The 57,671-nt window shown below is 65.6% G+C and carries 39 protein-coding genes and 1 riboswitch (1 of these 40 running past the window's edge); of the genes, 18 read left to right on the top strand and 21 right to left on the bottom strand.

From position 1 onward, the window contains the following. The 3 genes from ACD584_RS16790 to ACD584_RS16800 form a co-directional block, all read right to left on the bottom strand. A partial coding sequence (locus tag ACD584_RS16790; protein ID WP_372357316.1) for a TonB-dependent receptor plug domain-containing protein occupies positions 1 to 1,821 on the bottom strand: 1,821 nt, incomplete at its 3' end. A 48-nt stretch (positions 1,822 to 1,869) separates the two neighbouring features. After that, positions 1,870 to 2,763 (bottom strand): AraC family transcriptional regulator, encoded by an 894-nt coding sequence (locus ACD584_RS16795; RefSeq protein WP_076037142.1) that lies wholly within the window; start codon positions 2,761 to 2,763, stop codon positions 1,870 to 1,872. A 119-nt stretch (positions 2,764 to 2,882) separates the two neighbouring features. Beyond that, positions 2,883 to 5,237: a winged helix-turn-helix domain-containing protein gene (locus tag ACD584_RS16800; RefSeq protein WP_076037143.1), complete on the bottom strand. Its 2,355-nt coding sequence runs from the start codon at positions 5,235 to 5,237 to the stop codon at positions 2,883 to 2,885. Between ACD584_RS16800 and ACD584_RS16805 the strand changes: the two genes are divergently transcribed. After that, positions 5,236 to 5,580: a hypothetical protein gene (locus tag ACD584_RS16805; protein WP_139328392.1), complete on the top strand. Its 345-nt coding sequence runs from the start codon at positions 5,236 to 5,238 to the stop codon at positions 5,578 to 5,580. The genes ACD584_RS16800 and ACD584_RS16805 overlap by 2 nt on opposite strands. Before the next feature lie 54 nt (positions 5,581 to 5,634). Here ACD584_RS16805 and thiC read toward each other — a convergent pair whose 3' ends face one another. After that, entirely contained in the window at positions 5,635 to 7,512 is a 1,878-nt protein-coding gene (gene thiC / locus ACD584_RS16810; RefSeq protein ID WP_076037144.1) for a phosphomethylpyrimidine synthase ThiC, read from the bottom strand. 114 nt (positions 7,513 to 7,626) lie between these two features. Then, a riboswitch (TPP riboswitch) is annotated at positions 7,627 to 7,725 on the bottom strand. 599 nt (positions 7,726 to 8,324) lie between these two features. Between thiC and ACD584_RS16815 the strand changes: the two genes are divergently transcribed. Next, positions 8,325 to 10,259 (top strand): prolyl oligopeptidase family serine peptidase, encoded by a 1,935-nt coding sequence (locus tag ACD584_RS16815; protein ID WP_228437977.1) that lies wholly within the window; start codon positions 8,325 to 8,327, stop codon positions 10,257 to 10,259. Positions 10,260 to 10,271: 12 nt separating this feature from the next. Here the strand turns inward: ACD584_RS16815 and ACD584_RS16820 are convergent, their stop codons facing one another. Further along, positions 10,272 to 12,110: a methyl-accepting chemotaxis protein gene (locus ACD584_RS16820; protein ID WP_070689795.1), complete on the bottom strand. Its 1,839-nt coding sequence runs from the start codon at positions 12,108 to 12,110 to the stop codon at positions 10,272 to 10,274. A 78-nt stretch (positions 12,111 to 12,188) separates the two neighbouring features. Continuing rightward, positions 12,189 to 13,895, bottom strand: coding sequence for a gamma-glutamyltransferase (ggt, locus tag ACD584_RS16825; protein WP_076037897.1), 1,707 nt, complete (start codon positions 13,893 to 13,895; stop codon positions 12,189 to 12,191). A 639-nt stretch (positions 13,896 to 14,534) separates the two neighbouring features. Here ggt and ilvC point away from each other — a divergent pair. The 5 genes from ilvC (at position 14,535) to ACD584_RS16850 (ending at position 20,297) form a co-directional block, all read left to right on the top strand. After that, entirely contained in the window at positions 14,535 to 15,536 is a 1,002-nt protein-coding gene (gene ilvC, locus ACD584_RS16830) for a ketol-acid reductoisomerase (protein ID WP_070689794.1), read from the top strand. 45 nt (positions 15,537 to 15,581) lie between these two features. Next, positions 15,582 to 17,303 carry an acetolactate synthase 2 catalytic subunit gene (gene ilvG / locus ACD584_RS16835; RefSeq protein ID WP_076037146.1) on the top strand — a complete coding sequence of 574 codons (1,722 nt, stop codon included), beginning with the start codon at positions 15,582 to 15,584 and terminating at the stop codon, positions 17,301 to 17,303. Continuing rightward, entirely contained in the window at positions 17,287 to 17,544 is a 258-nt protein-coding gene (locus ACD584_RS16840; protein ID WP_011038424.1) for an ACT domain-containing protein, read from the top strand. Before ilvG ends, ACD584_RS16840 begins: the two co-directional genes overlap by 17 nt. Before the next feature lie 75 nt (positions 17,545 to 17,619). Further along, positions 17,620 to 18,738: a threonine dehydratase gene (locus ACD584_RS16845; protein WP_011038425.1), complete on the top strand. Its 1,119-nt coding sequence runs from the start codon at positions 17,620 to 17,622 to the stop codon at positions 18,736 to 18,738. Continuing rightward, on the top strand, positions 18,735 to 20,297 hold the full coding sequence (locus ACD584_RS16850) for a 2-isopropylmalate synthase (RefSeq protein WP_014508888.1): 1,563 nt from the start codon (positions 18,735 to 18,737) through the stop codon (positions 20,295 to 20,297). The genes ACD584_RS16845 and ACD584_RS16850 overlap by 4 nt, the downstream gene beginning before the upstream one ends. A gap of 1,104 nt (positions 20,298 to 21,401) precedes the next feature. Here the strand turns inward: ACD584_RS16850 and leuB are convergent. From leuB to leuC, 4 genes are all read right to left on the bottom strand, one after another. Next, the gene (gene leuB / locus ACD584_RS16855; RefSeq protein ID WP_050911280.1) at positions 21,402 to 22,475 is read right to left on the bottom strand and encodes a 3-isopropylmalate dehydrogenase; all 1,074 of its coding nucleotides are present in this window, start codon (positions 22,473 to 22,475) and stop codon (positions 21,402 to 21,404) included. A 37-nt stretch (positions 22,476 to 22,512) separates the two neighbouring features. Then, positions 22,513 to 23,262 (bottom strand): class I SAM-dependent methyltransferase, encoded by a 750-nt coding sequence (locus tag ACD584_RS16860; protein WP_012437443.1) that lies wholly within the window; start codon positions 23,260 to 23,262, stop codon positions 22,513 to 22,515. 32 nt (positions 23,263 to 23,294) lie between these two features. Beyond that, complete coding sequence (gene leuD, locus ACD584_RS16865) at positions 23,295 to 23,942, bottom strand: 3-isopropylmalate dehydratase small subunit (protein WP_011038429.1); 648 nt, start codon at positions 23,940 to 23,942, stop codon at positions 23,295 to 23,297. A 64-nt stretch (positions 23,943 to 24,006) separates the two neighbouring features. Beyond that, entirely contained in the window at positions 24,007 to 25,446 is a 1,440-nt protein-coding gene (leuC, locus tag ACD584_RS16870; protein WP_016944422.1) for a 3-isopropylmalate dehydratase large subunit, read from the bottom strand. Positions 25,447 to 25,570: 124 nt separating this feature from the next. Between leuC and ACD584_RS16875 the strand changes: the two genes are divergently transcribed. Then, a complete protein-coding gene (locus ACD584_RS16875; protein ID WP_012437440.1) occupies positions 25,571 to 26,473 on the top strand; it encodes a LysR family transcriptional regulator in 903 nt (300 codons plus the stop codon). A gap of 19 nt (positions 26,474 to 26,492) precedes the next feature. Here the strand turns inward: ACD584_RS16875 and ACD584_RS16880 are convergent, their stop codons facing one another. Then, a complete protein-coding gene (locus tag ACD584_RS16880; RefSeq protein ID WP_076037147.1) occupies positions 26,493 to 29,492 on the bottom strand; it encodes a ligand-binding sensor domain-containing diguanylate cyclase in 3,000 nt (999 codons plus the stop codon). A gap of 206 nt (positions 29,493 to 29,698) precedes the next feature. Between ACD584_RS16880 and ACD584_RS16885 the strand changes: the two genes are divergently transcribed. The 3 genes from ACD584_RS16885 (at position 29,699) to ACD584_RS16895 (ending at position 32,531) form a co-directional block, all read left to right on the top strand. Next, the gene (locus ACD584_RS16885; RefSeq protein WP_011038433.1) at positions 29,699 to 30,352 is read left to right on the top strand and encodes a TetR/AcrR family transcriptional regulator; all 654 of its coding nucleotides are present in this window, start codon (positions 29,699 to 29,701) and stop codon (positions 30,350 to 30,352) included. Positions 30,353 to 30,480: 128 nt separating this feature from the next. Next, the gene (locus ACD584_RS16890) at positions 30,481 to 31,137 is read left to right on the top strand and encodes a protein-L-isoaspartate O-methyltransferase (RefSeq protein ID WP_076037148.1); all 657 of its coding nucleotides are present in this window, start codon (positions 30,481 to 30,483) and stop codon (positions 31,135 to 31,137) included. Between the two features lie 20 nt (positions 31,138 to 31,157). Beyond that, entirely contained in the window at positions 31,158 to 32,531 is a 1,374-nt protein-coding gene (locus ACD584_RS16895; protein ID WP_012437435.1) for a TolC family outer membrane protein, read from the top strand. A 411-nt stretch (positions 32,532 to 32,942) separates the two neighbouring features. Here ACD584_RS16895 and waaA read toward each other — a convergent pair whose 3' ends face one another. Further along, the gene (waaA, locus tag ACD584_RS16900) at positions 32,943 to 34,262 is read right to left on the bottom strand and encodes a lipid IV(A) 3-deoxy-D-manno-octulosonic acid transferase (protein ID WP_076037149.1); all 1,320 of its coding nucleotides are present in this window, start codon (positions 34,260 to 34,262) and stop codon (positions 32,943 to 32,945) included. Between the two features lie 430 nt (positions 34,263 to 34,692). Here waaA and ACD584_RS16905 point away from each other — a divergent pair, with 430 nt between their 5' ends. Then, entirely contained in the window at positions 34,693 to 35,613 is a 921-nt protein-coding gene (locus ACD584_RS16905) for an LpxL/LpxP family Kdo(2)-lipid IV(A) lauroyl/palmitoleoyl acyltransferase (RefSeq protein ID WP_076037150.1), read from the top strand. Between the two features lie 277 nt (positions 35,614 to 35,890). On the opposite strand, the gene ACD584_RS16910 is transcribed toward ACD584_RS16905, so the two are convergent. From ACD584_RS16910 to ACD584_RS16920, 3 genes are read right to left on the bottom strand one after another with little or no spacing between them, the layout of a single operon-like run. Next, positions 35,891 to 37,225, bottom strand: a complete 1,335-nt coding sequence (locus ACD584_RS16910; protein WP_076037151.1) for an O-antigen ligase — start codon at positions 37,223 to 37,225, stop codon at positions 35,891 to 35,893. Then, entirely contained in the window at positions 37,206 to 38,318 is a 1,113-nt protein-coding gene (locus ACD584_RS16915) for a glycosyltransferase (RefSeq protein WP_076037152.1), read from the bottom strand. Before ACD584_RS16915 ends, ACD584_RS16910 begins: the two co-directional genes overlap by 20 nt. A 10-nt stretch (positions 38,319 to 38,328) precedes the next feature. Beyond that, the gene (locus ACD584_RS16920; RefSeq protein WP_011038440.1) at positions 38,329 to 38,526 is read right to left on the bottom strand and encodes a zinc-finger domain-containing protein; all 198 of its coding nucleotides are present in this window, start codon (positions 38,524 to 38,526) and stop codon (positions 38,329 to 38,331) included. A 338-nt stretch (positions 38,527 to 38,864) separates the two neighbouring features. Here ACD584_RS16920 and ACD584_RS16925 point away from each other — a divergent pair, with 338 nt between their 5' ends. Next, positions 38,865 to 42,224, top strand: coding sequence for a GH92 family glycosyl hydrolase (locus tag ACD584_RS16925; RefSeq protein ID WP_076037153.1), 3,360 nt, complete (start codon positions 38,865 to 38,867; stop codon positions 42,222 to 42,224). 659 nt (positions 42,225 to 42,883) lie between these two features. On the opposite strand, the gene ACD584_RS16930 is transcribed toward ACD584_RS16925, so the two are convergent. Together ACD584_RS16930 and ACD584_RS16935 are read right to left on the bottom strand one after the other, a co-directional pair. Continuing rightward, entirely contained in the window at positions 42,884 to 45,193 is a 2,310-nt protein-coding gene (locus ACD584_RS16930) for an NADP-dependent malic enzyme (protein WP_042596954.1), read from the bottom strand. A 165-nt stretch (positions 45,194 to 45,358) separates the two neighbouring features. After that, positions 45,359 to 46,705, bottom strand: a complete 1,347-nt coding sequence (locus ACD584_RS16935) for a dicarboxylate/amino acid:cation symporter (RefSeq protein ID WP_011038444.1) — start codon at positions 46,703 to 46,705, stop codon at positions 45,359 to 45,361. A 292-nt stretch (positions 46,706 to 46,997) separates the two neighbouring features. On the opposite strand from ACD584_RS16935, the gene ACD584_RS16940 reads away from it, so the two are divergent. The 3 genes from ACD584_RS16940 (at position 46,998) to ACD584_RS16950 (ending at position 51,290) form a co-directional block, all read left to right on the top strand. Then, on the top strand, positions 46,998 to 48,167 hold the full coding sequence (locus ACD584_RS16940; RefSeq protein WP_070689773.1) for an OprO/OprP family phosphate-selective porin: 1,170 nt from the start codon (positions 46,998 to 47,000) through the stop codon (positions 48,165 to 48,167). A 115-nt stretch (positions 48,168 to 48,282) separates the two neighbouring features. Then, positions 48,283 to 50,928: a PAS-domain containing protein gene (locus tag ACD584_RS16945; protein ID WP_076037154.1), complete on the top strand. Its 2,646-nt coding sequence runs from the start codon at positions 48,283 to 48,285 to the stop codon at positions 50,926 to 50,928. 140 nt (positions 50,929 to 51,068) lie between these two features. Then, positions 51,069 to 51,290 (top strand): hypothetical protein, encoded by a 222-nt coding sequence (locus tag ACD584_RS16950; protein WP_228437976.1) that lies wholly within the window; start codon positions 51,069 to 51,071, stop codon positions 51,288 to 51,290. Between the two features lie 210 nt (positions 51,291 to 51,500). Here ACD584_RS16950 and ACD584_RS16955 read toward each other — a convergent pair whose 3' ends face one another. The 4 genes from ACD584_RS16955 to ACD584_RS16970 all read right to left on the bottom strand — a co-directional run bounded on the left by ACD584_RS16955 (position 51,501) and on the right by ACD584_RS16970 (position 55,543). After that, positions 51,501 to 52,139: a response regulator transcription factor gene (locus ACD584_RS16955; RefSeq protein ID WP_011038447.1), complete on the bottom strand. Its 639-nt coding sequence runs from the start codon at positions 52,137 to 52,139 to the stop codon at positions 51,501 to 51,503. A 275-nt stretch (positions 52,140 to 52,414) separates the two neighbouring features. Further along, positions 52,415 to 53,464: an ABC transporter substrate-binding protein gene (locus tag ACD584_RS16960; protein WP_014508907.1), complete on the bottom strand. Its 1,050-nt coding sequence runs from the start codon at positions 53,462 to 53,464 to the stop codon at positions 52,415 to 52,417. Further along, the gene (locus ACD584_RS16965) at positions 53,464 to 54,849 is read right to left on the bottom strand and encodes a sensor histidine kinase (protein WP_042596965.1); all 1,386 of its coding nucleotides are present in this window, start codon (positions 54,847 to 54,849) and stop codon (positions 53,464 to 53,466) included. Before ACD584_RS16965 ends, ACD584_RS16960 begins: the two co-directional genes overlap by 1 nt. Further along, on the bottom strand, positions 54,842 to 55,543 hold the full coding sequence (locus ACD584_RS16970) for a response regulator transcription factor (protein ID WP_040940691.1): 702 nt from the start codon (positions 55,541 to 55,543) through the stop codon (positions 54,842 to 54,844). The genes ACD584_RS16965 and ACD584_RS16970 overlap by 8 nt, the downstream gene beginning before the upstream one ends. A 265-nt stretch (positions 55,544 to 55,808) precedes the next feature. Here ACD584_RS16970 and ACD584_RS16975 point away from each other — a divergent pair, with 265 nt between their 5' ends. Both ACD584_RS16975 and ACD584_RS16980 read left to right on the top strand, forming a co-directional pair. Beyond that, positions 55,809 to 57,002 (top strand): OprO/OprP family phosphate-selective porin, encoded by a 1,194-nt coding sequence (locus ACD584_RS16975; protein WP_011038451.1) that lies wholly within the window; start codon positions 55,809 to 55,811, stop codon positions 57,000 to 57,002. A 216-nt stretch (positions 57,003 to 57,218) separates the two neighbouring features. Next, positions 57,219 to 57,671 carry the start of a CitMHS family transporter gene (locus ACD584_RS16980; RefSeq protein WP_011038452.1) on the top strand. It continues 876 nt past the right edge of the window, so 453 of the gene's 1,329 nt are visible here — the first part of the coding sequence; it begins with the start codon at positions 57,219 to 57,221; the stop codon falls past the right edge of the window.

The following is a 57,671-nucleotide window of genomic DNA, read 5'->3' on the forward strand; positions in this document are numbered from 1 at the left end:
CACCAGCAGGTCTTCCAGCGGACGCCAGGTCAGGCCGAACTTGGAGTTCAGCGTGTTACCGAAGTTGCTGTAATCGGAGTAACGGGTTGCCGCGTTGAAGGTCAGTTCCTTGGCAAACGCAACATCGCTCAGCAGCGGCACGTTCAACTCAAGGTAGACCTCGTCCAGCGAGTACTGACCCTGCGTGGTCTTGGCACCCAGGCCGGTGCTCTCGCCCGACTGCGCAAATGCGTCCGGAGAGAAGCGACCTTCTTCCTTACGGTGCTCGTAGCCCACCGCGATACCCAGATCGCCAGCCGGCATCTCGACAATCGAACCCGACAGGTTGGCGGTGAAGCTGGTGGTCTTGGTCAGACCGGTGTCGGTGAAGGTCGGGAACAGGAATTCCTGCAGCGCCGGGTCGGCGAGCGAGCCCTGACCTGCAACGTTGTACGGCAGCAGCGGGTTCCACGGACGGCAAGCCGACAGCGAGACCGGGTCAGCAGCGGTACCGCACTGCGCAACGCCTTGGCCGTTGATGAACGACGGACCCAGCGCCTGACGCGACGCAATCAGGCTCATGTCGCCGCGGCTACGCTTGGTGTTCTCGTTGCGGTTCCACAACGCGCCCACGTCCCAATCCCAGGTCTTGCCACCGAGATCGAAGTAACCGCTCAAGGTCGGCGCAAAACGCAGCGTCTTCAGCTGGTTTTCGCTGGCGCGCGGCACTTCCCACAGACGACGACGGAAATCGACGTCCTGGCCGATCGGGTTGAACGCGCTACCGGCTTCCAGCGGCGTACCGAATGCGCCGGACTGATACGGGTAACCCGCGATCTGGCCGTCGGTGGTGCGCTCGTTGTAGGCGATGTCGGCGTTGAAGGTGATCGCGTCGGCAACGTCGTAGTTGACGTTCGCAAACACCGACTTACGCTCGATGCCGGTCTGCACCATCATCTGCTGGTTCGAGTTGGCGTACTCAGCCGGCGTCAGCGGGTGGTAGTCAGCGGGATTGTTCGGGTTGCCGCCGGCATTGAGCGTCTGCCACACCGCGGCATCCGGGTCAGCGCAGTCGACCTGCAGCGGGTTGCACCACGAACCGTTCTGGCTGATCGGGCTCCAGCTGTTCGGGGTCGAGTTGGGACCACGCGAACCGTCGCGGCTGAACCAGCGGTTCTTGGCGAACACCGGATCCTGCTTGGAGTATTCGGCCGACAGCGTCACACCGCCACGCTCGCCCTGCGTACCCACAGTGAAGGAGTACTGGGTGGTATCGCCGTCGCCCTGGCCGAACTGGCCGAACTGCACGCTGGCTTCAGCGCCGTCGAAGCGCTTACGGGTGATCACGTTGACGACACCGGCAATGGCGTCGGAACCGTAGATCGACGAGGCGCCGTCCTTCAGCACTTCGATACGCTCGATCGCTGCCATCGGGATCTGGCTGAGATCCTGCAGGCCGGAGGTCGATGCACCCAGACGCTTGCCGTTCACCAGCACCAACGTACGCTGCGCGCCGAGGTTACGCAGGTCGACGTAGTAACCGCCCACGTCTTCGCCCGACGACAGTGCGTCGGCGCGCGAGATGGCCGGCGAGCCCGCCGAGGTCAGGTTCTGCAGCACGTCGGCGACCGACGTCAGGCCTTGCTTCTCCAGCGCCTGGCGGTCCAGCGTCAGAATCGGCTGCTGGGTTTCGACGTCCGCGCTACGGATGCGCGAGCCGGTGATCTCGATACGGTCCAGCGTGGTGGTCGACTCTTGCGCGGCGGCAAATGCCGGCGTCAACGCGATCGCAATACCGGCGGGCAACAGGCCCAGCCGCACTGCGGAGGTGCGAAGGTTCATCAATCTCTCCAGGGTTCGTTAGTGGCGCGTTAAGCGCCCCTGTGCAAATTACGTTTGCGTGAACGCCGTCGCTTTGCGCGTCACGTTCCGTGGCTTTGCCGAATCTGGCGGATTTGCTGCTTGGTCGCGGTAATGCGAAGCGGAAACGCCGAATCGCGCACGAAATGCACGCGCGAAGCTGCAGCAGTTGTCGAAGCCGCTGGCGGCCGCAACCTCACCGATCATCATCGAGGTATCGCGCAGCAGGTCCGACGCGCGTTCCAGACGCAAGCGTGCCGACAGCGCCTGCGGACTTTCCTCATACAGGCTCTGGAAGGTCTTGGAGACATACCAACTGGAGAAGTTGGTCAGTTGCGCCAGCTCGCTGATGCGCACCACGCGGTCGCTGTTGCCTTCCAGATACAGACGCGCCCGCTGCATCCGCCCGAACACCTGACGGCGACGGCTACGCGAGCGGCCCGGGCAGCGCTGTTCCTGTTCGACGAATTCGCGCTGCATGCCGGCCAGATGCAGCAGCAGCGGCCGGGCCGAAGCGCTACCGCTCTGTGCGGCGGCATTGCGCCACAGCCGCAATGCAATGCGCAGGTCGCTGCGCGCAAGATGGCTGCGGCCGGGATACAACGTGGCGTCGGTCAGCTCGGCCAGCGACTGCAGGCTGCCACCATCCAGGCTGACGCCGACGCAGACGGCACTGCGGTCGGCCTGCACCGTGGGATGGGAATCCTTGTCGAAGGCGATCCAGTCACCTGCATGCAGGCGGAAACGGCCTTCCTTGGCTTCCACCCAGGAACGGCCGCGCAGCTGCACCCACAACGTAAAGGTCGCCGCCACCGTGCGCAGGCTGCCGAGCCGCGCAACTGCCAGACAAGTGGTCGGCGTGTGCTCGCCAGCACCGTCGATGGAAAGTGCAACGCCACGATCGGCAGTGATGACCTGTTGCATGCTGGCAGCCCGCTGTACAAAAGAGCGCACAGTGTTTTGCCGAATCTGGCGGCAGTCAGGATGTTTTGCCGAAGGTGTCCCGAAATAGCCACGAAGAGATTCCGAAGAATTTACGAAGCCTATTTGTTCAATTTGAACAACAGGTTGGAGACGATGCCGAGCGAGGTGACAGGTGTTGCGGGTAGCGGCATGAAGGCAATGGCGCTGCCATCTTCCTCAGCGAGCGACACATACATCGCGCCACTGCGCTGATCGATGCTGAAGCCATTGATGGCGGTGTACTTGGCAACATCCATGCACTGGCCCTGCTGCCCACTGCGCAGTTCACTGTCATGCGTGGAGCACGCGTCCGTGGACGACAGGTAATGCACCTGTGCATGCGCACCCGGCGCCCAACTGCGGTAACGCCAGCGCGAAGGCTGCGTGCGATCGATCGGCTGCAAGGTGTCGGCGGCCAGCGACGGCGCGATGCGCCACAGTCCGCCAGTGGACAAGCGCGTGAACAACACCTCGCCTGAGGCGCGGTCCAGACGCAGCTGCGAGACATCAGGCAAGACGCTCAGCATGCGCCAGGGTTGCGTGCGGCGGTCATAGACGGTGGCGGAGGTTCGCCCGTCGTCCGAAGCCGCAACCACCAGCAGTTGATTGGGGTCTGGCAGATAGATCGCCTGCAAAGGACGCGTCTGCGGCACCGCCAGCCGCGTGACCTTGCCGTTGTTAGGGGTGACTTCGTAGATGCCACGGTGGCCGGTCGCGTCGGTGCCGGTCACCAGCGCGTGCTGCGAATCGGCCGACCAATCCGCGGCCTGCCGGCTGTCCGGGCGCAATCCTTCAAGCAGACGTACCGAGCCGGGCTTGGTGACATCGCCCCACCACAGGCCATAGGCACCGGAACGATTGGAGGTGAACAACAGTTGCTGGCCATCCGGTGCAATCATCGGTTGGTCGTCGCGGCCGTTGGACGGAAACAGACGACGTCGCAGGTAACCGCCGTTCATGGGGTCGCGGACCACCTGATACAGGCCAAACTGTGGCTTGCGCTGCACGAACACCGCGTGCGTGCCGGCCACATCCGGTGCCTGTGCGTCGTCCACGCCAAGATCGTGCAGGCTACGGTCGTGCAACTCCAGCCGGTACAGCCGCGCTTCGCTATCCACGCGCCGCCCGAAGATCACCCCACTGCTGTCCGGCAGCCAGCTCCAGCCGCGGATCTCGGCAATGTCGTCGGTCAACCGTTCCGGGGTGCCCCCCTGCGCAGGCATGCGCCACAGGTCGCCCATCTGCGGGTTACGCATGAACACGATCCACGCACCGTCGGGTGAATACCGCGGCATGTAATCGAAGTCGTCCGGGTGCGCGCTGTACGCCAGCGTCTGCCATTGCCCGGTTTCAAGCTCCAGGCGACGGATGCGCCGCGCGCCATTGGCACCGGTCATGGTGCCGAACAACAAGGCGCGCCCGTCCGGCGACCAGCTGAAACTCAGCATGTCCGCGCCATCGCACCGCACAACCTCGTGGGCCGCGGCCTGGCCGTTGGCGGCGGCAATCATGATGCGGCAGCTGCCATCTGCGCCATCACGCTCGAATGCGATCGCGCGGCCATCCGGCGACCACGCCGGAAGCCGGTCGGCCGCCCCGGGGCCCGGAGTGTCGAGCACGCGCGGATACGCGTTATTGGTGGTCTTGACCAGGATCGAAGTCCCGGGGCGGTCGTTGACCAGGGACGCGTACGCCACCATGGCGCCGTCCGGCGACAGGCTGGGCGTGAGGTCGAAGCCGCCACCGGCGGTGATCACCTGGTACGGGCGCTTGGGGCTGCCCACTACCGTGCCGACCGACACTGCGCCGGTGCTGGATGCATGCTGCCACAAGGTTTTTGCCGCCAACCCCAACACCACCAGCAAGGCGACGCAGGCTAATGCCAGCGCCACGCCACGGCGCCGGGCACGTGGCAGCTGAGCGCTCGCAGCGGGCTGTGCCGGGCTCGCATCAATAGCGCTACCGATCAGCACGTGTGCGCTGGCGCTGTCTTCCCTCTGCGCGTTGCCGTTCGCACTTGCCTGTGACTGCGCAGAGTCCGTGGGCGCCGCATTTGCACCAGCACGGTCAACGGTCTCCGGCGTCTCCCACGTCACTGGCGCCAGCAAGCGGTACCCGGTCTTTGCGATGGTCTCGATATGCGCGGAGCGTACGCTGCCATCGCTGGCAAGCGCCTTGCGCACCTGGGTAATGGCCTGCGTCACCACATCGTTGGTCGGCAGCGTGTCCGGCCAGACCTCGGCCAGCAGCTGCTCGCGCGTCACCACCTGCCCCTGCTGCCGGGCAAGCGCCAGCAACACTGACAACGCCTTGGGCGCCAGTCGCGGGGTGCGCTTTGCACCGGGAACATGCACTTCGCGCGAGGCCACATCGACCGTGCAGACACCGACGCGCAGCCGGCCCATGGACGATGAAGGGATGGAGGAAGAACTCATGGGCAACAAAGACACACACGCCGGCAAGGACAACAAGACCAATCACGCACACTGCGCGAGACGCCAAATTCAGCAAAGCACGACAACCAACTGTGTCATGCATCCAATTGGTGCAAATTTTACGCTATGCACCGTTGCTTCCTATGACAGGCGGCGACGTCAGGCTCTCTCTCTCGCCGAAGAATTCAAACAATTACGACGTACCCTTCGCGCCTCTGGCGCGATTTTTTTATCTGCGATTCAGCTAGACGCGTCGAATTTGCTTGGATTTCGTGCCTCGACGCGAAAAATTTTTCCGACGGCACTTGCGATGCAAGCGCCAATATGTACAGTTCAAAACTGAACTTTTCTTAAGCGGCCACAGCAATCCGCTGCAGCCGCGTGCCCGCTCCCGCGGTTACGACGCCCGATACACCTGTGCGCCCTGTGCCACAAATTCTCCAGACTTCTCCTGCATGCCCGCCTCCAGCGCATGGTCCTCGCTGATGCCGTGCTCAGCCGCGTAGTCGCGCACATCCTGGGTAATCTTCATCGAACAGAAGTGCGGGCCGCACATCGAGCAGAAGTGCGCCAGCTTGTGGGCGTCCTTGGGCAGGGTCTCGTCGTGGAACTCCTTGGCTTTCTCCGGATCCAGACCGAGATGGAACTGGTCGTCCCAGCGGAACTCGAAGCGCGCCTTGCTCAAGGCGTTGTCACGCACCTGCGCACCGGGATGGCCCTTGGCGAGGTCGGCCGCATGCGCGGCGATCTTGTAGGCCATGATCCCATCGCGCACATCCTGGCGCTTGGGCAGGCCCAGGTGTTCCTTGGGGGTGACATAGCAGAGCATGGCGGTGCCGAACCAGCCGATCATCGCCGCACCGATGGCGCTTGTGATGTGATCGTAACCGGGTGCGATATCGGTGGTGAGCGGGCCCAGCGTATAGAACGGCGCCTCGCCGCACTCGCGCAGTTGCTTGTCCATGTTCTCCTTGATCAGCTGCATCGGCACATGGCCTGGCCCTTCGATCATGGTCTGCACGTCGTGCTTCCAGGCGAGCTTGGTCAACTCGCCAAGCGTCTCCAGCTCACCGAACTGGGCCGCGTCGTTGGCATCGGCAATGCAGCCCGGGCGCAAGCCATCGCCCAGCGAAAATGCCACGTCGTAGGCCTTCATGATTTCGCAGATGTCTTCGAAGTGCGTGTAGAGAAAGTTTTCCTTGTGATGTGCCAGACACCACTTCGCCAGGATCGAACCGCCACGCGACACGATGCCGGTGACACGCCGGGCCGTGAGCGGGACATAACGCAGCAGCACGCCCGCGTGGATGGTGAAGTAGTCCACACCCTGCTCGGCCTGCTCGATCAAGGTGTCGCGAAAGATCTCCCAGGTGAGCTCTTCCGCACGGCCGTCGACCTTTTCCAGTGCCTGGTAAATCGGCACGGTGCCGATCGGTACCGGCGAATTGCGAATGATCCACTCACGCGTCTCATGGATGTGCTTGCCGGTCGACAGGTCCATCACCGTGTCGCCGCCCCAACGGATCGACCACACCAGTTTTTCCACCTCTTCGGCAATGCCAGACGACACCGCACTGTTGCCGATGTTGGCGTTGATCTTGGTCAGGAAGTTGCGGCCGATGATCATCGGCTCGCTTTCCGGATGGTTGATGTTATTGGGCAAAATTGCACGGCCGCGCGCGATCTCCTCGCGTACGAACTCCGGGGTGATGCGCTGCTGGATTGCCGCACCGAAGGCTTCGCCCGGGTGCTGCTTGCGCAACACCGCATCGGTGACCGCTTCCAGCCGCTGGTTTTCGCGAATGGCAACGAACTCCATCTCCGGGGTGATGATGCCGCGGCGCGCGTAATGCATCTGCGTCACATTGGCACCGCTGCGCGCCACGCGTGGCAACCGTCGCGACGGGAAGCGCACTGCATCCAGCCGCGCATCATGCTCGCGACCACGACCGAAGCTGGAACTCAGTGCGTCCAGTGGCAGCGTGTCGCCACGTTCGGCAATCCAGTCGGCACGCAACGGCGCAAGGCCGGCAGCGAGATCGATCGCCGCCTGCGGATCGGTGTAGGGGCCGGAGGTGTCGTAGACACTCAGTGGCGGGTTGTCCTGCCCGCCGAACAGCGTCGGCGTGCGGGTCAGCACGATCTCGCGCATCGGCACCTGAAGATCTGCACGCGAGCCTTGCACGAAGATCTTGCGGGAACCGGGAATCGGCTGGGTCACAGCTGCCGAGAGCGTCTGGGTCTGTTGCAGCAAAACGGTGGGCGCGGCATTCATTGGCGTTCGTCCTGTGTGCTGAGAAGCCAGCACCAAGGGTGCTGGCGCTGCGAGGGGTCGCAGTGCGGACGAAGCGGCGGCGCTCAATGGCGCATACCCGTGCAGGCACGGAGCAGCGCATCTAACGAAGCTTCCCTACGCCGGTATGAGCCGGATCAGGTTCGAAGGGACTATCTCAACCGCAGCAGTGCTGTGGTACCCCCACTTCGGCGGCGATTAAACCACATCGCCGCACGGGCGACATGTGTCTGCGGCGGTCATCACGCGCGGCCCTGCTGCTGGATGACACCGGCAACTAGCACCACGTCGCCACCGTCACCTTCAATGCCATGCAGGTCCTGCCAGTGCCGTGGAACACCACCGCGGGCGTGGACGTCAACAACCTGTTCGATCGCGACTCGCCGGCGGTGCTCAGCGCCGTTACAAACTCGCTCGACTCAGCGTCCGTCTTCCCGGCCATTAACGCTGCCCGCACTACACCCAGCGCTTCTGATCGGACGGGCCGCATGACGCAGCTGGAACGCTGCGTGTCTCTCGCAAAGCCGCCGCGTTCATGCCACGGCCGACAAGCGACGCGCATCGTGCAATGCAACACGCAATCGACGGCATCCACCGGCATTTGCACGGCACGCCATAGCGCTAGCCTGCCCGCATTACAACAAGAAACCAGCTCTCTCTCCCTGCCGCCGATCTTCGGTGGCTTTTTTTTGCCGTCCTACTTGTCACCACCCGGCTCGCTTAGCTATCGTTCAGCAAACAGGGGATGGATGACGCAAATGCAGGGAACGCAGAGGTGTGCCTGGGCGGCAGCAATGCTGTTGATGTGGATGGGCGGTCAGGCGTGGGCCGAGCCCGTGCCGCCGGCGGAGGCCTTCGTCGAGTCCGGCCCGATTTCCTCGCCATCGATGTCGCCGGACGGGAAACATCTGGCGGTGAGCGCCGATCTCGGCGAAGGCAGCTACGCCTTGGTGGTCTACCGGATTGCGGACATGCAATCCACCACCATGCTGCGCCTGCCGCGTTATGAGCTGCCGGTGCGGATTGCCTGGGTCAGTGACAGGCGGCTGGTCATCGGCAAGGGCCGCAAGCTCGGCTCGCTGGAAGAACCGCTGCCGATGGGCGAAATCATTGCCACCGATCTGGATGGCAGCAACCAGCGCTATGTCTACGGCTACCTGCAGAGCACCCGCAATGCCGGCCTGGAGCGCGGCTTCGGCTATATCGAAGGGTTGCCGGCCCATCCCAACGGCCACTTCTACATGCGTCGCCTGTCGCTGGATTCGCGCCACTCGATGCTCTACGACGTCGACACCACGACCACCACGCATCGGCTGATGGCCGACATCGGCGTGCCCGGCCTGCGCTTCGTGCTCGACAATGCCGGTGTCGCGCAGTACGCCTACGGCACCGATGACAACGACAATTCACTGTTGTACCGCCGTAACGGCAACGGTTGGGCAGCCCTGCAACAGGTGCAGGCAAGCTGGCGCCCATTCGCATTTGCCAGCCAGCCGGGCCGCGTGTACGGCTGGTACAACGACGCCGGTGGGCCTGCAGCGCTGGTGTCCAGCACGCTCGATGGCCAGCAACGCAGCGTGCTTGCAGCGGACCCGTTCTACACCGTGGACGACTTGCAGTGGGGGCCAATGCCGCAACCGCCGTTTGCGGCCAGGCTCGGGCCGGGAAAGCCGAAACTGCAGTACCTCGACGACAGCGCCGAAGCGCGACTGCACCGCAGCCTGAGTGAAACGCTGGCCGGCCAGTACGTGGATTTCATCAATTTCACCGAAGACGGCAACGGCCTCTTGCTGCACGCCTACAGCGATCGCAATGCCGGAGACTGGTACATCTTCAACCGCACGAGCAATACCCTCAAATTGGTCGTCAAGGCGCGCAACGCGCTGCAGCCGGCGCAGATGAGCGAACGGCGCATGGTGACCTTCCAGGCACGCGATGGTTTGACCCTGGACGGTGTGCTGACCGTACCGAACACTGCCGCCAAGGGCACGCCGTTGTCGATGATCCTGCTGCCGCACGGCGGCCCGCATGCCGACGGCGATGGCTGGGCGTTCGATACCGACGCGCAGTTCCTGGCCAGCCGCGGCTATCTGGTGTTGCAGGTCAACTACCGTGGCGGCCACGGCCGCGGCCACAACTTCGAGCGCGCCGGCTACCGGCAGTGGGGCGAACGCATCCAGGACGATCTGGTCGACGGCGTGCGCTGGGCGGTTGCGCAGGGGCTGGCCGATCAGTCACGCATCTGCAGCTACGGCGCCAGCTTTGGTGCGTATGCAGCGATGATGGTGCAGGTCAAGGCGCCAGAATTGTTCCGCTGCGCAGTTGGCCTGGCCGGCATCTACGATTTGCAGATGATGTACAGCAAGGGCGACATCAACCGCAGCGACTACGGCATCAATTATCTGGAACGCGCCATCGGCCGTGACGCCGCCGATCTTGCGGCGCATTCGCCGGTGAGCCTGGCCGACCGCATCAAGGTCCCGGTGTTGCTGGTACACGGCGAAGAAGACGAGCGTGCACCATTCGCGCAGGCCAAGAGCTTGCGTGCAGCATTGACGCGCAGTGGCAATGCACCGCAGTGGATGGCCGTCCCAAAAGAAGGGCACGGTTTCTACAAGGACGCCAATCAGATTGCCTTCTATCGCACGCTGGAACGTTTCCTTGCCGAGCAGCTGGGCAACGCCGCGCCTGCATCGCCCGCCAGCACGGCCTCTGCCGCGCCGCAGTAAGCGCGGTTGCAGTTACTCCAGCGTATAGCCCACGCGCAGGCCGCCCCAGTGCTTGCGGCCGACGAAGATCGGCGCGGACAGGTCGAACATGATCTGCCCGGTGTCGCGGCGATAGACCTGCAGGCGGTACGGGTCGGTATGCGCGCCGACACTGCGGCCGACACGGTCGGTGAACTTGCGCTTGGTGCGGTTGCCGACCAGGTCGCGTTTGGCATCGCCGGTCAGCGGCTGGGTGAAGCGCAGGTTGTGGGTGGGCACATAGCCGTCGGGATTGGCACAGATCGCAAAGACGATCCACGCGTGCGCATCCAGTAACGGTTCCTGCAAGGCAGGCAGAATCTGATCACAGACGCCATCGAACGCCGTACTGAACTTGGCCGGCTCCACGCCGGGAATAGGCGTGTAGGTACGCGCAAACAAGGCCGCTTCGTCGATCTGGCCGCGCGCGATAGCCTGCGCCAACGCGGTGCCGATGCGCCCGGCGGTGGCCACCGCCAGTTCCTTGACCCGCGCATGCCGTGGCACCTGCAACGGATCGGCCGGCAGCCGGAACAGGCCCACGCAGTCGCGCAGCGTTTCGGTGCCGCGCTCCAGCGCTTCGCTACGTTCGGCCACATGCGCGGCATGCTGCAGATTGCTGCGCCCCAGCGCCACCACGCCATCCACGGCGCTTTCGATGCCACGGATCTCGCCGTCCTGCGCCTGGATGCGACCGGCCACTGCGGTCATCGCGCCACTGGCACGCCCGAGCAGGCCGGTGATGCCGTCGAGCACGGCTTCGGTGCCGCGCGCGGAAGCGGCGCCTTCGCCGATGGCTGCGCTGGTTTCGGCCAGGATTGCGCGCACATCGCGCGCAGCCGCCGCAGCGCGTTCGGCCAAGCGGCGGATTTCGGTGGCGACCACCGCAAAGCCGCGTCCGGCATCGCCGGCGTGTGCGGCTTCGATGCTCGCGTTGATGGAAAGGATGTTGGTCTGGAAGGCGACCGAGTCGATGACTTCGATGACCTCGCCCGCGCGTGCGGCGCGCCGTTCCACTTCCTGCATCGCCTGGCCCAGCGCACGCGCCGCGGCCATGCCCTGGCGCGCGCTTTCATCCGCGCTACCGGCCAGCGTGATCACCTGCGCCAGCTCGGCGTTGACGTCATGCAGGTTGGTCGCCAGCCGTTCCACTGCGATGCGCGCACCATCGAGCGCTTCGGTCTGCGCCTGCGACTGGCGCACCATTTCGTCGTTCTCGGCCACCAGCGGCGGCACTTCGGCGGCGATCTGTACCGACAAGGCCACCGCCTGGCGGATCGCTTCGGCCAGATTGCCGAAACCCGCCTGTAGCCGGCGGCCCATCTCGGTTTCGGCCAGGCCAGCAGGAAGCAACAGTTCCAGCTCGCAGCCGGCCAGCGCCTGCGCGGTGCGTTCGAGCACCGTGCGGTCCTCGTGCTCGGCCTGCAGGCGGGCCACCAGCGGTTGCAGCAGTGGCGAGATCGGCACCGGGCGGCTGTCTTCGGCCAGACGTGTGGCCTCGCGCAGCAAGGTGGCGGTTTCCACGTGCGGCAAGGACAGCAGCCACCCGCCATGCACGCGGTCGCGCGTGTAGCGCACGCGGCGCGCCGGGTCATCGCCCGGAGCGGCCCACACGCCTTCTTCGCCGACCAGATCGGCTGCGTTCAAGCCCCACAGCAGCGTGGCGGGCGCGCCCTGCAGCTCGGCGGCGGTGATGCCCAGCACATCGAGCCCGGCGCGATTGCAGGCCACCAGGCACGCCTCGGCCGAAAGCCGCAACAAGGCGACCGGTGCATCGGGAAGCAGTGCTGCCTGCGCATGCGCCGGCAGATCGGACTGTTGCATCGAATTCATGGGATTCCTCCGAATCCATCGAACACGTTAGCGGCGCGCGCGGCGTGGAATTGAGCGCGCATCATCGCGTGCAGCCGCTCAGTAACCGGCGGCCTGCCCGTCCTTGCGGCTCTCCGAGGCGCCGTAATAGACGCCGCTGGCCGGGTCGCGCGCAATCGCCTGGTAGCCACCATAAGGTCCGTCGGCAAAGATCACCCGGTGACCTTTGCGCATCAGCCCGCGGATGGTGTCGTAGGAGAAGCCAGTCTCCAGATTGACTTCGCCGCCATCGCTCATCGCCGTGGCCTGGCCGGTGGGCTCGGTGGAGCCTTCATGCTGGATGCGCGGTGCATCGCCGGCTTCCTGCAGATTCATATGGAAATCCACCAGGTTCATGACGATCTGCACATGACCCTGCGGCTGCATCGCCCCGCCCATCACGCCAAAGCTCAGCCACGGCTTACCGTCCTTGGTGACGAACGCCGGGATGATGGTCTGGAACGGGCGCTTGCCCGGAGCGTAGCCGTTGGGGTGGCCCTTCTTCAGCACGAACATCTCGCCGCGATCCTGCAGGATGAAGCCCAGTCCCGGCGGCGCCCCGCTGCCCATGCCACGGTAGTTGGACTGGATCAGCGAAACCATCATTCCGTCGGCATCGGCCACGGTCATGTAGATGGTATCGCCCTCCTCCAGCTGCTTGGGCGTGCCTGGCTGCGCTTCCTTCAAGGCCTTATCCATCGAGATCAGCGCGCGGCGCTGCGCGGCATAGTCTTTGGAAATCAGCTTGGCCAGCGGCGCCGGCTGGAAGGCCGGGTCGGCATAGAAGCGTGCGCGGTCGGCAAAGGCCAGCTTCTTGGCCTCGGTGAACAGGTGCACATGCTCGGTCGAGCCGAAGCCGATCTTGGAAAAATCGTAGCCTTCCAGGATATTGAGCATCTGCAACGCCGCGATGCCCTGGCTGTTGGGCGGCAGTTCCCACACGTCATAGCCGCGGTAATTGGTGCTGACCGGCTCGACCCATTCGCCCTGGTGGCTGGCCAGATCCTCATAGCTCAGAAAGCCGCCATTGGCCTTGAAGTAGGCACCGATGGTGCGCGCGATCTCGCCCTTATAGAACGCGTCGCGCCCGCCATCGGCGATCTGCTGCAAGGTATTGGCCAGGTTCGGGTTCTTCCACAGTTCGCCCTTGCGCGGGGCATGCCCGTCGATGGTGAACTGCTCCTTGAAGCCGGGGTACTGCGACAACCGCGGCACGGAGCGGTCCCAGTAATAGGCGATCGTTTCGGCAACCGGGTGCCCCTCACGCGCGTAGCGGATCGCCGGCGCCAGGTCCTGCGCCATCGGCTTGTGACCGAAACGCCCGTGCAACGCGAACCAGCCGTCCACCGCGCCCGGCACCGACACCGGCAGCGGCCCGGTCGGCGGAATGTCCTTCAACCCCCGGCGCTGAAACTCGGCCAAGGTGAGCGACTTCGGCGAGCGGCCCGATCCGTTGTAGCCGTAGAGCTTGTTGGTCTTGGGGTCCCACACGATCGCGAACAGATCCCCGCCCACCCCGTTGCCGGTCGGCTCCATCAGGCCCAGTGCGGCATTGGCAGCGATCGCCGCATCCACCGCCGAACCGCCGTCCTTCATCACATCCAACGCGATCTGCGTGGCCAGCGGTTGCGAGGTCGCGGCCATGGCATGCGGGGCGATCACTTCCGAGCGGGTGGCGAAAGGTTGCCCGGTGATGCGGTCGGCCGCACCAGACGGTGGCGCGAGCAACGCCAGAGCAGACACCAACAAGGCAGGTACGCAACGCATGGCAAGAGCCCCCAGGAGCACATCAATGATGAGTTGCCAACGATACCAGTGCACCAGCGCGCCACGTCCAAACCGCCGCAACCGATCGCAGAAGTCGCGCAATTGGTGACGCCGGTTGCAGCCACGCACCGCGCGTCGCTGCGGTTTCAGCGGTAACCATGCTGTTGTGGCGGGGCTTTGCGCGCGCCACTTCGTACGATGACCGAAGTTTCAGCCGCAAGGGTTGACACCCCCGCAGCGGCGGTGGTTATCTCAGATCCATGCCGCAACGCACCGCCACCTTGGACGCTTCACTGCCCGCGCCCATCGGCGCGCCGGCGTCGCTTCTCGTGCTCGTACTTATTACCTCGCCAACCGGTGCGGGACGAGACTTCGTGTAGGCAACAGACACACAAGGCTTCGATCAGACCCCGCACCGGCAACGGCGCGGGGTTTCGCGTTTCAGGGACCACCAAAAGTTTCGAATGACATGAACAACGCCATCTCCACCACCGCAGAGTGCGTCACAAATGCCGCAACACGCGGCGCGGTGCATTCCTGCATGGACGACGCCGTTGTGATTCCCCGCTTTGTTCGGCCAGTACGTATCTCCACTGCCGGCTGATTCCTTTCCCACTGCCCACACCGCAAGGATTTTCAATGAGCAACGACACCCAACCGACCATCGCGATCATCGGCTACGGCAGCCAGGGCCGCGCGCATGCGCTGAACCTGCGCGATTCCGGCTTCGACGTCACCGTTGGCCTGCGCCCCGGTGGCCCGACCGAAGCCAAGGCCCAGGCCGATGGCTTCACCGTCGTTGCGCCGGCCGAAGCGGTAAAGACCGCTGATCTGGTCGCGGTGCTGACCCCGGACATGGTGCAGAAGAAGCTCTACGAAGAGGTCATTGCGCCGAACATGAAGCAGGGCGCCTGCCTGCTGTTTGCGCACGGGTTGAACGTGCATTTCGACATGATCAAGCCGCGCGCGGATCTGGACGTGGTGCTGGTCGCGCCGAAGGGCCCGGGCGCACTGGTACGTCGCGAATATGAAATCGGCCGCGGCGTGCCGTGCATCTATGCGGTCTACCAGGACACCAGTGGCAAGGCCGAGCAGTTCGCGCTCACCTACGCCGGCGGCCTGGGCGGCGCGCGCGCCAACATCATCAAGACCACCTTCAAGGAAGAGACCGAAACCGATCTGTTCGGCGAGCAGGCGGTGCTGTGCGGTGGTGCGTCCTCGCTGGTGCAGGCCGGTTTCGAAGTGCTGGTGGAAGCTGGTTATCAGCCGGAAATCGCCTATTACGAAGTGCTGCACGAACTGAAGCTGATCGTGGACCTGTTCTACGAAGGCGGAATCACGCGCATGCTGGAGTTCGTCTCCGAAACCGCGCAGTACGGCGACTACGTCAGCGGCCCGCGCGTCATCGATGCCAGCACCAAGGCACGCATGAAAGATGTGCTGACCGACATCCAGAACGGCACCTTCACCAAGAACTGGGTGGCCGAATACGAAGCCGGCCTGCCGAACTACACCAAGTTCAAGCAGGCCGATCTGGAGCACCCGATCGAAGAAGTGGGCAAGAAATTGCGCGCCAAGATGGTATGGCTCAATGGTGAGCAGCAGGCCACCGCTACACCTGCCAAGCAACAAGCGGCGTAACGCCGCCGCCTCCCCCACCGTTTAACCGAAAGGTCCGCACAACGCATGAACACCTCCGCACACAGCAAGCCCCGCAATGGCGCGCGCTGGCTGACGCAGGCCCTGGAAGCCGAGGGCGTGGAAACGCTGTTCGGCTATCCGGGCGGCACCATCATGCCGTTCTACGACGCCCTGGTGGATTCCAAGCTCAAGCACATCCTGGTGCGTCACGAACAAGGTGCCGCATTGGCGGCCAACGGGTTCGCCCGTGCCAGTGGCCGTGTCGGCGTGTGCGTGGCCACCTCCGGCCCGGGCGCGTCCAACCTGGTCACCGGCATTGCCGACGCCATGCTCGACTCGGTGCCGATGGTGTGCCTGACCGGCCAGGTCGCCACGCCGTTGCTGGGCACCGATGCGTTCCAGGAACTGGACGTGTTCGGCATGACCATGCCGATCGTCAAGCACAGCTTTCTGGTGCGCAGCGTGGATGAGTTGTCGGAGATGGTGCGCGAGGCGTTTCGGATTGCACGCGAAGGGCGTCCCGGGCCGGTGCTGATCGACCTGCCCAAGGACGTGCAGATTGCCGATGCCTCGCATCTGCCCGACCACGTGCCGGCGCAGGTGCTGCCTCCGCCGGCGCCGCAGGACGCCAAATTGGCCGAAGCGTTGGCGGCGATCGCCAGCGCCGAACGCCCGGTGGTCTACGGCGGTGGCGGCATTGCGCTGGCGGGTGCGGTGGAGGCTTTCCGCCGCTTCGTGGAAGCCACCGGCATGCCGACCGCGCTGACCTTGCGCGGCCTGGGCGCCTTGCCGCACGCCCATCCGGACTACCTGGGCATGTTGGGCATGCATGGCACGCGCGCGGCGAACATGGCCATCCAGGAATGCGATCTGCTGGTGGTGGTCGGCGCCCGGTTCGACGACCGCGCCACCGGCAAACTGAGCGAATTTGCACCATTTGCGCGCGTCATCCACCTGGATGCCGACGCGTATGAAATTTCCAAGCTGCGCACCGCCGATGTGGCGGTGCCCGGCGATGTAGCCACCAGCCTGAAGGCGTTGAGCGCGGCACGTGCCAATTGCCAGGCCTGGCGCACGCGGTGTTTTGCCAACCGTGAAAAGTTCGGCGCGCGCTATGACGCACCGGGCACCGATATCTACGCACCGGCACTGCTGAAGCGCCTGAGCGAAGTGGCCCCGGCCGACACCATCATTGCCTGCGATGTCGGCCAGCATCAGATGTGGGTTGCCCAGCATTGCCGCTTCAACCACCCACGCAACCATCTCACCAGCGGCGCGCTCGGCACCATGGGCTTCGGCCTGCCGGCGGCGATGGGCGCGCAGTTCGCCTGCCCGGACCGCACCGTGGTGCTGGTCTCCGGCGATGGCAGCTTCATGATGAATGTGCAGGAACTGGTGACGATTGCGCGTTGCAAGTTGCCGGTGAAGATCGTGCTGCTGGATAACAGCTCGCTGGGCATGGTGCGGCAGTGGCAGGAACTGTTCTTCGCCGAGCGCTACAGCGAGATCGACCTCTCCGACAACCCGGATTTCGCCGCATTGGCGCAGGTATTCGGGATCCCGGCCAAGCGCATCATTGCGCGCGGCGATGTGGACGCCGCGCTGGCCGAGTTGCTGGCGCAGCCCGGCCCGGGCCTGCTGCATGTGGCCATCGATGCACGCGCCAACGTGTGGCCGCTGGTGCCGCCCAACAACGCCAACAGCACCATGCTGGACAGCAATCCCGCACATGCGGCCAAGGAGACCCCTCATGCGTTACCGGCTTGATCTGGTGCTGAAGCCGGCCGAAGGCGCGCTGGTGCGCGTGATCGGCATGACCGAACGGCGTGGCTTCCGCCCGTGCGCCATCCAGGGCGCCGCCGCGCCGGACGATGCCGGCCGCTGGCATCTGCAACTGGACGTGGACAGCACGCGCCCGCCGGAAACGCTGCGCCTGCAGTTGGAAAAAGTGTACGACTGCGAGTCGGTGGCGATCACGGCCTTGGACTCGGTGGAGGCGGCCGCATGAGCCTGCAGACCTCGCGGGATGACCAGATGGCTGTTCGGAGGTGTCTTCTTCCGGATCGGCCGCGCGCGTGCCGCAATGCCTGATTCCGGCCGCCCGACCACGCAGGAGCCAGACGTAGGCGAGGTCGCCGTCAGCGTGGCCGACGTGCTGGCCGCGCAGGCACGCCTGCGCAAGTACCTATCGCCCACACCACTGCATTACGCCGAACGCTTCGGCGTGTGGCTGAAGCTGGAAAATCTGCAGCGCACCGGCTCCTACAAGGTACGTGGCGCATTGAATGCGCTGCTGGCCGGACTGGAGCGCGGCGATGAGCGCCCGGTCATCTGCGCCTCGGCCGGCAACCATGCTCAGGGCGTGGCGTGGTCGGCGTATCGGTTGGGCGTGCAGGCCATCACGGTGATGCCGCACGGTGCGCCGCAGACCAAGATCGCCGGCGTGGCCCACTGGGGCGCCACGGTGCGCCAGCACGGCAACAGTTACGACGAAGCCTTCGCCTTTGCGCGCGAGCTGGCCGACCAGAACGGCTATCGCTTTCTGTCTGCGTTCGACGACCCGGATGTGATCGCCGGACAAGGCACGGTGGGTATCGAGTTGGCCGCGCATGCACCGGATGTGGTGATCGTGCCGATCGGCGGCGGTGGCCTGGCCTCCGGCGTGGCGTTGGCGCTGAAGTCGCAGGGCGTACGCATCGTGGGCGCGCAGGTGGAAGGCGTGGACTCCATGGCCCGCGCCGTGCGCGGCGACCTGCGCGAAATCACCCCGGTCGCCACCCTGGCCGATGGCGTGAAGGTCAAGATTCCCGGCTTCCTGACCCGTCGTCTGTGCTCGAGCCTGCTCGACGACGTGGTGATCGTGCGTGAGGCCGAATTGCGCGAGACGCTGGTGCGTCTGGCACTGGAAGAACACGTCATTGCCGAAGGCGCCGGCGCACTCGCGCTGGCCGCCGGTCGCCGTGTTTCCGGCAAACGTAAATGTGCGGTGGTCTCTGGCGGTAATATCGACGCGACTGTCCTGGCCACCCTGTTATCCGAGGTGCGGCCGCGTCCGCCACGCAAGCCGCGCCGTCGCAATACCGAGCGGCTCCGCAACGAACGCAGCACCAAAGCATCACCGCCATCCATTGCTATTCCCCGCCCATCCGCAGTCGCATCAACGCCTGTCACCGCCATCGCAGTAGAGGAGTCTTCCTGGTGAACACGACCGTATCCAACCAGACCCCGCATATCCGAATTTTCGACACCACCCTGCGCGACGGCGAGCAATCCCCCGGCTGCAGCATGACGCCCCAACAAAAGCTGGTCATGGCGCGCGCGCTGGACGCGCTTGGCGTGGACATCATCGAAACCGGTTTCCCGGCCAGCTCGTATTCCGACCGCGAAGCGGTGGCGATGATGGGCCGCGAATTGCGCCGCCCCACCCTGGCGGTGCTGTCGCGCTGCCTGCAGGCCGATATCGAGATCTCTGCCCGTGCACTGGAAGCGGCCGCCAACCCACGCCTGCATGTGTTCCTGTCCACCAGCCCGCTGCACCGCGAGCACAAGCTGCGCATGAGCCGCGAGCAGGTGCTGGAATCGGTGCACAAGCACGTGACGCTGGCACGCGGCTACATCGACGACATCGAATTCTCGGCTGAAGATGCCACGCGCACCGAAGAAGATTTCCTGGCCGAAGTGACACGCGTGGCCATCGCCGCCGGTGCGACCACGATCAACCTGCCGGACACGGTGGGCTTCACCACGCCGGAAGAAATCCGCGGCATGTTCTCGCGGCTGATCGCCAGTGTCGAAGGTGCCGAGAAGGTCATCTTCAGCACGCACTGCCACAACGACCTGGGCCTGGCGGCTGCCAACTCGCTGGCCGCAATCGAAGGCGGCGCGCGCCAGGTGGAATGCACCATCAACGGCATCGGCGAACGCGCCGGCAATTGCGCGCTGGAAGAAATCACCATGGCCCTGAAGGTGCGTGGTGCGTTCTACAACCTGGACACCGCAATCAATACGCCGCGCATCGTCTCCACTTCGCAGCTGCTGCAGCGTTTGGTTGGCATGCCGGTGCAGCGCAACAAGGCGGTGGTGGGCGGCAACGCGTTCGCGCATGAATCGGGCATCCACCAGCACGGCATGCTGCGTCACCGCGGCACTTACGAAATCATGCGCCCGGAAGATGTGGGCTGGGAGTCGTCGCAGATGGTGCTGGGCCGCCACAGCGGCCGCGCGGCAGTGGAACAGCGCCTGCGCGCGCTGGGTTACCTGCTGGAGGAAGATGAGGCCAAGCTGGTGTTCGAACAGTTCAAGGCATTGTGCGAAAAGCAGCGCGTGGTCGCCGACGCAGACCTGCAAGCCTTGATGCAGGACGCCACCGTGCAGGAAGGCTACCGCCTGGCCTCGATGACCATCAGCGATGTCGGCAGCCGCGCCAATGCACTGGTCGAACTGTCCGACCCGGACGGCAATCGCGTCGCAGAAACAGCGCAAGGCAATGGCCCGGTGGACGCGCTATTCGGTGCGCTGGCATCGGCCACCGGGGTAAAGCTGGAATTGGACAGCTACCAGGTGCACAGCGTAGGCATCGGCGCCGATGCCCGTGGCGAAGCCAGCCTGAGCGTGCGCCACGACGGCGTGGAATACGAAGGCACCGGCACCAGCAAGGACATCATCGAGGCCAGTGCCCTGGCCTGGCTCGATGTTGCCAACCGCCTGCTGCGTCAGCGCGAGCGTGGCGTGGTGGCGGGGAAGACGGCGGCGGTGGCGTAACGCGCGGTTTGGGTACAGCGTCGGCGACACGATGACGTTAGTAAAACGGCCAGCGAGTCATACGCTGGCCGTTTTGCGTTTGTGCTTCCGCTAGTTTTTGGGTGCTCAAGGAGGGTGATGACGCTAGCTCGCAGCGGCGAGTGGATTCTTTGTCACAGCAACCAGCATGTTCGCGCATAGCGCCTGCGGACAACATGTGCTGTGCTTCGGCGCACTGCTTGCGGTGGGAGAAGGCCATCACGGGCCATTCCCTTGCGTTTCGTAGGAGCGCACTTGTGCGCGATGGGATTGATGGGAAGGCTTCATCGCGCACAAGTGCGCTCCTACGAGGTCATGGTTTCTGCATGGCTGTGCATAACCGATCAGCAAAGGCGCTCGCAGCCCGTGGTGCATTTCGCGGTCAGCGTGGCGGAGAAATGTTGCTGATCATTAAGGCGTGCCTGCAGCGCGACGTACTGACCTGCCACGATTGCTGGAGAGGCGAACAGGCCACTATCGGCCATCCACGTATGCGGCATGGGGCACCTGGACCTAGCGTTTTGCAGGAGTGCACTTGTGCGCGATTGGATTGATGGGAAGGCTTCATCGCGCACAAGTGCGCTCCTACGTAGACATGGCTTCGTCATTATTTGCGCAGCCGAGCGGCACAGGTGCATCTCTGCACGCGGCGCACTGCATTTTTGCCTCGAAATAGCGTGAGCAGAAGCTACGCAAGCAGCCCTTCGCTCTTCGTTCCTCGCTCTTCGCTCCTCGCCCGGACAGCGCGATAACGACAGAGCGGCGGTGGGTCTGGCGGCGGGACCATGTGGCGGCATGGATGCCGCCACTGAGCCTCCATGGACGGATTCACGGCGTGTCCCGGGGCCGGACCCACCGCCGCGCACACGGCCAACGTGCAGTGCAAGTGCACCATACGTACACAACTACACACGCAAGCACTTGCACTTGCACTTGCACTTGCACTCGTATCGTGAGACGCAGACAAGAAAGCGGCCACCGCCCCAACGAACGATGGCCGCCTCTCTAATCAAAAGCCCTCAGCAAAGCCAACAAGGGCGGCTCGCCGTGGACACTGAAGACCAAGCCGAATTGGCCCGCAAGCCGTTACAGCGCAGCCACCACCGCATCACCCATCGCAGCCGTGCCCACCTTGGTGGTGCCTTCCGACCAGATGTCGGCCGTGCGCAGTCCCTGATCGAGCACCTTGCCAACAGCTGCCTCAATCGCATCGGCCGCTGCTCCCTGGGCGAAGGTGTAACGCAACATCATGGCGACCGACAGAATCGTGGCCAACGGGTTGGCAATGCCCTGCCCGGCAATATCCGGTGCAGAGCCGTGGCAGGGCTCATACATGCCCTTGCTGTTGGCATCGAGCGAAGCCGAGGGCAGCATGCCGATGGACCCGGTGAGCATCGAGGCCTGGTCGGAGAGGATGTCGCCGAACATGTTGTCGGTGACGATCACATCGAACTGCTTGGGCGCGCGCACCAGCTGCATCGCCGCGTTGTCCACGTACATATGCGACAACGCGATATCTGGATAGTCCTTGGCCACCTCTTCGACCACGGCGCGCCACAGCTGGCTGGACGCCAGCACATTGGCCTTGTCGACCGAGCACAACTTCTTGCCGCGCAGGCGGGCCATCTCGAAACCGGCCTTGGCGATGCGGCGGATTTCGCTTTCGCTGTAAGGCAACGTGTCGTAGGCCTGGCGCTCGCCATTGTCCAGCGTGCGCGTGCCGCGCGGCTGGCCGAAGTAAATGCCACCGGTAAGCTCGCGCAGGATCAGCAGATCCAATCCGGACACCACCTCGGGCTTGAGCGTGGAGGCATCGGCCAGCTGCGGATACAGCAACGCGGGGCGCAGGTTGGCAAACAGGCCGAGTTGCGAACGGATCTTCAGCAAGCCGCGTTCCGGACGCAGTGCCGGATCGATGGTGTCCCACTGCGGGCCACCGACCGCGCCCAACAGCACGGCATCGGCAGCGCGCGCACGCTCCAGCGTTTCGTCGGCCAGCGGGCTGCCGTATTTGTCGTATGCGGCGCCGCCCAGTTCGTCGTACACCAGGGTGACGCCAAGAGTGTGCTGGGTATCGATACGCGTCAGCACCTTGACCGCTTCGGCCATGATTTCCGGGCCGATGCCGTCGCCGGGAAGAATCAGAATCTGCTTGCTCATGCAATCCTCGTGAGTTGGCGCCGCGGCGCCATGAAAATCAACGTGTCGCCCACAGCACCAGCACATCGGTGCTGAAAGAACCATCGGCGCCAATCTGGAAGTAATCGCGCACGTCATCCACCGCCGTGTCCTGCAGCGCGCGAATGGCTGCGCGCAGCACCTCCGGCGTACGCATGCGATCGACCCAGGTCAGGTAATCCAGCTGCAGGCGTTGGCAATGATGACGCTGTACGTGCAGGCCAGCATCGCCCACCACCTGCAGCCACTGCGCCACGCTGTAGTCGCGCACATGGCTGGTGTCGCGCAGTAACTCGATCGCCTGCAGATGCGTATCGAGCAGCGGCAGCCCTGGTGCCACCACGTCGATCAGTGCGGCGATTCCGCCGGGGCGCAGCACCCGCCGCACCTCACGCAGTGCCTGGCCCAGGTCACTCCAGTGGTGCGCCGAATACCGGCTGACCACCACGTCCATACTGCCGGACTCGAACGGCAGCCGCTCGGCGACGCCCTGCAAGGTACGCACCTGGGTCAGGCCGCAGTCGGCGGCGGTGGCCGCCACGACTTCAAGCATGTCGGCGGATAGATCGTAGGCGACCACCTCATCCATCAACGGCGCCAGCTGAAAACTCACATGCCCGGCGCCACAGCCCAGGTCGAGCAAGCGCCCGTTGCGATGACCTGCCAGGCCCGCGCGAAGTTCAGCGAATTCGGCGCCCTGTGCATGCACCTCGCTCTGCAGATACGCCTGCGCCTGCGGCCCGAACTGCGCCGCAACGTGCGTGCTCAACGCGTCAATCCCGCTGAATGGCGACGCAGCGCTCACTGCAGCGCGCCGAACAACCACGGCTGTTGCGCGCGATGCCCTTGCTCGAAGCGGCCAATCGCGTCGGCGTCCTGCAAGGTCAGGCCGATATCGTCGAGCCCATTGAGCAGGCAGTGCTTGCGGAATGCATCGATCTCGAACGCGTACTCCACACCATCGGGCCGGCGCACGCGCTGCGCGGCCAGATCGACGGTGAGTTGGTAGCCTTCATTCCCCAGGCACTGCTCGAACAAGGCATCCATTTCCGCCTCTGCCAGCACGATCGGCAGCAGGCCGTTCTTGAAACTGTTGTTGTAGAAGATGTCTGCAAAACTCGGCGCAATCACTGCGCGGAAGCCGTATTCGTCCAGTGCCCACGGCGCATGTTCGCGCGAAGAACCGCAGCCGAAGTTCTCGCGTGCCAGCAGCACGCTGGCGCCCTGGTAACGCGGAAAATTGAGCACGAACTCCTGGTTGAGGGGGCGCGTGCTGTTGTCGCGGCCCGGCTCGCCGATGTCCAAATAGCGCCACTCATCGAACAGATTTGGGCCGAAACCGGTGCGCTTGATCGACTTGAGGAATTGCTTGGGAATGATCTGGTCGGTATCGACGTTGGCACGATCCAGCGGCGCGACCAGTCCGGTGTGTTGGGTAAAAGGGGTCATGGGAATACCGGGAATTGGGAGTAGAGAATGGTGTGGCAGGGTGGAGGCGGGAGGTGGCGATTCCCTATTCCCGAGTCTCGATTCCCTGCAACTCACGCACATCGACAAAGTGCCCGCTCACCGCCGCAGCCGCGGCCATCGCCGGGCTGACCAGATGCGTGCGCCCACCGGCGCCCTGGCGCCCTTCAAAGTTGCGATTGGACGTGGACGCGCAATGTTCACCGCTGCCCAACTTGTCCGGGTTCATCGCCAGACACATCGAGCACCCGGGCTCGCGCCACTCGAAACCGGCATCCAGAAAAATCTTGTCCAGCCCTTCGGCCTCGGCCTGTGCCTTGACCAGTCCCGAGCCCGGCACCACCAGGGCCTGCTTGATGGTGGAGGCCACCTTGCGGCCTTTGGCAACCGCCGCGGCAGCGCGCAGGTCTTCGATGCGCGAGTTGGTGCATGAGCCGATGAACACGCGGTCCAGATGGATCTCGGTGATCGGCTGGTTTGCCCGCAAGCCCATGTATTTGAGTGCGCGCTGGATCGAATCGCGTTTGGTCGGGTCCTGCTCGGCCGCCGGGTCGGGCACCTGCTGGTCGATTGCCACCACCATCTCCGGTGAGGTACCCCAGCTGACCTGCGGCTTGATGTCTTCGGCACGCAGTTCCACCACGATGTCGAAGGACGCATCGGCGTCGGACACCAGCGTGCGCCACAGCGCCACGGCCGCGTCCCAATCCGCGCCCTTCGGCGCGAACGGGCGACCCTTGACGTAGGCGATGGTCTTTTCGTCCACCGCCACCATGCCCACGCGCGCACCGGCTTCGATGGACATGTTGCAGATGGTCATGCGGCCTTCCATCGACAGCGCGCGGATCGCACTGCCGGCAAATTCCAGCGCATGCCCGTTACCACCGGCCGTGCCGATCTTGCCGATCACTGCCAGCACGATGTCCTTGGCGGTGACTCCGAACGGCAGCGTGCCTTCCACGCGCACCTGCAGGTTCTTCATCTTCTTGGCGATCAGGCATTGGGTGGCCAGCACATGCTCCACTTCAGAGGTACCGATGCCATGCGCCAGCGCGCCGAACGCGCCATGCGTGGAAGTGTGCGAATCGCCGCAGACCACCGTCATGCCCGGCAGCGTGGCGCCCTGCTCGGGGCCGACCACGTGCACGATGCCCTGGCGCGTGTCGTTCATCTTGAACTCAAGGATGCCGAAGTCGTCGCAGTTCTCGTCCAATGTCTGCACCTGCAGACGCGAGACTTCATCGGAGATGGACTCCAGCCCGCCCTGGCGCTCGGCACGGGTGGTGGGCACGTTGTGGTCGGGCGTGGCGATGTTGGCATCGATGCGCCACGGCTTGCGCCCGGCAAGACGCAGGCCTTCGAAGGCTTGCGGCGAGGTCACTTCGTGCAGGATGTGGCGGTCGATGTAGATCAGCGACGAGCCATCGTCACGGCGCGTGACCTCGTGCATCTCCCACAACTTGTCGTACAGGGTCTTTGCAGTCATCGCTTGAGATTCCGATGCGGTGGCGGACGGCGGATGCACCGCCTGGCTGAGTCCGATGCTAGGAGCTTGCGTCCGATAACGCAAATTCATATTTTTTATTCAACAAATGAAATTTAGGAATGGCATGGACCTCGCCAATCTGAGCGCATTCGTGGCGATTGCCGGCCACGGCAGCTTCTCGTCAGCGGCCGAAGCGTTGCATCTGACCCAACCTGCGGTGAGCAAGCGCATCGCTCTACTGGAAGCGCAATTGTCGGCACGGCTGTTCGACCGCCTGGGCCGCCAGGTGGTGTTGACCGAGGCCGGGCTGGCGCTGCTGCCACGTGCGCAGCGCATCCTGGCCGAGCTGGACGACACACGCCGCGTGCTGGAACACCTGGGCGCGGCGGTCGGCGGGCGGCTGAGCCTGGCCACCAGTCACCACGTGGGGCTGCACCGGTTGCCGGCATTGTTGCGACGCTTCGCCGCCGAGCATCCGCAGGCGGCCCTGGACATCCAGTTCCTGGATTCGGAACTGGCTTACGCGGCGGTGTTGCGCGGCGAGGTGGAACTGGCGGTGACCACACTGGCACCGGACACCCGCGCCCCGTTGCGCGCGCAGCCGATCTGGCAAGACCGCCTGCAGTTCGTGGTGGCGCCGGATCACCCGTTGGCCGCGTTGGAGACGGTCACGCTCGATGACGTGGTCGCCCACCCAGCGGTGCTGCCGGATCCGGGCACCTTCACCCATCGCATCGTGGCCGGGTTGTTCGCCGAACGCGGCCTGGCGCCGAGCCTGCGCATGACCACCAATTATCTGGAGACGATCAAGATGCTGGTGTCGGTTGGCCTGGCCTGGAGCGTGCTGCCCGAGCGCATGATCGATCACCAGATCATGGCGCTGCCGTTGGCCGATGTGGCGCTATCGCGTGCGTTGGGATGCGTCACCCACGGCGGGCGCACCTTGTCGCGCGCGGCGCAGGCGTTCGTGGCGCTGTTGCATACGCAGGCGGATCAGGCGGCAGGGCTGCGGGGGCTGCCCCGCTGACGCTGCGCAAGACCGCACGCTACTGATCGATCAACCGATCGCGTCCCTGCCGTTTGGCGTGATACAGCCTGCGGTCGGCCAGCGCCAGCAACTCGCGCCGGCTGTGCGCCTCGTTGCTCATCGCCATGCCCATGCTGGCAGTGCACTGCACGGTGGCCTCGTCTGCGGCAATCGCGATGGTGCCCAGGCGTTGGCGCAGTTGTTCGAACAAGGCACGCGCGTGCGCAGCCTCCAGGCCGGTCACGGCCAGCAGGAATTCTTCGCCGCCGTGGCGTGCGGCAAAACAGTGCGCGTGTTCCTGGTCGGCCAATACCTCACCCACTGCACGCAACACCGCATCGCCGACTTCGTGGCCATGCGCATCGTTGATGCGCTTGAAGTGGTCGATATCGGCCAGCGCCAATGCCAGCGGCGCGCCGCCCGCCTGCGCCTCGTCCAACCATTGCTGCAGCACGCGCTCGACTTCACGGCGGTTGGGCAAAGCGGTGAGCACATCGTGGCTGGCGCGGTATTCGAGCTGGCGCATCAGCGCTTCACGCTCCTGGCTGGCCTGCTGCAAGGCCAGGTTCTTGTCGCTCAATTCACGGGTGCGCTTGTCGATCACCACGTTGAGCTCGCGCTGGCGGCGGCGATAACTGGCGGTGCGCCACAGATAGAACCCGTAGATCACACTGGCCAGGCACAACACGCCCAGGCCGATGACTTCGCCACGCCGCCACCACGGCGGCGCCAGTTCCAGCACCACGCTGGTTTCACCGAGCAACGCCGCCTGGCGCCAATCCACCGGCAGCGACATCGCCTGCACGCGGAAACGGAACCGCCCCGGCGGCAGATTGGTATAGACCGCTTCGGTCGCGCTGTCGGCGTCCACCCAATCCGGGTCGAAGCCGTCGAGCCGGTAGCGGTAACGCACCTTGTCCGGCCCGCGGAAATTGAGCCCGGCATAGCCAATGGCGATGCGTCGGGTATCTGCACTCAGACGATGCGGGCCGTCCAGCGGCTGCACCATGCCGTCCACCACCAGGCGCTCGATCACAATCGGCACGCGGTGGCCTTGCAGGGTGCCGACCCGGGCGGGGTCGATCACGCCCAGGCCGGCCGCGGTGGGAAACAGCAACTGGCCGGTTTGCGTCAGCCAGCCGGCCGGCGCGCTGCTGCCGTTGCCCTGGTTGCCGGGCATGCCGTCGCTGCGGTCCACCACTTCCACACTGAGCTGCTCGCGGGTGCCGGCGTCGATCTGGTCGAAGTCGCGCCGCGCAATCCGGAACACGCCGTGATTGCTCGACAGCCACAGGTAGCCGCGGCCGTCATCGATGACGCGGAACACCTTGTCGCGCGGCAGGCCCACACGATGGTCATACACCTGGAAGCGCTCGCCGCGCAGCCGCAGCAGCCCGCGGTCGCTGGCAATCCACAGATCGCCACTGGGATCGCGCAGGAAATCGAAGGCGTTCTGGCCCGGAAAATCCTGCTCGCCCAGCCAGGCGCGGGTGCCGCCATCGGGCGACAGTGCGGTCATGCCACGGTCGGTTCCGCTCCAGATGGTGCCCTGGGCATCGCGATAGAGCACCTGCACCGAGCCATCCGGCACCCCGTCGGCGGCGGTGTAACGACGCGCGCGGCCGTCGTGCCAGCGCACCAACCCGGCAGTGGTGCCGATCCACAACGCATCGCCGTCCGGCAACACCGCACGCACCGATAACGAGGACAGGCCCTCGGCCGCACCGATGCGCTGGACCACCGCCCCCTGCGCATCCAGACGCAGCACACCCTGGCTATAGGTGCCGGCCCAGACCCCGCCATCGCCCGCATCGGCCAGCGCCAGCACCGATTGCTCCAGCACCCGCCCGGCACTGCCCCGCGAGAACGGCACGCGTGCGATCTGCCCGTCGCGCCAGCGGTCCAGGCCCACCGCGCTGCCCACCCACACGGTGCCATCGGCGGTCTGCAACACGCTTCGCACGTAGTCCGAGGCCAGGCCGTCGTCAATGGTGACGCCATGCGCAGCGCCTTCGGCGACCCGGAACAGCCCATGCGTGCTGCCCACCCAGATCAGGCCCTCGGCATCCTCCAGCAATGCCGGGCTGGCCACGCCGGAAATGGCGATCTGTTCGTCTGGATCATCCGGCCCGCTGTGCACCACCAAGGTGCCGGCGGAAAGGCTCATCCACAGGTGACCGCTGCGGTCCATCACCAGCGAGTCGACCCGCTGGCCCTGGCGGAAGCGCTGCAGGCCCCCGCCCCGGCTCCACCACCACACCCCGTCGTCGCCAGCCACCAATAAGCCGCCCTGGCGATCGCTGGCCAGCCGACGCACGGGGGTGTCGGCCATGCCATGCGCCTGCCCCCAGGCAGTTGCGGCGCTGGCGCCTAGCGGCAGCTGATACAGGCCGACGTCGGTCCCGATCCACAGGTCGCCACGCGCGTCCGTCGACAAGGCGGTGATGCGTGCGCGTGGCAGGCCGGCCTGACGCCCGACATCCACCACCCGCCCATCCAGCTCGATCCGGTACAGCGTCTGCGGCGTGCCCACCCACAACGCACCATCGGCGCGCCGTAGCAGCGCGCTGACAGCCAGATGCCTAGCGGAGGCATCGCCCAGCTGTTGCCAGCGGCCGTCCTGATGACGGTACACACCGTCGAAGGCGGTGCCGAACAGCATGCCGTCGCCATCGCGTACCACCACGAACACTCCGCCCAGCTCTACGCCAGGGGTGTTCTGACGGTCGAACACGGTGAAATCGCGCCCATTGAAGCGCGCCACGCCTTCCCAGGTGCCGAGCCAGATCACCCCATCGCTGCCCTGGGCGACCGCATGCACCAGGTTGTGCGGCAGGCCGTCATCCATGTCCCAGCGGCTGACCGTGTGGTAGGCGGTGTGCTTGAGCGGATGCGCGCCGAGCGGCCAGCCGGCCAGCAGCGCCCAGCACAGTAGCGGCCACAGCCACAGCGATGCATTCCGCAGCGCCTGCGCACTGCGGAGCTCGCCTGTGTGCGCATGCGCCCCGACCCCGTCCACGCGTCCTGCTTCGCCCCTTCGGCTGCCCGTCAACAGGGTGTTGCAGGCCGTTCGGCAATTTATCACCGGGGGTAGCAGCGACGCGCTAGGTGGATTCCCCACAGCGCCGGGGCAGACCACGACAGCGCAAGCGACTCACCGCAACGGTTAATGGACCGCGCGGTGCCGCCATATAAATATAGAACCCGATGGTCTAGTATTGGCGCATGTCCAGCTCGCCCCCCCTCAAGTCCAAGGCCAAGAGCAACGGCCCTGGGCGTCCCAAGGATCTTGGGAAACGCGCCGCCATCCTAGGCGCCGCCCGCTCGCTGTTCATGGAGCAAGGTTTTGCGGGCGTCAGCATGGACGGCATCGCCGCCCTGGCGGGCGTCTCCAAGCTGACCGTCTACAGCCACTTTGGCGACAAGGAAAGCCTGTTTGGCGAGGCGATCCGCGCACAATGCCAGCACATGATGCCCGACGACCTGTTCGACCATGCGCCCGAAGGCGCGTTGCGCGAGCAGCTCATCGAGATCGCCGACGCCTTCTTCGCCATGGTCAGCTCCGACTCGGCCATTGCCACCCACCGCATGATGATGGCGCCAGGTACCGGCGACGTGCACGTGCGGGAGATGTTCTGGGATGCTGGCCCCAAGCGGACCCAACAGGCGCTGGCGGATTTCCTCAGCGCGCGCGTGGCCGACGGGCAGCTGGAGATTCCCGACGTGGCCCGCGCCGCCGCGCAATTCTTCTGCCTGCTCAAGGGCGAGCTGTACGCGCTGATGATGTGCGGCCTGCACGGCCAGCCCGATCGCGCGCAGGTGGACGAGCACATCCACGCCAGCGTGGATTTCTTCCTGAGAGCCTATGTGCCGCGCTGATCGGGCCTGCCCTTTGGTCGCGGTGACTTCCGGCACTGCGTGGTTTGGCGGCGCCCGGCGATGCTAGATGCGCCAGTTGCCCCAAGCCCCGCTAAAATGCCTGCCCCGCCGCGTTGGATAACCGCACCATGACGATCGATTTCACCCAGGCCCGCGAAAAGATGGTCGAACAGCAGATCCGGCCGTGGGATGTGCTGGACTTGCGCGTGCTCGACGTGCTGGCGCGCATGCCGCGCGAAGCCTTCGTGCCGGAGGCCTACAAGACCCTGGCCTACGTCGATGTGGAAATTCCGCTGTCGGCCGGCCACAAGATGATGAAGCCGGTGGTCGAAGGCCGCATGTTGCAGGCCCTGGATCTGCAGCCCGGCGAAGACGTGCTGGAAGTGGGCACCGGCAGCGGCTTCTCCACCGCCTGCCTGGCCGCGCTGGCCCGCGAAGTGGTGAGCCTGGAGATCGACCCCGCGCTGGCTGCCGCCGCGCGTGCCAACCTGGACGCCACCGGTCTGGGCAGCAATGTCCGCATCGAAACCGCCGACGTGTTCGCCTGGCAGAGCGAGCGTCGCTTCGACGCCATCTGCGTGACCGGCGCGGTCGATACGGTACCGAACCAGTGGCTGCAGTGGCTGCGCCCGAACGGCCGGCTGTTTGTGGTGCGCGGTCACGATCCGGTGATGGAAGCCGTCCTGGTCCGTGGTGACGTCAACGCGCCGCGCATCGAATCGTTGTTCGAAACCGACCTCGCCTATCTCCAGGGCGCCGCACCGACGCCCCGATTCCAATTCTGATTCCCAAGGAAGCTTCCCCGATGATCCGCCGATCCCTCGTCCTGGCGCTGGCCGCCGCCCTGTCTCCGATGGCCGCGCACGCCACCGACCTGCTGCAGGTCTATGAAATGGCCCGCAACGGCGATCCGCAGCTGGCTGTTGCCGAGTCCACGCGGTTGGTGAATCGGGAAGGACAAGTGCAGGCGCGTGCGGCGTTGTTGCCGCAGCTCAACGGCGCTTTCGATTACAGCAAAGCTCATCGCGAGATTGAGGGTCAGGATGGGCGCATTACAACTTCGTCACGCTCCAGCCAGATCCAGGGCTCACAAACCATCTTTAACTGGTCGCAATTTTCCACACTACGTGCACAGCGTGAAGTCGCCAAGGCAGCAGACTTCACGCTCGAGTCTGCCAACAACGACCTGATCACCCGTACCTCGGCAGCATATTTTCAGGTATTGGTCGGCATCGAGTCACTGGCAGCGGCCGAGACCAACGAGGCAGCGGCCAAGAAGCAATTCGACTACGCCGACAAGCGTTTAGAAGTGGGTCTGGCGCCGATCACCGACGTGCACGAAGCCCGTGCCCAGTACGACCAGGCGCGCGCCGATACCATCAATGCACGCAACACCTTGAAGGATTACTACCAGGCCTTGACCGAACTCACCGGTCAGCCGGTGGTGGGCCTGCGCGCGTTGCCAGAAAACTTTCGACCGGAAGTTCCTGCCGCTTACAGCAATGTCGACCAATTGGTGGCCTCGGCTATCGCCGACAATCCGGCGCTGAAGGCCCAACAATTGCAGGTCAGCGCAGCTGAAGCGAGTATCAATGCGGCAAGGGCAGGTCACCTTCCCACCGTCAATTTGACTGGCAGTGTGGGCCGCAGCAATAGCTGGGGTACCGGAGCCGCAGAAAGCGGTGTCTTCACTACTCAGGGACGTGACATCGACACCGACTCGATCGGCATCAGTGTGTCGATTCCAATTTTTGCTGGTGGCGCGACGCAGTCGGCAGTACGTCAGGCAATTTCGCAGCGTGATATTCAGCAGGACACCTACGAACAGCAGAAACGCGCGCTGGATCGCAATACGCGCAATGCCTATCAGACCGTAGTAGCCGGTATCAGCGAGGTGGAAGCACGTCGCCTGTCGGTGGTGTCCGCTCAAGCGGCTTATGACGCGTCTCAGGTCGGCCTGGAAGTGGGTACGCGCACCGTGCTGGACGTGGTGCAGAACCAGCGCACGTTGTTCCAGGCACAGCAGTTATATGCACAGGCGCGTTACACCTTCCTGCAGAACCGCCTGCTCCTGGCTCAGGCCATCGGCAAGATCGATATCGCCGAACTGCAGGACGTGAATCGCCTGCTGTCAGTAGAGGCAGAAGCCAAGCTGCAGGGCAGCGGTTCGTTGCAGTAAGCACGCGCGCAGTGAATGAAGAGGCGGGCATGGCCCGCCTTTTTCATGTCTGCACTGTGAAACCCGGTGTTGTCATGTTTCGGTCTCGAATCACGGCAACGAGCTTGTGCAGATGTGCGCTTGGGCAGTGCGCTGCGCTGCCGAGTGAGGGCTGACGCAGCGGTAATGCCGCGATGTCTGCAATCATCAGTAGCAGTCCGGATTTCGCGTCACTGACGATGCGCTTGCACGCAGGTCGCGCCGACCTCTCCACCCTGCTGAGCACGCTACGTAGTGCCTGCTCAACTGCAGGAAACGGAGAGGCACACGTGCGGAGCGCGTGCCTCGCATGGGCGCGCCTTGGCACACCGACAGCCGAACCCCACGCAACCTGGGCGCAAGCCGACTTGCGCTGCGCGCTGCCGTCGCAACTCACTGCGACGAAGCGATCTCGCCAACCACTGATGGCAGATCCGGCGCAATCTGTACCAGGGTGCGTGCCACCGCGCCCTTGCCGTTAGCCACCAGCGCCAGCCCGGCCGCGGCCATGGCCTCGCGCTGTGCGGGGTCGCCGAGCAGGCGGGCCAGATCGCGTTGCACACACGCGGCGTCCTCGCAAATGGTCACTGCATCGGCCTCGCGCATGCGCCGCGAAATTTCCGAGAAATTGTGCAGGTGCGGGCCGGTGACGGCCGGTGTACCCACCGCTGCCGGCTCGAGCAGATTGTGGCCACCGATCGGCTGGAGGCTGCCGCCGACAAAGGCGACCTGTGCGCAGGCGTAGAAACTCATCAACTCGCCCAGGGTATCGACCACGAATACCTGGTCGCGCGCCTGCGGCCACTGCTGCGCCTTGCGCGTGGTCACCGTCCAGCCGCGGTCACGCGCCAGCGCCTCCACCTTCGGAAAGCGCTCCGGATGCCGGGGCGCCCACAGCAGCAACAGGTCCGGGAACTGTTTCAGCAGCTGCGCATGGATGTCGGCCACCGCCGCTTCTTCGCCTTCGTGCGTGCTGGCTGCAATCCACACCGGCCGGGTTGCCGGCACCTGCCTGCGGAACTGCGCCACCAAATCCTGTAGCTGCGCCGGTGCGGCGATATCGAACTTGAGATTGCCCAGCGCAACCACTTGATCCGGCCGCGCGCCAAGGGTGATGAAGCGCCCGGCATCGTCCTGCGACTGTGCTGCCACGCAGGTCACGGTGCGCAAGGCGCGGCTGATCAGCGGTGCCAGCACGCGGTAGCCACGCAGCGAGCGCGCCGACAGCCGCGCATTGAGGATGTACACCGGAATCTGGCGGTCGCGGCAGCCGAACAGCATGTTCGGCCACAACTCGGTTTCCAGGATCAGTGCCAGCCGCGGGCGGAAATGTTCGAGGAAGCGCCCGACACTGCCGGGCACGTCGTAGGGCAAATAGACGTGATCCACCGCATCGCCCCACAGCGCACGCACGCGCTCGGAGCCGGTCGGGGTGATGGTGGTGATGACCCAGCGGATGTCCGGCCGTTGCGCACGCAAGGCGTTCACCAGTGGCGCCGCCGCATTGACCTCGCCGACCGACACCGCGTGCACCCACACGCGCGGGCGCCCGCAGGCATGCGTGTAGGAGGCGTAGCGCTCGTTCCATCGGTTGAAATATTCGCGCACGCGGAAGCCGCGCCACACCAGGTGGTACACCGTCACCGGCAGCAACAGGTAGAGCAGCGCCGAGTACAGCCCGCGCAACAGCCATTCGATCGGGTCTTTCCGCATGCGTGCAGGATACGGGAGGCGTTGCGCGCGCGCATGTGTGGCCGTCCTGCCTGCTTGGTGATTGGCCTGGCCTGCCTGGCCCGGCCTGGACGCAGACACTGGTGCGGTCGTTCGCAGTGCAGCCCACAAGTGCGGCTGTGCGCGCGATCGCCTTGCTACCCCTGCATCGCGACCTGTAGTCCATCCGCCTCAGACACACCGCGGGTGCGCAGTAGTCCGCCGACACGTTGGACACAAAGGTCCCGTCCTACCCGCATGAGGCAGGTGTGCGGCGAAGGCTGCGCGTGACGTGGCGCGGCCGCATGCGCAAAGACCATGAGCGCGAACAATCCCTGCCAACGGCGCTCACAACACGGTACGAGCGACACGTTGGCTGTACCGCCCACCGCCCACTCACCTCAAAGCCCGGAGCACGCTCTAGAATTACGCCATGTCCGAGTCCGCCAACGTCGCCATCCGCCCTTCCCTGCGCAACCCCAAGCACTGGCCCATGTACCTGGGCCTGGCGGTGATGGTGCTCGCCGGGCGCCTGCCGTGGCTGCTGCAACGCGCGCTTGGCCGCGGCGTTGGTTGGGTGGCGATGCGCCTGGCGGGCACGCGCCGCCGCGCGGCCGAGGTCAACCTGAAACTGTGCTTCCCCGAGCAGGACGATGCGTGGCGGGCACGGCTGTTACGCGACAGCTTCGACGCACTGGGCGTGGGCCTGTTCGAATTCGCACGCGCCTGGTGGGGCAGCATCGCCACCATCCGTCCACGCGTGCAGATCGAAGGCCTGGAACATCTGCAGCGGCTGCAGGAACAAAAGCGCGGCGTGCTGTTGGTGTCCGGACACTTCATGACCCTGGAAATGTGCGGGCGCCTGTTGTGCGACCACGTGCCGCTGGCCGGCATGTACCGCAAACACCGCAATCCGGTGTTCGAGTGGGCGGTCAAGCGCGGCCGGCTGCGCTACGCCACGCACATGTTCGCCAACGAGGACCTGCGCGCCACCATCAAGCATCTCAAGCGCGGTGGTTTCCTGTGGTACGCGCCGGACCAGGACATGCGCGGCAAGGACACGGTCTTTGTGCCGTTCTTCGGGCATCCGGCTTCCACCATTACCGCGACCCATCAGCTGGCGCGGCTCACCGGCTGCGCGGTGGTGCCGTACTTCCATCGTCGCGAAGGCGGCAGCTACGTGCTGAAGATCGCACCGCCGCTGGCGGACATCCCCTCCGACGATGTGATTGCCGATACCACGCAGGTCAATGCGGCGATCGAGGACATGGTGCGCGAAGCGCCCGATCAATACCTGTGGATCCATCGCCGCTTCAAGCGGCAGCCCGGTGGGCGGAGCGACTTCTATCGCTGAGGGCGCTGGCGCTGGCACTACGTGCTTGAGTGCTTGAGTGCTTGAGTGCTTGAGGTGCTTGAGTGCTTGAGTGCTTGAGTGCGGCGAGCGTCTAGCCAGGCGGGCCGCTGACGTACGTAGTTGAACGCGCATTGCAGGCAGCGATGGCGCGTCAAACGGATACGGCGCTCTTGCCAGGCATCCGCGCCACCACATAAGTGCCGCATACAGCTGCAGAGTCATTCAGCCGGTTGAACCCCGACGTAAACCACACACCTCGCCAGAACCAAACATCCACTCAGGCAGGCGGCGAACGATCCCCATCGTCATTGAGCAACGCACCGGCATACAGGCCGGCCAGCATTAGGCTGAGACCGCCCCAAAAGCTTGAATAGAACGCCAGATGTGTATTGAGCGGGAACACCGTGGCCACCAGGGCGATCATCGCAGGGCGTGCCTGCGCGCGGGCTGCCGGGCTCGAATAGCGCCATGCGCGCCACGCCTGCGCCGCGCCGGCCAGCCACAGCAGCAGGCCGATCACCCCGGTTTCAGCCAGGATTTCCAGCAAGATCTGATGCGCGTGGAAGGCCGGGCCATCGCCCCAGGCCGGGGCCTGGTCAGGTGCAGGATTGCAGGCCGGGTACGCCTGGCGAAAGCCACGCGCGCCCACGCCATTGAGCGGATGCTCGCGGATCATGCACAGCGCCGCGCCCCAGATCTGCGCACGCCCGGACAAGGCCTGATCCATGCCCTGCTCGCCATCGGTAAAGGCCAAGGTGGTGCGTTGCAGGCGCTCGCGGGCCTGCGGTGCCACGGCAACCACGCCTGCGGCCAACACCGCGCCCAGCGCCGCCACTGCGATCACCTTGCGGCCGCCCAGCAACTGCCAACCGGACAGCAGCACGATCACGCCGTAGGTGATCCACGAGGCGCGCGAGCCGGCCAGCACCAGCACCACGCCCACCGCCGCCGCCGCGCCGGCCCACGCCCAGGCGCTGCGCCGGCCCAGCGCCAGCAGCAGGAACGGTGACAGGCTGGCCAGGGTCTGGCCGAACTTGAGATTGCACGGCCCCAGCACGCCGCTGAGCCGGTCGACCACCGCCAGTTCCTGCGCGGTGCACAGGCCGTGCCCGCTGATCAGCTGTTTGACCTGATCCAGCGCGAAGAACAGCGGACTACTGCCCAGCGCGACCTGCAGCAATGCGTCCAGCGTCCACACCCCGGCGATCACCGCCAGGCCGATAAAGGTGCGCCGCCGCCGTTGCGCGTTGGCCACCGCGATGGCGCACAGCCACATGAAGGGCAGATAGCGCAGGTCGGTGGCGGACTTGCGCAGCGCGCGGCCCACGTCCACCGCATCCACGGCCGAGAGCATCTGCGGCAACCAGTAGGCGAAGAACAACACACTGGTCAGCGCCCAGGCCGCGCCGCTCAAGAGCCTGGTGCCGCCGCGAAAGCGCGTGTGCAGCAGCCGGTAGGCCGCGAACACGGCGCCCAGCGACAGCACCGTTTCGGCCAGACCCGGGGTGGGCCACAAGGCCACAAACAGCAGCACCCACACCGGCGCCCAGCGGCCAGCATCGGGCGTCAGCACGGGCGCGCGCGGCGCGGGCTCAGCGGCGGAGTTCGTCATAGACCTTCAAGGTGGCCGTTTGCATGGCCTGCAGCGTGTAGGGAAGCCGCGCCGGCGGTGCCGGGCGGTGGTGCAGTAACGCAAGCGCCTGCTGCGCCAATGCCTGGACATCGAATGGCGGCACCGCGCCGGCGGGCTGCAGTTCGGCGAGCAGTTCACCAGCGCCGCCGTGCGCCCAGCCCAGCACCGGCCGGCCCACGGCCAGCGCTTCGATCACGGTGCGGCCGAAGGCTTCGGGCTTGCGCGAGAGTTGCAGCACCAGGTCGCTGGCGGCGTAGGCCTCGGCGATGCGCGCAGTGGGTTCGGTGAAGGCCACGGCATCGGCCACACCCAGCCTGGCCGCCTCGGCTTCCAGTTCGCGGATATAGGCCTCACGCCCCGGCTCGCGCGCGCCGGGCAGCCACAACCAGGCCGGCAGACCGGCGGCGCGCACAGCGGCGAGCAGCTGCAGGCCATCGGCATGCCCTTTCAGGCGCGTGCCGCGGCCCGGCAGCAGCAGCAGCGGCACATCGGCCGGCAGGCCGGGCACCAACGTCTGCGCCCACGTACGTGCGCGCCGGTCTGGCTGCGGACGGCGTGGGAACTGCGCGATCTCCACGCCGCGCGGGATCACCCGCAGACGCGCGGTATCGGTGTGCGGGTAATGCGTGCACACGTAGTCGCGCACCGTCTGCGAGACGCAGATGACGCGCTCGCCGTAGGTCATCACCGCGCTGTAGCGGCTGGGCGAATTGAGCCCGTGCACGGTGGTGACGAAGCGTGGCCGCGTGGCCGGCGGCATCCCGCGCAAGGCGTACCAGCCCAGCCAGGCCGGCAGGCGCGAGCGCGCGTGCACGATATCGGCGCCCAGTTCGGTGAACAGACGGCGCAACCCCACCACGTGGCGCAAGGTCAGCAACGACTTGCGCCCGATATCCAGCGTGAGATGTTCGGCGCCGACCTCCAGCAACGGCTGGACCAGGCGCCCGCCCGCGGAGACGACCACGGCGCGATGGCCGGCGCGCACCAGCGCAGCGGCGATTTCCAGGGTGGAGCGCTCGACGCCGCCGGACTGCAGCGCCGGCAGCAGTTGCACCACGGTCAGGCGGTGCATGCCGCCAGGATCAGTCGGCGAGCACGAACAGTGCACCGCAGTACGGGCACTTGGCTTCGCAGTTGGGCTCGTCTTCGATCGGCAGGTACACCCGCGGATGCGAATTCCACAGCGCCATCGCAGGCGTCGGGCAGCTCAGCGGCAAGTCACCGCGGTGCACGGTGTAGCGCTTTTCGGCATTGGCGGGCGCGGTGGCGGTCTGGCTCATGGCGGCACGATCGGAAGGCGAAGACAGAGCGCGGATTCTAGCAGCCTCGCGCCCGGCACGGCCCAGCGATGCGTCCAGCGCGCGGTGCCGACGTTGGCCAGCGAGCTGCCAGGCGTGTTCACCATGACCATTGCCTGCGCTATCGGCGTCCCCGGCCTTGTTGCGGCACGGTCCCGAATCTGGCGCAAGGCGGTGTGACGCGAGCGGCGACGCATGCGCCGTATCATCGGCTGACACGTTGCCTGGGGTGCACGTGCGCGCACGCCGCATGGCTGCCCATGCGTCAGCACACCCGCCCCGGCGCTCTGCTGCATCCGCCTTCCGGGAGACATCATCACGTGCGTTCGTCTGCTGTTGTGCCGCGCCCGCTGCACCTGTTGCGCCCTGTTGCGCTTGCCCTGGCGGTCGCGACCGCGCTCCCGGCTGCTGCCGCCGATGGGTTCTTCGCCTCGTTCGATACGCACGAGCGCGACCTTGTCGCTGATCGTGCCAATGCGCTGCAGGTCGCGATCGGCAGCGGCCCGGACGCGCCGTATGCGGCCAAACACCACGCCGGCTACAGCGGCGCGCACGCACTGCACTACAGCAGCCAGGGTGGCGCGGGTCGGCGGACGTTGTTTACGACCGATCACCTGATCGGTGCCGACACCACGCTGTCGTGGATGGTCTTGCCCGAAAGCGTGGGCGATGACCATGTCAGCTCTACGTTTGTGTCGCTGGATCTGCTGCTGGACGACGGGAGCCGGCTGTCGGCCAGCAACGCGCTGGACCAGCACGGCGTGGCGATCGGCGCAGCCGCGCAGGGCGCCTCCAGGACCTTGTACCCGCAGCAGTGGGCACGCAAGGCGGTGCGGCTGGGCGATGTTGCCGGGTTGCGCGGGCGGCGCATCACCGCCATCGCGCTGGAGGTGGCGCCACAGGGCGGCGCGCCGGTGCGTGGCTGGCTCGACGATATCGCCATTGCCGAAGTCCCGCGTGTGGCGCCTGCACGGCCGTCGGACTGGGTACTGACCACGCGCGGTACGCAGTCCAATGGCACGTTTTCGCGCGGCAATAATTTCCCCGCCACGGCGGTGCCGCATGGGTTCAACTTCTGGACCCCGGCAACTGACGCCGGCACGTTGGGTTGGCTGTATCGCTGGAACGAACACAACGGTGCCGACAACCGCCCGCGCCTGCAGGCGTTGTCGCTCAGTCACCAGCCCAGCCCGTGGATGGGCGACCGCCAGACCTTCCAGGTGATGCCGTCCAAACACAGCGGCGCGCCGGAAGCGGACCGCGTCAAACGCGCGCTGGCGTTCTCGCACGCCAACGAAGTGGCCAGGCCGTATCGCTACGCAGTGCAGCTGGACAACGGCATCCAGGCCGAGATCGCCCCCACCGATCACGCGGCGCTGTTCCGCTTCCGCTTTCCACCCGGAGGCGATGCCAACCTGCTGTTCGACAACGTGGATGCACGCGGTGGGCTGACCCTGGATGCGGCCACGCAAACGCTCTCGGGCTATACCGATGTGCGCAGCGGCCTGTCCACCGGCGCCACGCGCATGTACGTGTACGCCCGCTTCGATACGCCATGGAAGGCGAGCGGCCGCAGCGACACCGGCCGGCCGACTGGCTGGATCAAGTTCGCTACAGGCAGCACGCGCGAAGTGCAGATGCGCATCGCCACGTCGCTGATCTCGCTGGAACAGGCCAAGCACAACCTGGCCCTGGAGATCGCGCCACAGGACTCGCTGGAGCGCGTGGCTGCGCGTGCGCAGGACGCATGGGATGCGCTGCTTGGGCGGGTCGAAGTGGCGGGGGCCAGCGACGATCAGCGCACCACGCTGTATTCCAATCTGTACCGGCTGCATCTGTACCCGAACTCCGCGCACGAGAATGCCGGCAGCGCCAGCGCGCCGGACTGGCGCTATGCCAGCCAGAACAGCTGGTCCGACGAAGCCACCGATGGCAGCGCCGTGCGCAGCTTTGCGCCGATCCGCGACGGCCGTGTCTACGTCAACAACGGGCTGTGGGATACGTTCCGCACCGCGTGGCCTGCCTATGCGCTGTTTGCACCCGAGGCCGGCGCGCTGGTGCAAGGATTTCTGGAGCAGGCGCGTGCCGGCGGCTGGGTGGCGCGCTGGTCCTCGCCGGGTTACGCCGACCTGATGGTGGGCACCAGTTCGGATGTGGCCTTTGCCGATGCCTGGCGCAAGGGCGTGCAAGGGTTCGATCCGGCCGAGGCCTACGCCGCCGCGTTGAAGAACGCCACCGTGGTGCCACCCGCCCGGCACGTGGGGCGCAAGGGCATGGCCCGTTCCACCTTCCGCGGCTATGCCGATACCGACACGCACGAGGGCATGTCGTGGTCGATGGAAGGTGCACTCAACGACTTCGGGATTGCGGGCATGGCCGATGCACTCGCACAACAGACGCCGGACGCCGCAGCGCGCGAGCGCTATGCCACCGAGGCGCTGTATTTCCGCCACCGCGCCGCTGGCTACGCGGCGCTGTTCGACCCGGCAATCGGCTTCTTCCAGGGCCGTACGCCCGATGGCGGCTGGCGCCTGGATGCCGCGCACTACGATCCACGCGAATGGGGCAACGATTACACCGAATCCAGCGGCTGGACCTTTGCCTTCACCGCACCACACGATGGCGAGGGCCTGGCCGCACTGTATGGCGGACGCGACGCGCTGGCGACCAAGCTGGATACGTTCTTTGCCACGCCGGAAACAGCACAGGCCGCGCTTTCCGGCTCGTATCGCGGCGTGATCCATGAGATGACCGAAGCGCGCGATGTGCGCATGGGCATGTACGCGCATAGCAATCAGACCGCGCACCACATCCCGTGGATGTATCTGTACGCCGGCCAGCCGTGGAAGACTCAGCAGCTGACGCGCGAGATCCTGGCACGGCTGTATCTGGGCAGCGAGATCGGTCAGGGCTATGCCGGCGACGAAGACAACGGCGAGATGTCGGCATGGTATCTGTTCGCCGCGCTCGGGCTGTATCCCTTGCGCATGGGCGCGCCGGAATATGTGATCGGCTCGCCGCTGTTCACGCATGCCAGCGTGCAACTGCCCAATGGCCGCACGCTCACGGTCAACGCGCCGCAGAATTCGCCGCGCAATGTATATGTGCAATCGCTCAAGGTCAACGGCAAGCCGTGGCGCAAGACCTGGTTGCCGCATGCCGACATCGCCAAGGGCGCAACGCTGGACTTCGTCATGGGCCCACGCCCGTCACGCTGGGGCACGGATGCGGATGCGGTGCCGCCATCGCTGACGCCGCCGGGACAGCACCCTGCGCCGTTGCAGGATCTGCTGGGCACGCGCGCGCGCATCACGCGGGACGATGGTGGCGCGGTGGACGCATTGCACGACGACGATGCGGCAACGATGGCCACGCTGTCGTCCACGTCTGCGGTCACGGTGAGCGGCATCGACGCCGGCACGCCGACGCTATATACCCTCACCAGCGGCAACGCGGCGATTGCCAACGGCGGGTGGACCTTGGAGGCGCGTGCCGGGAGTGGTCACTGGACGGTGATTGATCAACGTCGCGATGAGGTGTTCCGCTGGCCCCTGCAGACGCGGCCCTTCCGGATCGCAACGCCCGGCGCGTACACGGACTACCGGCTGCGTGTGAGCACACCCAAGCCGGTGCAGTTGGCGGAGATCGAATTGCTGCGTGCGGCGCCTGTGTCGCCGTGAGAGTTTGGCGACGCGCGCGTGCCGGTGGCGCAGTGAGTGCTGACATGCTGGCCTGGTAGCGACGACCAGGCATGGCAGGCGGGTGCCGCGTTGTCGCGTGCTTGAAATGTTGCGCTGACTGTTTGGGCTTGCGCACATGCGGGCAGACCGCAGTCGCTCTGCAACTCGTCCGAATGCGCGCTCATTGCTTTACGTGCGTGCCCTAACCCGAACCCTTCTCCCGCCGGGAGAGGGCTTTCAGCCACATTGCAGGCGTACGGCAGCGAGTGACTGGCGCACCACTGATGCGCAGCGGATAGCGCATAAAAGGCTGTTGCTCGTGATCGCCGCACTCAAGCAGCAGTTGCATCAGCTTTTCGCATCGGCAATTGCTTCAGCGCGATATCCGTAGGAGCGCGCTCGCGCGCGACAGGGCTCTACCGATAACACTCAAATGTTTCTCGAACAGATGCTCCAGCTAGTTGTTCTAGCCCGTTGCCCGAGCTATCCGTTAGACGGTTTGCATAGCTGCTTGCTGCAGAGACTTGCCTCAACCGCGTTGTTCTCGGCGCCTTCGCATGTAGACGCCATCGCACCCACTACTGTCGAACCTGCAACCGCAATTGGCGTTATCGATAACCGAGGCGTCATTCAACGCCTCGGTTATCAACGCTGCAGCATCAGCCGCCGTTCTTCTCGGCGTTGTGCTTCTCGGCATCACGCTGCTTGCGGATCTGCGCATCCACCGCAGCAATCGCGGTCATGTTCATCACCCGGCGCGAGGTAGCGCTGGTGGTGAGGATGTGCACCGGCTTGGAGATGCCCATCAGGATCGGGCCAATGGCTACGCCGTCGGTGAACACGCGCACCAGGTTGTAGGCGATGTTGGCCGCTTCCAGGTTGGGCAGCACGAACAGGTTGGCGCGGCCCTTGAGCGTGCTGTTGGGCATGATCTGCTTGCGCAGCGCTTCGTCCCAGGCGGTGTCGCCCTGCATTTCGCCGTCGATGTTGAGCTCGGGCTTGCGCTTGAGCAGGGCTTCGCGCACTTCGCGCATCTTCAGGGCGTCACGCGAATCGTGGCTACCGAAGTTGGAATGCGACAGCAGCGCGATGTTGGGCTCGATGCCGAACAATTTCAGGCGATACGCGGCCTGCAAGGTGGCTTCGACCACCTGCTCCACGGTGGGGTCTTCCTGCACGTGCGTATCCAGGAAGAAGAACACGCCCTGCTGGTTGATCACGCCGGTCATGGCCGAGGTGGAGCTTACGCGCGGTTCCAGCGGAATCACGCTGCGCGCGTAGCCCAGCTTCTTGTGGAAGCGCCCCACCACGCCCGACAGCATCGCGTCGGCTTCGCCGCGCGCCACCATCACTGCGGCAATCAGGGTCGGACGCGAGCGCATCAGTTCCTTGGCCGCGGTCACGGTCACGCCACGGCGCTCGGTGAGCGCGTAGTAGTACTGCCAGTAATCGTTGAAGCGCGGGTCGTCGTGGATGTTGGTGATCTCGAAATCTTCACCGGCACGGATGCGCAGCCCCATGCGCTGGATACGCGCTTCGATGACGTCCGGGCGGCCGATCAGGATCGGCAGCGCCAGCCCTTCGTCGATGACGTTCTGCACCGCACGCAGCACCACCTCTTCTTCGCCTTCGGCATACACCACGCGCTGCTTGTCGGCGCGCGCGCGGTCGTAGACCGGCTTCATCATCAAGCTGGTGCGGTAGACGAACTGGCTGAGCCGGTCGCGGTAGGCCGCCATGTCGGCGATCGGGCGCGTGGCCACGCCCGAATCCATCGCCGCCTGCGCCACCGCCGAGGACAGCTCCACCAGCAGGCGCGGGTCCAACGGACGCGGAATCAGGTATTCCGGGCCGAAGCTCGGGGTTTCGCCACCATAGGCCGCGCCCAGGTCGGAGGCCTCGCGCCGCGCCATCGCCGCAATCGCCTTGACGCAGGCGATTTTCATGTCTTCGTTGATGCCGGTAGCGCCCACGTCCAGCGCGCCGCGGAACAGGTAGGGGAAGCACAGCACGTTGTTGATCTGGTTCGGGTAGTCCGAACGGCCGGTGCCGATGATGCAATCCGGGCGCACCGCCTTGGCCGCTTCCGGGGTGATTTCCGGGTTGGGGTTGGCCAGCGCGAAGATCACCGGCTGGCGCGCCATGGTGGCGACCATTTCCGGCTTGAGGATGCCGGCCGCCGACAGGCCCAGGAAGATGTCGGCACCTTCGACGATTTCGGCCAGGGTGCGCTTGTCGGTGTCGCGCGCGTAGCGCTGCTTGTCCGGGTCCAGATCGGTGCGGCCGGTGTGGATCACGCCATCGCGGTCCAGCGCCAGGATGTTCTCCGGCTTCAGGCCCAGCGAGACCAGCATGTTGACGCACGAGATCCCTGCCGCGCCCATGCCGGTGGTGGCCAGCTTGACGTCTTCGATCTTCTTGCCGGTGACCACCAGCGCATTGAGTACCGCCGCGCCGACGATGATGGCAGTGCCGTGCTGGTCGTCATGGAACACCGGGATGTTCATGCGCTCGCGCAGCTTGCGCTCGACGATGAAGCACTCCGGCGCCTTGATGTCTTCCAGGTTGATGCCGCCGAAGGTCGGCTCCAGGCTGGCGATGATGTCCACCAGCTTGTCCGGATCGTTCTCGTTGATCTCGATGTCGAACACGTCGATGCCGGCGAACTTCTGGAACAGCACGCCCTTGCCTTCCATCACCGGCTTGGAGGCCAGCGGACCGATGTTGCCCAGGCCCAGCACCGCGGTGCCGTTGGTGATCACCGCCACCAGATTGCCGCGCGCGGTGAGCTCGCTGGCCTGGGTGGCGTCCTCGACGATGGCCTCGCAGGCGAAGGCCACGCCAGGCGAATACGCCAGCGACAGATCGCGCTGGGTCAGCATCGGCTTGGTCGCGGTGACCTTGATCTTGCCGGCCGGCTGCTGGCGGTGATAGTCGAGGGCGGCCTGTTTGAAGTCGTCGTTGGACATCGGCTGTGTAGGTCTCAAGGGCGCAGAAGAGCTGAATTCTACCCTCCTGCCTGAACAAGGGCCTGTCGCGCAGCTGTCAGCGCGGCAGGAAGATCGGTTGCTGCAATGCAAAAACGGCCCTGCATCCCGCCGGGATACCAGCGGAATACAGGGCCGTAGGAAGCATCAGCGTGCGCTGACCGGCGCGACTGCGTCCGGCGGCGGCACCGGTGCCTGCAGCGGCGGCGCACGGCCATCCAATGCCAGGCTCAATTGGTCACGGTCCAGCGCATTTTCCCAACGCGACACCACCACCGTGGCCACTGCATTGCCGATGAAGTTGGTCAGCGAGCGGCACTCGCTCATGAAACGGTCCACGCCCAGGATCAGCGCCATGCCGGCCACCGGCACATCCGGCACCACCGACAGCGTGGCCGCAAGCGTAATGAAGCCGGCGCCGGTCACGCCGGCTGCACCCTTGGAGCTGAGCATCGCCACCGCCAGCAAGGTGATCTGCTGGCCGAGGGTGAGGTCGACGTTGGTGGCCTGGGCGATGAACAGCGCCGCCAGGGTCATGTAGATGTTGGTGCCGTCCAGGTTGAACGAGTAGCCGGTCGGCACGACCAGGCCCACCACCGACTTCTCGCAGCCGGCCTTTTCCATCTTCTCCATCAGCGACGGCAATGCCGATTCCGACGAGGAGGTGCCCAGCACCAGCAGCAGCTCGGCCTTGAGGTAGCGGATCAGCTTGAGCACCGAAAAGCCGCACAACCGGCAGACGATGCCCAGGATCACCAGCACGAAGAACAGCGAGGTCAGGTAAAACGAGCCCACCAGCCAGGCCAGATTGACCAGCGATTCCACGCCGTACTTGCCGATGGTGAAGGCGATTGCACCGAATGCACCGATCGGCGCGGCCTTCATCAGCATGTGCACCAGGCGGAACACCGGGGCGGTGAGCGCTTCCAGGAAGCTCAGCACCGGGCGGCCACGTTCGCCCACCAGCGCCAGCGCGATGCCGAACAGCACCGCCACGAACAGCACCTGCAGGATGTTGCCATCGACGAACGCGCTGATCAGCGTGGCCGGGATGATGTCCATCAAAAAGCCGACCAGGCTCAGCTCGTGCGATTTCTGCACGTAGGTGTTGACCGCGCTCTGGTCCAGCTCGGCCGGGTTGATGTTCATGCCGGCGCCCGGCTGCACCACGTGCGCCACCACCATGCCGACGATCAACGCCAGCGTGGAGAAGAACAGGAAGTAGGTCATCGACTTGGCGAAGACCCGGCCCACCGTCTTGAGGTGGGTCATGCCGGCGATGCCGGTGACGATGGTCAGGAAGATCACCGGCGCGATGATCATCTTCACCAGCTTGATGAAGGCATCGCCGAGTGGCTTGAGGCTTTCGGCGAAGGCCGGCTCGAAATGGCCCAGCAGGGCGCCAAGAACGATCGCCACCACCACCTGGAAATACAACTGGCGGTAGAAGGGGACAGGCGCCGGCAGGGGGCCGGCAGGCTTGCTGATGTGCATGACACCACTCCGAGGGAACTTGGAGGGCGCCTGAGCCAGGCACCCGGTGCAGGCATTCTGGCCGCACGTCACAGCCCGGGCCGATAACCCATTGGTACTACGCACTGGGCGTTGCCTGAACCTGGTCTTACACTTCAGCCACGCGCCCCTCGGCCGTTAATTCCGTTTAACGCAGACACCGACTTTCTGTGCTGTTGGCCGTCCCGGACCCTGCGCGTTTCATGAAGCTGTTCATTGCGCTCGCCATGGCAGGACGCCCGGCCCCTACTTTTCCTCGCCGAAGATCATTCCTATGCGCCTCAATCCGCTCGTTCTTGCGCTGGCCATCGCCGCCGCGCCCGCCGCCCATGCCGCCACCTCGATCGAGAACTGGCCCACCAAGTACACCTTCGGTGACGGCACCGAAATCGGCCTGACCGGCAACTACGCCTACGACGACAACAATTTCTCCGGCGACGACCGCCTGGAAGACCGCACCGATTTCCGCCGCAAGGAATTCGGCGCCACCTTGAAGAAAAAGGGCGTCTACGACGCCATGGTGTATTTCGACTTCGAAGCCAAGCTGTGGCTTGACGTGTTCTTCCGCTTCGAAACCAAGGCGCTGCTGGGCCAGGACTACGGCCGGGTACGCCTGGGCTACATGAAGGTGCCGGTGGGCCTGGAAGCGGTGCAGAGTTCGCGTGCGGGCAGCTTCATGGAACTGGGCCTGCCGGTGCAGGCGGTGTTCCAGGGTCGCCGGACCGGCGTGGAATGGACCCTGGAACGCCCGCAGTACCTGCTGCAGGCCGGCGCATACGGCGGCCAGGACCTGCAGGGGGACAACCCCGGCACCACCCAGGCTGTGCATGCGGCCTGGACCCCGTTCAAGGCCGAAGGCAACGTGCTGCACCTGGGCATCGCCGGCTCGGTGGAAAACCCGCGCGGCTTCAGCGACGGCCGTGGCGTGTCGTTCAGCCCGCGCGTGCGGCTGCGCGCCCGCCCGGAAGCCGGGTTGACCGATGTGCGCCTGATCGACACCGGCACCATCCTCGATGTGGATCACGTGATCCGCACCGGCGTGGAAGCGGTGTGGATCCACGGCCCGTTCTCGCTGCAGAGCGAAGCGCTGCGTGCCGAAGTGGCGCGTAATGCCGGCCAGCCGCACTTCATCGCCCAGGGCCAGTACGTGTATGGCACCTGGTCGCTGACCGGCGAGTCGCGTAGCTATGCCGGCGGCGTGCCAGGCAACATCAAGCCCGCCCACGATTACGGCGCGGTCGAACTGACTGCCCGCTACAGCCGCCTGAATCTGGAAGACAACAACGTCCACGGCGGCCGTCAGCACGACACCACCATCGGTGCCAACTGGTACCTCACCAGCCACTTCAAGATGCAGGCCAACTACAGCTGGGTGGATTCCTCGCGCAACGGCGTGCATGAAACCCCGCACGTGATGGAGCTGCGCGCGCAGGTGATGTTCTAAGCGCCCACGGCTAACGCCTCATCCCGCATCACCCTGCGGCCGCCTCCTTCGGGACGCGGCCGCAGTCGTGTGTGCGGTGGCTGCGCCCAGCGCCCGCCGCCGCCATACTTGCGCGATGTATTCCTCGCAACGCCGCCGCCTGCTGTTCACCTTGTCGATTGTGCTGGGCGGGATGCTGGTGGCCATGTTCGCGGCCGGTTACTTTGTCGAACAGAACGCACTGCGCGAGGAAAGCGCCTCCGTGCAACGCCAGCTGCGCCTGTATGCGCAGGCGCTGCAGCAACGCATCGACCGTTACCGCACCCTGCCGCAGATCCTGACGCTGGACCCGGACCTGCGCGCGGCCGTCGACGCGCCGTTGTCGGCCGACCAGGTCGAACGCCTCAACCGCAAACTCGAACGCGCCAACAACGTCACCCAGTCTTCCACGCTGACCCTGATCAACCGCGACGGCATCGCGCTGGCCGCCAGTAACTGGCGCGGCGCGCGCAGCAACGTGGGCGTGGATTATGCGTTCCGCCCGTACTACCAACAGGCCTTGGCCAGTGGCAGCGGCAGCTTCTACGGCATCGGCCTGACCACCGGCGAGCCGGGCTACTTCCTGTCCCAGGCCATCCGCGACCCTGCCGGGCAGGTGCAGGGCGTGGTGGTGATCAAGATCGCGCTGGCGGCACTGGAGCGCGAATGGCTGCAGACCCCGGACATCGTGCTGGCCTCCGACGCGCACGATGTGGTGTTCCTGGCCAGCCGCCCGCAGTGGCGCTACCGCATGCTCGCCCCGCTCAGCGAACGTGACCGGCGCGAACTGCAGGCCACCCGCCAGTACGCCAGCCAACGCCTGCTGCCGTTGCAGCGCCGGGTGATCGAACCCACCGGCAGTGGCGGTGTGCTGGCGGAGGTGCAGATGCCGCCCCTGAGCGGCCAGGTGCTGTGGCAGACCCTGCAGGTGCCCGAGAGCGGCTGGCGCCTGCACCTGCTGCACGACACCCGCGCCAGTGCGGCCGCCGGCCGCGCGGCGGCCATCGCGGCGGCCGGTGCGTGGCTGGCGCTGGCGCTGCTGTGGTTGTTCGTGCAGCAGCGTAGCCGGCTGTCGGCCTTGCGCCAGCGCAGCCGGAATGAACTGGAAACGTTGTTGCAGCAACACGCCGAAGAATTGCGCACCGCCCAGGATGGCGTGGTGGCAGCGGCCCAGCAGGCCAACACTGGCCTGAGTCGCAGCCTGGAACATCTGCCGCAAGGCGTTGTGGTCATCGACGCGGCGCTGAACCTGGTCGCGTGGAATTCCCGCTATGTGGAACTGTTCCGCTTTCCCGCCGAGCTGCTGCAGGTCGGCCGGCCGATCGAAGACCTGTTCCGCTTCAACGCGCGCCGCGGCCTGCTCGGGCCCGGCCCGATCGAGGCCGCCATCGAACGCCGCCTCAACCATCTGCGCAGCGGCAAACCGCACATGCGCGAGAGCGAGAAGGAAGACGGCACGGTGCTGGAAATCCGCGGCAACCCGCTGCCCGATGGCGGTTTTGTCACCAGCTACGCCGACATCACCACCTACAAGAACGCCGCGCGCGAACTGCGCTCGCTGGCCGATGCGCTGGAACACCGCGTAGCCGAGCGCACGCGCGATCTGGCAGCAGCCAAGCGCGAGGCCGAAAGCGCCAACCGCTACAAGACCCGCTTCGTCGCATCGGCAGTGCACGACCTGCTGCAGCCGCTCAATGCCGCGCGCATGTTCGTCTCGGTGTTGCGTGGGCAGGTGCACGCCACCGGCAGTGCGCAACTGGTGGACAACATCGACGGCGCACTGGCGGCGCAGGACGCCATCCTCAACAGCCTGCTCGACATCTCGCGCCTGGAAGCCGGCAGCCTGAAAACCCAGGTCCGCGATTTTGCGATCGGCCCGCTGCTGGACACCCTGGCGCGCGAGTTCGGCATCCTGGCCGAAGACCGCGGCCTGGTGCTCGACTGGGTGCCCACCTCGGCGGTGGTGTTGAGCGACGAAACCCTGTTGCGTCGCATCCTGCAGAACTTCCTGTCCAATGCGATCCGCTACACCCCGCGCGGCCGCGTGCTGCTGGGGTGCCGTCGGCGTGGCGGCTGGTTGCGCATCGAAGTGCATGATCAGGGCCCGGGCATTCCCGAAGCGCTGCAGCACGAAATCTTCGAAGAATTCCGCCGCCTCGACGACGGCGTGGCCAACGACCGTGGCGCAGGCCTGGGCCTGGCGATTGTCGAGCGCATCGGCCGCCTGCTCGGGCATCGCATCGGCCTGCGCTCCACGCTGGGCGGCGGCAGCGTGTTTTCGGTCAGCGTGCCGCTGGGCGAACGTGCGGCCATCGTGCAGCCATTGCCCACGCCGCAGCTGCAGCACGAACACGGCAACGACCCCATCCTGCACGGCTGTCGGGTGTGGTGCGTGGACGATGATCCGCGCGTGTGCGAGGCCACGCGTGCACTGCTGGAGCGCTGGGAATGCCGGGTCGATTTTGCCGGCGGCCCCGACGACGCGCTGGCCGCGGCCAGCCCCGACGATGCACCGGAACTGCTGCTGCTGGACGTACGCATGGGCAACCATTACGGCCCGATGCTGCTGCCGCAACTGGTGGCGCAATGGCAGCGCGAACCGCGCGTCATCCTGGTCACCGCCGAACCCAGCCCCGCCCTGCGCGAGCATGCGCTGGAAGCGGGCTGGGGCTTCCTGTCAAAACCGGTCCGGCCGCCGGCGCTGCGCGCGTTGGTCACGCAGATGTTGTTGCGGCGCGGGTAAGTCTGTGCGGCAACGCACAGGCGCAGGCACCGCTGCCTGGCGGGGTCGGATCGTGCACCACCACTTCGCGTTTCAACGTCAGGCACTGGCCGTTAGCCTGAATCATCGTGCTTCCGCACCTGCAAGGTGGACGCCCGATGATGAAGACGACGCTGCTTCTGTTGACGTCCTTGTTGATTGTCAGCTGCGCAGGCGGATTCACGGCGCATGCGCAGGACGCCCCGGCCGCTGCGCAGCCCGGGCCATCAGCACGCGTGCAGATGGATCCCTACACGGCAGGCAAACTGATCACCGTGCTGGATCAGGTCGCACGCCACCGCCATTTCAGCACCGGCCACATGATCGATGTGGTGTCCGCGTAATTTTTGGCAACGCCGTATTGTCTACAGGGCGAATCAGTGATGCGCGCTTTGCGCCGGCAGAGAATATGGCATCCGCAGGCTGCATGAGCTTGGCTGCCGCGTAATAGCCGGTTGCAGCAGTGCATGCGCCACCTTGCGACTAGCTAGCTACGCAGCGGCTGAGGCGCTGTATCCGAAGCGCCCACGTGCCCTGCAGCACGCGCAGTGCGCTCAGCCCTCGCCTTCCGGCTCCAGCGCCTTGACCAGCACCGCTGCCTGGGTGCGGCTGTAGCAGTCCAGCTTTTTCAGGATGGCGGTGACATGCACCTTGACGGTGTTCTCGGCCAGGCCCAGTTCGTGCGCAATCTGCTTGTTCAACAGGCCATCGGCCAGGCACAGCAACACGCGAAATTGCTGCGGCGTGAGCTGGGCGAGCTTGGCCGCCAATTGCGCATCGGCTTCCGAGCGCTCGGCGGTCATCGGCGGGAACCAGGTGCCACCATCGAGCACGCTGGCCACCGCAGTGCCAATCGATTCGGCCGGGGTGGACTTGGGAATGAAGCCGGCCGCGCCGAACTGCTGCGCGCGCCGGATCACGCGTGGGTGGTCGTTGGATGAAATCACCACCACCGGAATGTCCGGATGCTCGCCACGCACGTGCAACAGCGCCGAGAAGCCGCGTGCGCCCGGCATGGCCAGGTCCAGCAGCACCAGCTCGGCCTGCGGATGCGAGCGCAGCATCGCGCTCAAGGTGGTGGCGCTGGAGGCCTCCACCACTTCGGCAGTGGGCAGGGTCTGGTGCAGCACGTGGATCACGGCAGCACGGAACAACGGGTGGTCGTCGGCGACGAGGATGGTGAGATCGGCCATGCGCCAAGTCTGGCACATGGCTGCGTCGCTTTCCCGCTGCGCTGCGCGGTAGGTGGGTGGTGCGTGGAGCTGGACGGCCCGGGCATGCGGCAGGCGCGCTGCCGATGCGCTCGATGCACTGAACTCCGCGCACGCCTCGGATGGCAGACACGTAGACAATCCCTCCATCGAACGCCTGCATGGCGTGCATGCGCTGCTCAATTTCGCCGCGATCAAGCGGCCCGTTCAATGCGTGTTTTCACCATGAAACACGGGTCGGCCCACTCCGCGACCGCTCAGCGCGGCGGCTGGGTGCTGGCGCGCCAGGCTTCCAGGAACTGCCGGCGCTTGAGTTTGTCCAGATAGACCAGCAGGCCGGGACCAAGTGGAATCGGTCGGAACGGCGGCTGCGCCGAGCCACCGCGACCACCGGCCGACGGCAGGATCGGCATCAACCGCGCCTCGCGCGAGAGCACCTGCTGGCCGCGCGGCGAGAGCAGGTAATCCAGGAACCGGCGCGCCTCGGGCGCGTGCGGCGCGGTCTTGGGGATCACCGCGGTGCGCAGCGCCACCAACGTGTAGTCCTGCGGCTGCACGATGCCCAGCGGCGCGCCGGCATCGATGCGCGCCTGTGCGTAGGAGCCGAGCACGTTATAGGCCAGCAACAACTCGCCGCGGCTGACACGGTCCAGCAAGGTGCCGGTACGTTCTTCCAGACGCACCTGGTTTGCCCCCAGCGCGGCCAGCAACGCGCCGGCAATGCTGCCCACCTGCCCGTCCTGGGTGGCGAACAGATAGCCCACGCCGCTGCGCTCGGCATCGTAGGTGCCCACCTTGCCGCGCAACGGCGCATCGGGTGAACGCAACAACGCGAGCAGTTGCCGGCGTGTACGCGGCACCCGCGCGGCGGCGAGCTTGCGCGTGTTGTAGACGATGGCCACCGGCTCGTAGCTGATGCCGAAGACTTCGTGCCGCCACTGCGCCCAGGCCGGCAGCGCTTCGGTCTGCGCCGAGCGATGCGTCAACGCGTGGCCATCGTTCACCAGCTTGGTCTGCAGATCCATGCTGGCGCTGATCAGCAGATCCGCCTGCGGCGCATTGGCGGCCGGATGCAGGTACTGCTCGTAGATGTCCCAGGCGATCACGTCTTCGTAGATCACCTCGGTGCCGGGATGCAGGCGCTGGTAGTCCTGGATCACCGCGCCAAACACTTCCAGATCGGTCGAGCCCTGCACGCGCAGCTGCGCCTGCACCGCGCCCTGTGCCGGAAATCGCCGTACATCGCCGGGCGCCGCCCAGGCCAGTCCGCACAGCAGCAGCAACACCACACCACACACCACGCGCATCACGCCGTGCCTCCGGGAAAATGCAATGACGCAATCAGCCCGCCGCCGATGCGATTGGACAGATCGATGCGCCCACCGTGCGCCTCGACCACGCGTTTGACGATCGCCAGGCCCAGGCCCGCCCCACCGGCCGGTGCATCCGGGCCGCGCACAAAACGCTCGAACACCCGCTCGGCCTCGGCCGGCGGAATGCCCGGGCCGTGATCGGCGATGGTCAGCACATGCTGGTGGCCGTCGCTGGTCAGGGCAACCTGCAATGGCGCGCCGGCGCCGTATTTGCAGGCGTTGTCGATGAGATTCTTCAAGGCCTCGCGCAGCAGCAAGGCATCGCCGCGCAGCAGCGCCGGCTGCGGGTCGATCGCCAGATGCACGCGCGGTGCCTCCTCGCCACGTGGCAGTGCGTCATGCAGTGCCTGGTGCAGGAGTTCGACCAGATCGACCGTGGCAAACCGCTGCAGATTGGCGCGATGGATCACGCTGGCATCGCTGAGCAGCTGATTGAGCAGGCGGCTCATATGGCTGGCGTTGCGTTCGATCGCCACCAGGCTGCGCTGCATGTCGCGCGGGTCGTCGTCGTCCATCGCCAGCTGCGCCTGCGCACGCAACGCGGCCAGCGGCGTGCGCATCTGGTGCGCAGCCTCGGCCATGAACGCGCGCAGGGTTTCGTTGCTGGACGACAACCGCGCCATGAAGCGGTTGAGCGCGGCGACCATCAACTGCATTTCCTGCGGTGCGGGCACCGTGAGCGGTTTCAGATCGGAGGGCTCGCGCCGCGAGAGATCACGCTCGATGCGTTGCAGCGGGCGCAACGCGCGATACACGCCAATCCACACCAGCGCCAGCGCCAGCAGCGACAGCACCGCGATCGCCACCAATGCGTTGAGCACCACATCGCGCGCCACCGCGTCGCGCGCGCGGCGGGTCTGGCCCACCTGCACGCGCACCTCGCCCTGCCCGGAGTCCGAGGCCACCCGATGCATCACCACCGCAAAGCGCACCGGCTCGCCGCTGTAGTTTGCGTCGAACAACAGCGGCCGCTCGCCATCGGGTGCACGCGGCGGCAGCGGCAAGGTGTCTTCGCCGGTGATGGTGCGGCCCTGTGCATCGAACACGCGGTAGAACACGCGGTCTTCCGGCGCCATGCCCAGCAGGTCGAGCGAGGCATACGGCAGATCCACCTGCCAATCGCCGCCCACCAACGCCACGCTGTCGATGATCGACAACGCCGACGACACCAGCAGGTGGTCGTAGGAGCGATTGGCCGCACGCTCGCCGTAATCGCGCGCGGCAAAGAACAGCACCACCGCGCCCAGCAGCGACAGGCTGCTCAGATACAGCAGCAGCGTGCGCCGGATCGACGGCGCCACCGCGTGGGCTTCAGCCATCGCTGCCGGCCTCGGCGACGGCCTGCGGGTCGGCCTCTTCCAGCTTGTAGCCGGCGCCACGCACGGTGACGATGCGCAGCGGCGCACCGATCAACTTGCGGCGCAGCCGGCCCACATATAGCTCGATCGCATTGGGGCCGACATCGTCATCGAAACCGAACAACCCGTTGCCGATCTCGTCCTTGCCCACCACCTGGCCCAGCCGTCCGATCAGGATTTCCAGCAGCCGGTACTCGCGATTGGGCAACTCGATCGCCACCCCGTCCAGGCTCACGGTGTGCGCAGCGTTGTCGAACACGAACGCGCCGAGTTGCACCACCTCGCTGGCCTGGCCGCGATTACGCCGCAGCAGCACCCGGCAGCGCGCTTCGAACTCACGAAAGTCGAACGGCTTGCCCAGGTAATCGTCGGCCCCCACATCCAGCGCCTGCACGCGGTCTTCGATGCCATCACGCGCGGTCAGCATCAGCACCGGCGTGGTGTCGCCGCGCTCGCGCATCCCGGCCAGCACGCGCAATCCATCCAGCTTGGGCAAGCCGATATCCAGCACCACCAGATCAAAGCTCTGGTAGCGCAACACGCTGGCCGCGGCCAACCCGTCCTGCTGCCAATCCACCGCATGCCCGCTACGGCGCATGCGCCGCACGATGGCATCGGCAAGGTCGGCGTTGTCTTCTACGAGCAACAGGCGCATTGGGGCAGGGAATCGTGAATAGGGAATGGGGAATCGCAACAGCACGTCACCGCGGCCGGAAGGTAACAGGCCTCGCCAACAAAAGCTCTCCCATCCAAACCATGTACTGCAGTCCGTCGCTGTTGCGATTCCCCATTCCCGACTCCCGATTCCCGCACCTGACAGGTCCATGACAGCTTCGCGGGACTAGGCTGCAGCCAGCTCGCCGTGACGCGGTTGCGGCCGATTGATTGCCTGTGCTGCACACATGTACCTGGGAGGGTCTGTGATCAACGACACCTTGCGCTTGCGCGCCATTACCGCCTGTGCGGCCATCTGTCTGGCGCCGGCGGCTCACGCGGCCGATGACGAAGGCCCGGTGACCGCCGAAGTGGGCGGACGCGTGCATTGGGATTTCACCGTCTTCGACAACGATGAACGCGGCACACCCGAGCGCAACGACACCCAGTTCCGCCGTGTCTGGCTGGACGTGGCCGGCAAGTTCTACGGGTTCAACTACAAGGCCGAGGCGGAGTTCGCCGGCCTGCAGTACGAACCCGGCAGCCGCGGCATCCTGGCGCGCGATGTCTACATCGCCAAGAAGTTCTCCGCCGGCACGCTGACCGTGGGCCAGTTCAAGCAGTACTTTTCGCTCGACGACCGGACCGGCTCCAACTATGGCCCGTTCCTGGAACGCGGCTACGCCTCGACCACGCTGGCACCGATCTACCGCAAGGCGATTTCCTGGCAGACCAGCCGCCCGGATGCCACCTGGTCCACGGCCGCCTACAGCCTGGAAAGCATCGACAATTCGGCCACCAAGGGCGGTGCGCTGGGCACGCGCCTGACCTTCGCACCGGAAATGGGCGACGCACGGCTGCGCCATCTGGGCGTGTCGCTGGCGCACGAGCGCTACTCGCATCCCGGCAGTGGCGGCGCCTCACCGCTGCTGATCCGCCCGCGCCCGGAGAACGATCTCGCCAACAACAGCCGCATCACGCTGGCACGCTTCGCCGATGGCCGCGACACCGACTTCGACAAATGGTCGTTGGAATATGCCGAAGTAGTCGGCCCGTGGTCGTGGCAGACCGAGTTCAGCGGCGGCCTGCTCGACGATGGCGCGCAGCATGCCAAGGTGCTGGCCAGCTATGGCCTGGTCAGCTGGTTCGTGACCGGCGAGTCGCGCGGCTACGACCGCAAGACCGGCCGCTTCAGCCGCATCAAGACGCCCAACCGCCCGTCCGGCGCATTCGAGCTGGCACTGCGTTACGACTACATGCGCGGCGACCAGCATCTGGATGGCCAGCCCGATTTCATCAACGCCAGCACGCAGTCCTGGACGCTGGGCGGCAACTGGTATTTCAAGCCGAACCTGCGCGTGATGCTCAACGTCATCGACAGCCGCAACCGCGACCGCACGATGAATGCAGTGGTCGATCACACGCTGGCGGTGACCGGCCGGTTTCAGTACGACTTCTGATGCACTCCTGCGTCGCGCCCCGGTTTCACAACAGTTCGGCATGCGTCGCCGCGATGCAGCGTCGTCACTGCGCACGCACGACGGTTGTCGTCTTTGCCGTTGCGGCAGTGACGCAATGAGCAGGTTTGCTGCAGTTCCGCACCACCGCCGCAGCGCGTCCTGCGCAGCGGTGCGCCCCACCCTCTCCCTGCTGTATGTCCCAAAGGATTTGCCCGCATGCTGACCGCGCTCGGTTTCGGAATGGTGATCACCTTCATGTACCTGATCATGAGCAAGCGGCTGTCGCCGCTGGTGGCTCTGATCACGGTGCCGATCGTGTTCGCATTGCTCGGCGGCTTCGGCACCGGCATCAACGAGATGATGCTCGACGGCATCAAGAAGATCGCGCCCACCGGCGTGATGCTGATGTTCGCCATCCTCTATTTCGGGGTGATGATCGATGCCGGTCTGTTCGACCCACTGGTCGGCCGCATCCTGCGCCTGGTCAAGGGCGATCCGCTGAAGATCGTCATGGGCACGGCGATCCTGGCGATGCTGATCTCGCTCGATGGCGACGGCTCCACCACCTACATGATCACCGTCTCGGCGATGCTGCCGCTGTACCAGCGGCTGGGCATGAACGCGCTCAACCTCACCTGCGTCACCATCCTGGCCAGCGGCGTGATGAAT

The sequence above is a fragment of the Xanthomonas sp. NCPPB 2922 genome, assembly GCF_041520885.1.
In the GTDB taxonomy this organism is placed as follows: Bacteria; Pseudomonadota; Gammaproteobacteria; order Xanthomonadales; family Xanthomonadaceae; genus Xanthomonas; species Xanthomonas campestris.

What these genes read in the sequence shown, in the direction of transcription:
- ilvG (WP_076037146.1), top strand. Translation starts at nt 15,582, where the DNA reads ATGAACACCTCCGCACACAGCAAGCCCCGCAATGGCGCGCGCTGGCTG.
- ACD584_RS16955 (WP_011038447.1), bottom strand. Translation starts at nt 52,139, where the DNA reads ATGGCCGATCTCACCATCCTCGTCGCCGACGACCACCCGTTGTTCCGT.
- leuC (WP_016944422.1), bottom strand. Translation starts at nt 25,446, where the DNA reads ATGACTGCAAAGACCCTGTACGACAAGTTGTGGGAGATGCACGAGGTC.
- ACD584_RS16930 (WP_042596954.1), bottom strand. Translation starts at nt 45,193, where the DNA reads ATGTCCAACGACGACTTCAAACAGGCCGCCCTCGACTATCACCGCCAG.
- ACD584_RS16915 (WP_076037152.1), bottom strand. Translation starts at nt 38,318, where the DNA reads ATGCACCGCCTGACCGTGGTGCAACTGCTGCCGGCGCTGCAGTCCGGC.
- leuB (WP_050911280.1), bottom strand. Translation starts at nt 22,475, where the DNA reads ATGAGCAAGCAGATTCTGATTCTTCCCGGCGACGGCATCGGCCCGGAA.
- ACD584_RS16840 (WP_011038424.1), top strand. Translation starts at nt 17,287, where the DNA reads ATGCGTTACCGGCTTGATCTGGTGCTGAAGCCGGCCGAAGGCGCGCTG.
- ACD584_RS16920 (WP_011038440.1), bottom strand. Translation starts at nt 38,526, where the DNA reads ATGAGCCAGACCGCCACCGCGCCCGCCAATGCCGAAAAGCGCTACACC.
- ACD584_RS16905 (WP_076037150.1), top strand. Translation starts at nt 34,693, where the DNA reads ATGTCCGAGTCCGCCAACGTCGCCATCCGCCCTTCCCTGCGCAACCCC.
- leuD (WP_011038429.1), bottom strand. Translation starts at nt 23,942, where the DNA reads ATGACCCCTTTTACCCAACACACCGGACTGGTCGCGCCGCTGGATCGT.
- ACD584_RS16935 (WP_011038444.1), bottom strand. Translation starts at nt 46,705, where the DNA reads ATGCACATCAGCAAGCCTGCCGGCCCCCTGCCGGCGCCTGTCCCCTTC.
- ACD584_RS16795 (WP_076037142.1), bottom strand. Translation starts at nt 2,763, where the DNA reads ATGCAACAGGTCATCACTGCCGATCGTGGCGTTGCACTTTCCATCGAC.
- waaA (WP_076037149.1), bottom strand. Translation starts at nt 34,262, where the DNA reads ATGCGGAAAGACCCGATCGAATGGCTGTTGCGCGGGCTGTACTCGGCG.
- ACD584_RS16970 (WP_040940691.1), bottom strand. Translation starts at nt 55,543, where the DNA reads ATGCGCCTGTTGCTCGTAGAAGACAACGCCGACCTTGCCGATGCCATC.
- ACD584_RS16845 (WP_011038425.1), top strand. Translation starts at nt 17,620, where the DNA reads ATGCCTGATTCCGGCCGCCCGACCACGCAGGAGCCAGACGTAGGCGAG.
- ACD584_RS16890 (WP_076037148.1), top strand. Translation starts at nt 30,481, where the DNA reads ATGACGATCGATTTCACCCAGGCCCGCGAAAAGATGGTCGAACAGCAG.
- ACD584_RS16950 (WP_228437976.1), top strand. Translation starts at nt 51,069, where the DNA reads ATGAAGACGACGCTGCTTCTGTTGACGTCCTTGTTGATTGTCAGCTGC.
- ACD584_RS16940 (WP_070689773.1), top strand. Translation starts at nt 46,998, where the DNA reads ATGCGCCTCAATCCGCTCGTTCTTGCGCTGGCCATCGCCGCCGCGCCC.
- ACD584_RS16965 (WP_042596965.1), bottom strand. Translation starts at nt 54,849, where the DNA reads ATGGCTGAAGCCCACGCGGTGGCGCCGTCGATCCGGCGCACGCTGCTG.
- ACD584_RS16910 (WP_076037151.1), bottom strand. Translation starts at nt 37,225, where the DNA reads ATGACGAACTCCGCCGCTGAGCCCGCGCCGCGCGCGCCCGTGCTGACG.
- ACD584_RS16815 (WP_228437977.1), top strand. Translation starts at nt 8,325, where the DNA reads ATGCTGTTGATGTGGATGGGCGGTCAGGCGTGGGCCGAGCCCGTGCCG.
- ACD584_RS16805 (WP_139328392.1), top strand. Translation starts at nt 5,236, where the DNA reads ATGGGCAACAAAGACACACACGCCGGCAAGGACAACAAGACCAATCAC.
- ggt (WP_076037897.1), bottom strand. Translation starts at nt 13,895, where the DNA reads ATGCGTTGCGTACCTGCCTTGTTGGTGTCTGCTCTGGCGTTGCTCGCG.
- ilvC (WP_070689794.1), top strand. Translation starts at nt 14,535, where the DNA reads ATGAGCAACGACACCCAACCGACCATCGCGATCATCGGCTACGGCAGC.
- ACD584_RS16945 (WP_076037154.1), top strand. Translation starts at nt 48,283, where the DNA reads ATGTATTCCTCGCAACGCCGCCGCCTGCTGTTCACCTTGTCGATTGTG.
- ACD584_RS16800 (WP_076037143.1), bottom strand. Translation starts at nt 5,237, where the DNA reads ATGAGTTCTTCCTCCATCCCTTCATCGTCCATGGGCCGGCTGCGCGTC.
- ACD584_RS16820 (WP_070689795.1), bottom strand. Translation starts at nt 12,110, where the DNA reads ATGAATTCGATGCAACAGTCCGATCTGCCGGCGCATGCGCAGGCAGCA.
- ACD584_RS16885 (WP_011038433.1), top strand. Translation starts at nt 29,699, where the DNA reads ATGTCCAGCTCGCCCCCCCTCAAGTCCAAGGCCAAGAGCAACGGCCCT.
- ACD584_RS16875 (WP_012437440.1), top strand. Translation starts at nt 25,571, where the DNA reads ATGGACCTCGCCAATCTGAGCGCATTCGTGGCGATTGCCGGCCACGGC.
- thiC (WP_076037144.1), bottom strand. Translation starts at nt 7,512, where the DNA reads ATGAATGCCGCGCCCACCGTTTTGCTGCAACAGACCCAGACGCTCTCG.
- ACD584_RS16960 (WP_014508907.1), bottom strand. Translation starts at nt 53,464, where the DNA reads ATGCGCGTGGTGTGTGGTGTGGTGTTGCTGCTGCTGTGCGGACTGGCC.
- ACD584_RS16895 (WP_012437435.1), top strand. Translation starts at nt 31,158, where the DNA reads ATGATCCGCCGATCCCTCGTCCTGGCGCTGGCCGCCGCCCTGTCTCCG.